Source organism: Kitasatospora sp. NPDC032121, assembly GCF_055580145.1.
This window is the reverse complement of sequence record NZ_JBVILX010000025.1, coordinates 57,672-98,443: the sequence shown is the minus strand read 5'-3', so window position 1 is coordinate 98,443 and position 40,772 is coordinate 57,672. Positions and strand designations below refer to the sequence as shown.

Below are 40,772 nucleotides of genomic sequence, written 5' to 3'. Positions count from 1 at the left end.
TCCGCGGAGACCACCACGGTGTGGGACACCCCGGGGGTGTTGTCCACGAAATTGGTGATCAGCCAGTTCAGGTTCTGTGCGGCCTGGCTCATCTGGTTCAACTCAACGCTCCTGGTGATCTGCGCCGTTGCCGTCGCTCCGGCCACCGAAACTATCGAATCCGGGCTGCTGGGCACCATGCTGGAAGCCCGCCTGGTTGGCGGCCTGCTCGGCCCCGGCGCGGCGGCCCTGCTGGATGCCGCGACGCAGGTTGGTCAGCCGGCCGCGGACCTCCTCGGGAGCCCGGGAGACCTGGGGACCGGTCAGCGGCGAGGCCTCGGCGGTGCCGGAGACCAGGTTGGCCTGCGGGGTCCGCCGGGGCAGGCCCGACATGGTGACGCCGCTGGTCGAGGGCTCGCGGATCTGCTCGGCGCGGCGCCAGCGCTCGTCGTTCGCGGACGGACGCCACGGCGCGTCGCCGGTGCCCGGCTGCGGCTGGCCCTGCTGGGGAGCCGGCTGGGGGGCCTGCGGCTGCTGGGGAGCCGGCTGGGGCGCCTGCCGCGGAGCCCGCGGCTCCTCGGCCTGCTGCTGGAACTCCGGCGCGGAGGTGCCGGGGCGGCGCGGCTGGTACGGCCGCGGCCGCGCCTGCTGCGGGCCCTCGGACTGCGGGAACCACGGCTGCTCGCCGCCGGTCGGCAGCGCCATCGGCTCCTGGTGCGGCAGCGGCTGGGGCTGCTGCGGGGCCTGCTCCTGGCGCACCGGCTCCGGACGCGGCGGGTTCGGCACGTTCGGCAGCACCGGCTCGACCAGGCCGAGGCCCAGCGGGTCGCGCGGGTCGATCTGGCTGGCCTCGAAGCGCGGGCGGGCGAACTGCTGGGTGCTCTCCACCGGCGCCGGCTCGGCCGACGGCAGCGGCTGGGGCTGCTGCTGGGCCTGCGGCGGCAGCTGCGGCTGACGGTCGCGCTGCGGCGCGTCCGGACCGGGGCGCTGCGGACCGCGCGGGCCCTGGGCGGCCGGCCGGCCGGGGGCGCCGGGGCCCTGCGGGGCCGGACGGCGCTGCGGCAGGCCGTCCTGCGGACGGTTGCCCGGGCGGGCACCCTGCGGCGGCGTGCCGGGACCGCCGGGGCGGCCGTGCTGCGGCTGCTCGCCGGTCCGGGCACCCGGACCGCCGTCGAACTCGCCGCCGGGACGCGGCCGTTCCTGGCCGGGACGGCCCGGCAGGGGCTGACCGGCCTGCGGCTGGTTCGGCTGCGGCCGGCCGGGCTGCTGCGGACGGGCCTGCGGCTGGCCGGGCTGCTGCTGACCGGCCTGGGGCTGACCGGTCTGGGGCTGGCCGGGCTGCTGCTGACGGTCGCGGCGGGGCAGGCCGTTCGGGCCGCTCTGCGGCGGGCCCTGACGGCCCGGGGCGCGCTGCGGCAGACCGCCCTGCTGGGCCTGCTGCGGAACCTGCTGGCTCTGCGGGGCCTGTGGGTTCTGCGGAGCCTGCCGCTTCTGCTTCGGCTGCGGCTGGGCGGGCTGTCGGCCCTGGCCCTGCTGACCGCCGCCCTGCGGGACGGGGTTCTCCCGCAGCGACTGGCCGACCTTGCGGGTCGGCAGACCGCCGCCGGGCCCACCCGGACCGGCCTGCGGACCGGGGCCCGCCTGCGGACCGGGACCGGCCGGAGCGGTCGGGCCGCCCTGGCCGAGCTGCGGGCGCCCGCCCTGCGGGGCACCGGCGGCCGGGCCCTGGCCGAGCGCGGCCGGACCGCCCTGGCGGGCGGGCGGGACCTGGCGCTGCTGGCGCGGCGTCGGGGCGACCCCACGCTGCTGCTTGCCCTGGCCGGAGCCGGCCCGGCCGGCACCCCGGCGGTCGCCGGAGTTGGTGACGTCCACCGGGAGCATGACCAGCGCGGTGGTGCCGCCGGAGTCGCTGGGACGCAGCTGGATGCGGATGCCGTGTCGCAGGGACAGGCGGCCGACCACGAAGAGGCCCATGCGGCGGGAGACGGAGACGTCCACCGTCGGCGGGTTGGCGAGGCGCTCGTTGATCTCGGCGAGGTCGTCGGGGCTCAGGCCGATGCCGGTGTCGTGGATCTCGACCAGCACGCGGCCGTCCGGCAGCGCGTGGCCGGTGACCCGGACGCGGGTCTGCGGGCTGGAGAACGAGGTGGCGTTCTCCAGCAGCTCGGCGAGCAGGTGGACGAGGTCGTTGACGACGCGGCCGGCGACCTCGGCCGACGGCACGGCGGCGAGCTCGATGCGCTCGTACTGCTCCACCTCGGACGCGGCGGCGCGGAGCACGTCGACCAGCGGGACGGGCCTGGTCCAGCGGCGGCCCGGGTCCTCACCGGCGAGGACGAGGAGGTTTTCGCCGTTGCGGCGCATGCGGGTCGCGAGGTGGTCCAGCTTGAAGAGGTTGGCCAGCTGGTCCGGGTCCGCCTCGCGGCTCTCCAGCTCGGAGATGAGCGACAGCTGGCGCTGGATGAGGCCCTGGCTGCGGCGCGAGAGGTTGGTGAACATCGCGTTGATGTTGCCGCGCAGGAGGGCCTGCTCGGCGGCGAGGCGGACGGCCTCGCTGTGCACCATGTCGAACGCGTGGGCCACGTGGCCGATCTCGTCGGTGGAGTCGATGGCGACCGGCTCGACCGTGGTGTCGACGTCGTGGGGGTCGGCCTCGGAGAGGGTCTTGACCAGCTCCGGCAGGCGGCGCTCGGCGACGTCCTCGGCCGCGGCCTGGAGGCGGGTCAGCGAGCGCACCATCGAGCGGGCGATCAGACCGGCGCCACCGAGGGCGAAGAGCAGCACCAGGGCGATCGCGACACCGATGATCAGGGCGTCGGCGTCGGCCTGGGACTGGAGGTCCTGGGCCTTGCCGTCCAGGTTCTCGATGAGCTTGGACTCGATCCGGCGCTCGGCGGTGATCTTGGCGCTGGCCTTCTCGTACCAGTCCTTGTAGCTGACCGCCTCGGTCTGGCGGATGCCGCTCTGGGTCAGGATCGTGGAGGCGTAGCGGTCGGCGTCGGCGACCACCGAGTTGTAGCTCAGCTGGCTGCGCAGGTTGTCCAGGTCGTGCGCGGTGTAGATGTTGTTGAAGCTCGCGATCGCGTTGTCGTACGAGCTGCGCAGACGGATACCGAAGGACTCGTCGCTGGGGCTGAGGTCGGGGGACTTCGGGTTGGCGAGCGCGGCGCTGATCAGGGCCCGCTGCTGCGAGGTCGCGTTCTTCGCCAGCGAGAACTGCTGCAGCGCGCGGGTCGAGACGACCAGGTCCTTGTTGTTCGACGCGAGCGCGATGTCCTGGGTGATGGACAGCAGGTCGCGGATGATCACGTCGTAGGCGGTGATCGTCGACTGGATGTTCTGGTTGTTCTGGTACGGCAGGCTGCGGGTGTCCGCGATCGAGTTCAGGTCCTTGCGGATCTGGAGCAACAGCGCCTTGCCGCCGGACAGTTCGAGGTTCTCGAACTTGTCGGAGGACGCGGTGAAGGTGCGGCTCAGGTCGTCGGTGGACTTGCGGGCGGCGACGATGTCGTCGTCCAGCGGGGCGGCCGGGTCGTGGGTGATCGGACCGGCGCTGATGTCGCGCTCGGTCTGGAGCGCGTCCGCGAGGTTGGTCGCCTTCTTGGCCAGGTCGGCCAGGTTGGCCATCTGGGCGAGTTGCTGCGAGTTCTCCATCGAGCTCTGGATGCGCAGGCCACCGAGGACCAGCGAGACCAGGACGGGGAGGGCGAGCAGCGCGATCAGACGGGTGCGGATGCGCCAGTTGCGCATCGCGAACCGGTTCAGACCGGTGGCGCGGCGCCGGGTCAGGGACGTGCGGAGTTTGTCCCGGGTGGACTTCCGCTCCCGGCCGTCCTCCTCCGGGCGGCCGGGGGCCTCGGGTGTCACCGGCTCGGCGGGGCCGCCGGGGGCCGCCGCCTGTTGAGGGGCTGCCACAGGCTCACGCGACTCCGGGTTACCCGCGGCGCCGCTACCCCTTTTGAAACGTCCCTGCACTGGCGTCGCAACCTCTGGACCGGGCGTCCCGCCGCGTCGCCACGGCCTGGACGGTGTCGAGTTTCCATCCGCCCCCCGGCCGGTCCGGGAGAGCGGGCACCGGGGTGGACCACTCCCTACCCACGGTCCGTCGCATTCCAGCACAGCCGGGGAATCCCAACAAGGGCCGCAGGTACCGGGTGTCGGGCGCTACCGACCGCTTGCGCGATCTCACGGACTGTGTGCCAACGGGACCGGAATACCGCCTTTTTCGGACACTCGCCGGATACATGCCAAGCGGGCGCAGCGTCGGGAAGAGTCGCAGACCTTCCGGAATGCCCTTTATCGATGGGAATGTCGGAAAATCCGAGTGCGGCGATATGTCGGATATCTGCATTTTGCTCGGCATTTTGTGAGCAAAATCACAGCCTAATGTGTAGCTTTGGTCACGGCCTCTGTGGAATGAGATCTCGTAACCTGGCTGTCGCCTGGGCACGGCCTCGAATCAGCCTGCCCAGAACCCCTCCGAATCAATCGGAATCCATCAGGTCGTCCCGATCCGCCGCGATCGGTCCGGCCATGACCACGAGGTGCTCTCGATGTCCCAGGCGAAGAACGCCACCAAGTCCACGCTGTCCTGCCGCCCCACGGCGAACCCGCGCCGGACGACGCTGGCCTCGGTCGAGGACTTCAGCAAGATCCCGGGCGCCCGCAAGCCCGAGGACGTCGTGACCTACGGCACCGAGCTGCCGGCCGCCACCGCCAACCCGCGCCGCACCCAGCTGATGGTCGCGCCGGTCGTCGTCGTTCAGGACTGACCCCCGCAGCGCCGCGTCGAGGGCGCCGTCGTCACACCCGTGGCGGCGGCGCCCTCGCCGTTGTGCGGCGGGCGCCGGCCGGGCCCCCGCGCCCCGGTCGGCCCAGACTCCGCCCCGACCGTCCTGAACAGGGGCAAAGCGGTCAGCCGAGGCCCCACGCGATAGCCTGGAGACCGATTGACGGGGCCGCGCCCACTGCGGGCGGGGCGCCCACCAGCGCCCGGGCGCGCCCCGGGCGGCCGACGAAGCGAGGGGTACCCCAGCCGTGCGCATTGCCAGGTTTTCCGTCCGGGAAGGGAGCCCTGCCGCCGGCAGCGTCTCCTTCGGCGTGGTGGAGGGCGACCCTTCCCAGCCCGACTCGCTGGTCGTCCACGCGCTGGCCGGCCACCCGTTCGGCCAGCCCCAGCCCACCGGCGAGAGCTTCCGCTTCCAGGACGTCCGGCTGCTCAGCCCGATGCTCCCGAACAAGATCGTGGCGGTCGGCCGCAACTACGCGGCCCACGCGGCGGAGCTGGGCAACGACGTCCCGGACGTCCCGCTCACCTTCTTCAAGCCGTCCACCTCGGTGATCGGTCCGACCGAGAACATCGCGTACCCGCCGTTCTCCTCGGACGTCCACCACGAGGCCGAACTCGCCGTGGTGATCGGCCGGATGTGCCGTGAGGTGCCGTTGGACCGGGTGCCCGAGGTGATCCTCGGCTACACCTGCGCCAACGACGTCACCGCCCGGGACGTCCAGCAGCGCGAGGGCCAGTGGGCCCGGGCCAAGGGCTTCGACACGGCCTGCCCGCTGGGCCCGTGGATCGAGACCGACCTCGACCCGAGCGACCTCGCGATCACGTGCACGGTCAACGGCGAGCTCCGCCAGACCGGCCGCACCTCCCTGATGATCCGCTCGGTCGCCGAGCTGGTCGTCCACATCTCCGAGGCCATGACGCTGCTGCCCGGCGACGTCATCCTCACCGGCACGCCCGCAGGGGTGGGCCCCCTCAACGTCGGCGACGAGGTCGCCGTCTCCATCGAAGGCATCGGCACTCTCACCAACAAGGTGATCAAGCGTGGCTAACACTGACCCGGCCGTCCGGGTTCGCTTCTGTCCCTCCCCGACCGGCAACCCCCACGTGGGCATGGTCCGCACGGCCCTGTTCAACTGGGCCTACGCCCGCCACAACGGCGGCACGCTGGTCTTCCGGATCGAGGACACCGACTCCGCCCGCGACTCCGAGGAGTCGTACGACCAGCTGCTCGACGCGATGCGCTGGCTCGGCCTCGACTGGGACGAGGGCCCGGAGGTCGGCGGCCCGAACGCGCCGTACCGGCAGTCGCAGCGGATGGACATCTACGCCGATGTCGCCCGCCGCCTGCACGAGGCGGGCCACGCCTACCACTGCTACTGCTCCACCGAGGAGCTGGACGCCCGCCGCGAGGCCGCCCGCGCGGCCGGCAAGCCCTCCGGCTACGACGGCCACTGCCGCGAGCTGACCGAGGAGCAGGTCGCCGTCTACAAGCTGGAGAAGCGCGAGCCGATCCTGCGCTTCCGGATGCCCGACAAGACCATCAGCTTCGACGACCTGGTCCGCGGCACGCTCACCTTCGAGCCGGAGAACGTGCCGGACTACGGCATCGTCCGGGCCAACGGCGCCCCGCTGTACACCCTGGTCAACCCGGTGGACGACGCCCTGATGGGCATCACCCACGTGCTGCGCGGCGAGGACCTGCTGTCCTCCACCCCGCGGCAGGTCGCGCTGTACGCCGCGCTCGCCGAGATCGGCGTCGGCAACGGCACCACCCCGCGCTTCGGCCACCTGCCGTACGTGATGGGCGAGGGCAACAAGAAGCTCTCCAAGCGCGACCCGCAGTCCTCGCTCAACATGTACCGCGAGCGCGGCTTCATTCGCGAGGGCCTGCTCAACTACCTGTCCCTGCTGGGCTGGTCGCTGGCCGAGGACCGCGACCTGTTCGACATGGACGAGATGGTCGCCGCCTTCGACGTCACCAAGGTGAACGCCAACCCGGCCCGCTTCGACCTGAAGAAGTGCGAGGCGATCAACGCCGAGCACGTCCGCCGGCTGGCCCCGGAGGACTTCGTCCGCCGCCTGGTGCCCTTCCTCCAGGGCGCCGAGCTGCTGCCGGCCGAGCCCACCGCCGAGCAGCTGGACCTGCTCGCCAAGGTGGCGCCGCTCACCCAGGAGCGGATGGTCGTGCTGAGCGAGATCGTGAACATGGCCGGCTTCCTGTTCGTGGCGCCGGAGAAGTTCGCCGTCGACCCGGACGACGCCGCCAAGGTGCTCACCGCGGACGCCCGCCCGGTGCTGGAGGCCAGCATCAAGGCGCTGGAGGAGCTCGCGGACTTCACCCCGGAGCCGATCCAGGCCGCGCTGCGCGAGGCGCTGGTCGACGGGCTGGGCATCAAGCCCAAGTTCGCCTTCACGCCGCTGCGGGTGGCCGTCACCGGCCGCCGGGTCTCCCCGCCGCTGTTCGAGTCCATGGAGCTGCTGGGACGCCCTGAGACGCTGCGCAGGCTGCGGGCCTCCCTGGACGCCCTGCCGGCCGCCTGAGCGGGCCGCTGAGCAGGCCGCGGGCCCGGCTTCGTGCCGGGCCCGCGGCGTACCCGGAGGTCATCCGCAGGCCTCCCGGCCGCTGCCTGGGGTTATCGATTTTGGACCCGGGGCCGACGTCGGGTAATGTTCTTTCTGCGCCGCCCGGGAGGGAACGGACGAGGGAACGAAAGCCCCTCGGAAGGGACCGACCGAGAGGCGCAACGCCTGAGAAGGGCCCGCGAGGGTTCAACTCTGGTGGGGTATGGTGTAATTGGCAGCACGAGTGATTCTGGTTCATTTAGTCTAGGTTCGAGTCCTGGTACCCCAGCGCAGTACGTCAGTACGGCAACATAAAAGAAGATCAAGCCCCCGTTGTGTAGCGGCCTAGCACGCTGCCCTCTCACGGCAGTAGCGCCGGTTCGAATCCGGTCGGGGGTACTGATCCCGCAAGGGATCGACCGGTCCTGCGAGGGACCACCTGGAAAGCCCCCGTTGTGTAGCGGCCTAGCACGCTGCCCTCTCACGGCAGTAGCGCCGGTTCGAATCCGGTCGGGGGTACTTCAGAGCAGGAAGCCGATGGGCTCGCCCATCGGCCCTTGCTTTGTGTTGGGGTATGGTGTAATTGGCAGCACGAGTGATTCTGGTTCATTTAGTCTAGGTTCGAGTCCTGGTACCCCAGCCAGAAATTGGAAAGACCCCGGTTCCCCGGGGTCTTTTTCGTTGTGCAGTGGAGGCTTCCCGAAAGGGCCCCACCCGGTCGCGGGTGGGGCCCTTTCGGCGTTCTGCGGGGCCCGGCCGACCGGTGCGGGGAAGGCCTCCTCACGGGCCTTCGCGCGGGCCTTCGCGCTGTCCATGCGCTAAGACCGCGATCTCACTCCGCGAGACGCCAGTTCAATCTCCGGCGAAAAGCGCCACTCTGGACGGGAGCGGCCCGGAAGTCTCGCGGGCGGCGTACACGCTTTGACCTCGACGACACTCGACGACACGAGAAGGCCGGCAGCGCGGCCGGCTGGAGGGAATCCGATGGGACGGACACTCGCAGAGAAGGTCTGGGACGACCACGTCGTGCGGCGTGCGGAGGGTGAGCCCGACCTCCTCTTCATCGACCTGCACCTGCTCCACGAGGTCACCAGCCCGCAGGCCTTCGACGGGCTGCGGCTGGCCGGCCGCACGGTCCGCCGCACCGATCTGACGATCGCCACCGAGGACCACAACACCCCCACCCTGGACATCGACAAGCCGATCGCCGACCCGGTCTCCAAGGTGCAGTTGGAGACCCTGCGCAGGAACGCCGCCGAGTTCGGCGTCCGGATCCACTCGCTCGGCGACGTCGAGCAGGGCGTCGTGCACGTCGTCGGCCCGCAGCTCGGCCTGACCCAGCCCGGCATGACCGTGGTCTGCGGCGACTCCCACACCTCCACCCACGGCGCCTTCGGCGCACTGGCGTTCGGCATCGGCACCAGCCAGGTCGAGCACGTGCTGGCCACCCAGACCCTGCCGCTGGCGCCGTTCCGGACCATGGCGGTCACCGTCGAGGGCGAACTGCCCGAGGGCGTCACCGCCAAGGACCTGATCCTGGCCGTCATCGCGAAGATCGGCACCGGCGGCGGCCAGGGCTACGTCCTGGAGTACCGCGGTTCGGCGATCCGGGGCCTGTCCATGGAGGCCCGGATGACCATCTGCAACATGTCGATCGAGGCCGGCGCCCGGGCGGGCATGATCGCCCCGGACGAGACCACCTTCGCGTACCTCCAGGGCCGCCCGCACGCCCCGCAGGGCGAGGACTGGGACGCCGCCGTCGCGTACTGGAAGACCCTGGGCACCGACGAGGACGCGGTCTTCGACCACGAGATCTTCATCGACGCGAGCGAGCTGACCCCGTTCGTCACCTGGGGCACCAACCCCGGTCAGGGCGCCCCGCTGGGCTCTAACGTGCCCGACCCGGCCTCCTTCGCCGACCCGCAGGAGCGCGTGGCCGCCGAGAACGCCCTGCGGTACATGGGCCTGGAGGCCGGCACCCCGCTGCGCGAGGTGACCGTCGACGCCGTCTTCGTCGGCTCCTGCACCAACGGCCGGATCGAGGACCTGCGGGCCGCCGCCGCCGTCCTGGAGGGACGCCGGATCGCCGACGGCGTACGGATGCTGGTCGTCCCCGGGTCCGTCCGGGTCGCCCTGCAGGCCGTCGAGGAGGGGCTGGACAAGGTGTTCACCGCGGCCGGTGCCGAATGGCGCCACGCGGGTTGCTCGATGTGCCTGGGCATGAACCCCGACCAGCTCGCCCCGGGGGAGCGCTGCGCCTCCACCTCGAACCGCAACTTCGAGGGCCGGCAGGGCAAGGGCGGCCGCACCCACCTGGTCTCCCCGCAGGTCGCCGCCGCGACCGCCGTCCTGGGCCGCCTCGCGGCCCCCGCCGACCTGACCGCCGACGTCGCAGCCGTGGAGGCCTGAGCCATGGAGAAGTTCACCACCCACACCGGCCGGGCCGTCCCGCTGCGCCGCAGCAACGTGGACACCGACCAGATCATCCCGGCCCACTGGCTCAAGAAGGTCACCCGATCCGGCTTCGAGGGCGGCCTGTTCGAGGCCTGGCGCAAGGACGAGTCGTTCGTCCTCAACCGGCCCGAGCGGCAGGGTGCCACGGTCCTGGTGGCCGGCCCCGAGTTCGGCACCGGCTCCTCCCGGGAGCACGCCGTCTGGGCGCTCCAGAACTACGGCTTCCACGCGGTCATCTCGTCGCGCTTCGCCGACATCTTCCGGGGCAACTCCCTGAAGAACGGCCTGCTGACGGTCGTCCTGCCGCAGGAGACCGTGGAGCGGCTCTGGGCGCTCACGGAGAGTGACCCCTCGGCCGAGATCACCGTCGACCTGGAGGCGCGCGAAGTGCGTGCCGAAGGCGTCACGGCGGCCTTCGAACTGGACGACAACGTGCGATGGCGGCTGCTCAACGGCCTGGACGACATCAGCATCACGCTGCGGAACGAGGCCGACATCGCGGCCTTCGAGGCGACCCGTCCGAGCTTCAAGCCCCGCACTCTGCCTGCCGCCTGAGTTCCCCTCAGAACAAGCATTCTGACGATCCACCGGATGGCCCGCGCCCCCCTCGGGGGGGCCGGGCCATCCGTCGTTCCGGAGCACGAGTTAGCGCCGGGGCCCGCCCCGGATTGCCCATTTGGCTTTGCGGAAGAGGGGCCCGCGCAAGTACAACTGCGGGTAGATGGCACAATCAGTACATGCACCGGCACCATGAACCTCCGTACGCGGGCGGCGAACCCGCGGCTGAGGACTCCAGGGGCCGGCCATCCGAACGCCGAATTGACGACCGGCCGGACGTCACCTCCGCACCAGCTGAGGGGCCGGACGACCAGGAAGTCGCAGCGCTCTACGCGCTCGTGGCCGAGCGGTTGAAGCAAGCTCACGCCCGCGTGCATGCGCTGAACGTGTCTGCCGATGCAAAGACCGCTCTCACCCGGCAACTCCTCATCGTCACCGAGACCGCCAAGCGCGATCTTCCGGAGGCGGCAAGGCGGTTGAGTCGCTTTGTACATGACCTCGACGAGCGGCCCCCGCCGCTCGACTGAGGTCGCCGACGCGCAAATCCATTGCGACACTAGGGTGATTCGCGCGTTTGGTAATTGAAAGTCCGCAGATACATACCTAACGTGCGAAAAGAACGGATGGAATCATCCGGCGCTCGTTTCCGAAGGGGAAGACGTGAACAAGGCTCAGCTTGTCGAAGCGGTGGCCGAGCAGCTGGGCGGTCGCAAGGCTGCCGCAGAGGCCGTCGACGCAGTGCTCGACACCATGGTCCGTGCCGTTGTGGCCGGTGACCGGGTTTCGGTCACCGGGTTCGGCACCTTCGAGAAGGTGGAGCGCTCCGCGCGCTTCGCCCGCAACCCGCAGACCGGCGAGCGGGTCAAGGTCAAGAAGACCTCGGTCCCGCGCTTCCGTCCGGGCCAGGGCTTCAAGGACCTGGTCAGCGGCAGCAAGAAGCTGCCGAAGGAAGGCCCCTCGGTGAAGAAGGCCCCCAAGGGCTCCCTCACCCCGGGCAAGAGCGGCGTCGCCGCCACCCCGGCCGCCAAGCGTGCCGCCACCAAGCGCGCCGCCGCTGCCGCCGCCGCTCCGGCCACCAAGAAGGCCGCCGCCAAGAAGACGGCGACCACGGCCGCCGCCAAGAAGACGGCCACCACGGCCGCCGCCAAGAAGACCACGGCCACCGCCAAGAAGGCGACCGCGAAGACCACGGCCGCGAAGACCACCGCCGCCAAGAAGACCACGGCGACCGCGACCAAGGCCGCCGCGACCAAGAAGACGGCCGCGGCGAAGAAGGCGACCACCACGGCTGCCGCCAAGAAGACCACGGCCACCGCCAAGAAGGCGACCGCCACGGCCAAGAAGACGGCGCCGGCGAAGAAGACCGCCACCCGCAAGACCACCGCGCGCAAGACCTCTGCCAAGTAAGTCCCGCGCGACCGTCCTCGGACGGCCTTCGGCCAGGAGCCGCGGCACCCCTTCCGTGAATTCACGGAGACCGGGCGCCGCGGCTCTTTCGGTTTCCGGGCGCTCAGTCAGGAATCGACGGCGCACGGCGGCGCGGGGGCGACCAGGACGGCGTGGCGGGAAGCGGGCCGGCGGCCCGGGCGGTGGCCGATCGGGCCGGTCAGGCCTCGGCGGGGTCGGGGAAGGTCTGGAGCGTCACGAAGACCACCCGGCGGGCCTCGCCGGTGCCCTCGGTGCGGATCCGCACCCGCTGGCCGGGGCGCAGCAGCCGCAGGCCGCCGGCGTCGAAGGCGGCCGCGTCGAACGGCACCGGGGTCCCGTCGTCGAGCAGCACGGAGCCGGCCCGGGTGGCGGGGTCGAAGGTGAACGCGGTGGCCTGCATGCGAGCAGCATATCGAGCGGGCCGTCCTGGGCCCTGGAGCAGGTCGGGCGGCGTCCCGGGCGGGGCCGGAACGGGCTCAGCGCAGGCCCAGCGCAGGCTCAGCGCGAGTTCAGGCGGGCGAACAGCGCGCTGGTGTGCGGGCCGAGGCCGAGCGCCGCGGCCTCGCCGAGGTCCGTACCGGTGTCCACGTCCCGGCGCACCGACTCCACGTCCGCGAGGCGCAGTTCGAGCGCCCCGCCGGCCGCGTGCCGGGCCCGGGAGCCGTCCCCGAAGGCGGGGGAGAGCGGTCGGCCGGGGGCGCAGGCGAGCAGCGTGGTGCCGAGGCCGGGGGAGTCCGGCAGGAAGGCCCGGCCGGCGGGCGGCACCGCGCCCAGCACCCGGGCGAGTTCGGCCGGGCGCAGTGCCGGGAGGTCGGCCGAGAGTGCGGCCAGCGGAGCCTGCGGGGCCAGCGTCCGGGCCCGCGCGGCGCCGTGCGCCAGCGCCCGGTTGAGGCCGCCGCCGGGCTCGTCGGCGACCACCAGGGCGCCGAGCGCGGCGAGCCGGGCGCCGGCCCCGGCGTCGCGGGTGACCACCAGGACCCGGCCGACGCCCGGAGTGGCCAGGGCGGCGCCGACGGTGTCCAGCGCGAAGGACAGTGCCAGGTCGGCCCGGTGCGGTCCGGCGTACGGGGCCAGTCTGCTCTTGGCCAGGTCGAGCGACTTGAGCGGAAGCACCAGCGACCAGCCGGCCTTGGGTGCGGGGGGCGCGACGGGTCCACTGGGGCGTACGGTGTCCTGGGTCATCGGCGTCATTGTGTCGCCGGTCCCGGAGCCCTCGCCAGGCCGTTCGAGCTGTGCGGACGTGCGTTTGATCACGCCCGCCGGGCGGGTTGGCGCGGTTGCTCGACAGCCGGTGAGCGGGCGGGCGACACTGTTCCGCGCCCGTGGCCCGGGCACCGGCGGAAGAAACGGTGCGCGGCACCGGGAAGCCATGACCGCGGTGATCCGTGCCGCATCGGATGAGAAGGAGCTGGGGTGGCCCGCCGCTCGTACGCCAAGTTCGGCAACGCCGACTACGGCATCTGGTACCGCTTCGCGGCCGTGCTGGTGAAACCGGTGACGACCGCCCTGGTGAAGCCCGACTGGCGGGGCTGGGAGCACATTCCGAAGAACGGCGGTTTCATCGCCGCGGTGAACCACAATTCGATCATCGACCCGGTGATCTACGCGCACTGGCAGTACAACAGCGGACGTCCGCCGCGCATTCTCGGCAAGTCCTCGCTGTTCTCGATCCCCTTCATCGGATTCATGCTGCGCAAGACCGGCCAGATTCCGGTGTTCCGGGAGTCCACCGACGCCGCGCAGGCGTTCCGGGCCGCGATCGACGCGATCAACGGCGGCCAGTGCGTGCAGTTCTACCCGGAGGGCACGCTCACCCGGGACCCCGACCTGTGGCCGATGACCGGCAAGAGCGGGGTCGCCCGGGTCGCGCTGATGACCGGTGCGCCGGTCATCCCGGTCGCGCACTGGGGCGCCCACGAGATCATCCCGCCGTACGGCCGGCCCGGTTACGGGAAGGGCAAGTTCAACCTCTTCCCGCGGCACAGGGTCACCGTCGCGGCCGGGCCGCCGGTGGACCTCAGCAAGTACCGGGGGCAGGAGCTCACCGCCCAGGTGCTCGCCGACGCGACCGAGGACATCATGACGGCGATCACCGCCGTGCTGGCCGAGGTCCGGGGCGAGGAACCGCCGGCCGAGCGCTACGACATGCGCAAGGCCGCCCGGGAGCGTGCCGCGGCCGCGCTGGCCGAGCGCCGGCGCGCCAAGGGCGAGCGGACCGAGGGCACCGAGGAGGGCGGCAAGTGACCCGCTGCGCCGTGATGGGGACCGGCTCCTGGGGCACCGCGTTCGCGCTGGTGCTCGCCGACGCGGGCTGCGAGGTCGTGCTGTGGGCCCGCCGCCAGGAGCTGGTGGACGCCGTCAACTCCACCCACGAGAACCCGGACTACCTGCCGGGCGTCCGGCTGCCCGACACCGTGCGGGCCACCACCGACGCCGCCGAGGCGCTGGCCGGCGCCGACTTCGCGGTGCTCGTGGTGCCCTCGCAGACGCTGCGCGACAACCTGGCCGCCTGGACGCCGCTGATCGAGCCGCAGACCGTGCTGGTGAGCCTGATGAAGGGCATCGAACTCGGCACCGCCAAGCGGATGAGCGAGGTGATCGACGAGGTCACCGGCGTCGGCCCGGAGCGCGTCGCGGTGGTCAGCGGGCCCAACCTGGCCAAGGAGATCGCCAACCGGCAGCCCGCGGCCAGTGTGGTCGCCTGCTCCGACGAGACGGTCGCCAAGCGGCTCCAGGCGGCCTGCCACACGCCGTACTTCCGGCCGTACACCAACACCGACGTGGTGGGCTGCGAACTCGGCGGCGCGGTCAAGAACGTGATCGGCCTGGCGGTCGGCATGGCGGCCGGCATGGGGCTCGGGGACAACACCAAGGCGACCCTGATCACCCGCGGGCTGGCCGAGACCACCCGGCTCGGCGAGGTGCTGGGCGCGGACCCGCACACCTTCGCCGGACTGGCCGGGATGGGCGACCTGGTGGCCACCTGCTCCTCGCCGCTGTCGCGCAACAACACCTTCGGCATGAACCTGGGCCGGGGCATGTCGCTCGCGGAGACCATCGCGGCCACCCGGCAGACCGCCGAGGGCGTCAAGTCCTGCGAGTCGGTGCTGGACCTGGCCCGGCGCAACGGGGTCGACATGCCGATCGTCGAGGCCGTGGTGGACGTGGTGCACAACGAGCGGCCGATCAAGGAGGTCCTGCAGGCGCTGATGTCGCGTTCGGCGAAGCCGGAGCGGCGCTGAGCCCGCGAGGCGGCTTCGGCGGCGTCCGGTTCCCCGGCGCCGCCGGCTCCCGGGCGCCGCTCGCCTTCCGCCCGGGCCTCGCACGGTAGTCTCAAACCCGATATGAGCATCGAACAGACCTCCCCGAACCGGCCCGACCGGAAGCCGCGCGTCGCGCTGGTCTTCGGCGGGCGCAGCTCCGAGCACGCCATCTCGGTCTCCACCGCGGGCAGTGTGCTCAGGGCGATCGACCGCGACAAGTACGACGTGCTGCCGATCGGCATCACGCACGAGGGCCGCTGGGCGCTGACCAGCGACGAGCCGGCCCGGATGGCCATCACCGACGGGCGGCTGCCGGACGTGGCGCACGTCGCCGAGGGCGTCGACGGCCAGGTCGCGCTGCCGGTCGCCCCGGGCAACCGCGAGGTGGTCCTGACCGAGCCGGGCAGCGCCCCCAAGGCCCTCGGCGAGGTCGACGTGGTGTTCCCGCTGCTGCACGGCCCGTGGGGCGAGGACGGCACGCTCCAGGGCCTGCTGGAGCTCTCCGGCGTCCCGTACGTCGGCAACGGCGTGCTGGCCAGCGCGGCCGGCATGGACAAGGAGTTCGCCAAGCGGATCCTGGCCTCGCACGGCCTGGAGGTCGGCCGCTACACCATCGTGCGGCCGCGCGACTGGGAGTCCGAGGAGGGCCGCGCCGCGGTGCGCGAGCGGGCCGCCGAGCTGGGCCTGCCGGTGTTCGTGAAGCCCTGCCGGGCCGGCTCCAGCATCGGCATCACCAAGGTGAAGGACCTGGCCGACCTCGACGCCGCGATCGAGGAGGCCCGTCGGCACGACCCCAAGCTGATCATCGAGGCGGGCGTGACCGGCCGCGAGATCGAGTGCGGCGTGCTGGAGTTCGAGGACGGCCCGCGGGCCAGCGTGGCCGGCGAGATCCTGGTCGGCGAGGGCTTCGACTTCTACGACTTCGATGCCAAGTACATCGACTCCTCGGACGTGAAGATCCCGGCGGACCTGACCGCCGAGGAGCTCGCCGAGATCCAGCGCCAGGCGATCGAGGCCTTCGAGGCGCTCGGCTGCGAGGGCCTGGCCCGGGTGGACTTCTTCCTGCTGGAGGACGGCACCTGGATGATCAACGAGATCAACACCATGCCCGGCTTCACCCCGATCTCGGCCTACCCGAAGATGTGGGCGGCCAGCGGGGTCTCGTACCCGGAGCTGATCGACCGGCTGCTCGGCGCGGCGCTGCGCCGCTCGACCGGGCTGCGCTAGCGGGCCGTACGGCGCGGGGCGGGCCGGGAGCTTCCCGGCCCGCCCCGCGTTCGTCGTGCTCAGCCGGGGATGTTGGCCTTGACCAGCGGGGTGAGCGCGGCGGCCGGGTCCAGCGGGCTGCTGTAGACGCCGGGCGGGGAGATCACCTCGACGTAGGCCGCGCGCATGGTCGCGACCAGGCGGTAGCTCCCGTCGTCCAGCTTCTGCGACCACCAGGTGAGGTCGTCGACGGTCGGGGACAGGTCCATGGCGTGCGGCCCGTCCAGCTCCTCGGGCCGGTCGACGCCGCAGCGCAGGACCGTCCGGGGCGAGCTGTCCCAGACGGCCACGTACGGCGAGGCGGGCGACGGGTCCTTGCGGGCGTGCCCGAGCAGCTCCTTCGGCAGCGCGGCGGCCAGGGCCCTGCAGTAGCCGGCCGCCCTACCGGTCGGGTCCGGGACCTCGATGGCCCGGTCGGCCGGGCCCCAGCTGCCCACCAGCACCACGACCGTGCAGGTCAGGGCGACGGGCAGGGCCAGCCAGCGGACCGGGGCCGGCAGGGCGGTCAGCGCCTTGGGGACGCGCAGTTCTCTGGCCACCCGCCGATGGTAACCGGGCCTTACGCGCCCGGGCTCCCGGTGCGCCGGCCCGCCCCGGCCCACGGGCCCTAGAGGTGCACCACGGGGCAGGTGAGGGTGCGGGTGATGCCCTCGACCTTCTGGACCCGGGCCACCACCATGCGGCCCAGCTCGTCCACCGTCCCGGCCTCGGCCTTGACGATCACGTCGTACGGTCCGGTGACGTCCTCGGCGGTGAGCACGCCCGGGATCTCGGAAACGGTCTGGGCCACGGAGGTGGCCTTCCCAACTTCGGTCTGGATCAGGATGTATGCCTGTACCACGGGGACCTCCCGGCGGCCGGTTCAAGGGGGGATCGCCGCCGTGAGCACCCGGTCAGGCGTGTGGGTGGAAGGGCTCACCGGCAGTCTGATCACCACGCTACCCCGCAGCGGGCCGGGGAGGGGAGACCCCGGGGCCCCGGAAGGGCGTACGCTGCGCGCGGGGGAGCGCGACGGGGGCCGATTCGGATGGAAACGCGAGAGGACGGCAGATGCAGGGGACCGTGGGCGAGCTCGGCGAGTTCGGCCTCATCAGGGAGCTGACCGCCCGGGTACCGCTCACCGATGCGGTCGACCTCGGCCCGGGTGACGACGCCGCGGTGGTGCGGGCACCGGACGGCCGGGTGGTGGCGACCACGGACGTCCTGATCGAGAACCGGCACTTCCGCCGGGACTGGTCCACCGCCTACGACGTGGGCCGCAAGGCCGCCGCCCAGAACCTCGCCGACGTGGCCGCGATGGGGGCGGTGCCGACCGCCATCCTGCTCGGCCTGGTCGCCCCCGCGGACCTGCCGACCACCTGGGCGACCGAGTTGATGGACGGGCTGCGCGACGAGTGCCAGGTGGCCGGGGCGACGGTGGTCGGCGGCGACGTGGTGCGCGGCGACACCGTCACGCTGGCCATCACGGCGCTCGGCGACCTCCAGGGGCGTGCGGCGGTGACGCGCTCCGGCGCACAGGTCGGCGACGTGATCGCGGTGACCGGCTGGCTCGGCTGGTCCGCCGCCGGGCTGACCGTGCTCCAGCGCGGCTTCCGCTCCCCGCGCGCCTTCGTCGAGGCGCACCGCCGGCCCGAACCGCCGTACCACGCGGGCCCGGCGGCGGCCGAGTTGGGCGCGACCTCGATGATCGACGTCAGCGACGGGCTGGTCGCCGACCTCGGCCACGTGGCCCGGGCCAGCCAGGTGGACATCGACCTCAAGGCCGCCGACTTCGACGTCCCGGCGCAGATGGCCGACATCGGCCAGGCGGTCGGGGTGGACCCGCTGGTCTGGGTGCTCTCCGGCGGCGAGGACCACGCGATCGTGGCCACCTTCCCGCGCGGGGTCCAACTCCCGGCCCGCTGGCGGGTGGTGGGCGAGGTGACCGGCCGCCCGACGGGCAGCCGCAGCGGCCGGGTGACGGTCGACGGCGCGCCCTGGGACCGAGTCGGCGGCTGGGACCACTTCGCCGAGTAGCGGGCGGTCCTCCCGGATCCCCGTACGGCGGAGGGCGCGTGACGCTCCGGTGTGCGGGGACGGGATTCGCGGGTGCGTTGTGCGTAGGCTTGCGCCATCCCAGCCGCCCGTCCGGCGCGGATGGTCCGAACCACTGCGAGTGGGAGCACGCCACAGATGCGCATCGGTGTACTGACCAGCGGCGGCGACTGCCCCGGCCTCAACGCGGTGATCCGCTCGGTGGTGCACCGGGGCACCGACGTCCACGGGGACGAGATCGTCGGCATCCTGGACGGCTTCCTCGGACTGATCGAGGGCCGCACCAGGACCGTCACCCACGACGACGTCACCGGCCTGCTCACCCTCGGCGGCACCATCCTGGGCTCGGCCCGGGTGCGGCGGGACCGGATCGCCTGGGCGGTGGAGAACGCCAAGACACTGGCCCGGGAGATCGGCATCGACGCGCTGATCGCGATCGGCGGCGAGGGGACGCTGACCGCCGCCAAGCTCTTCGGCGACGCCGGACTGCCCGTGGTCGGGGTGCCGAAGACCATCGACAACGACATCGACACCACCGACATGACCTTCGGCTTCGACACCGCCGTCCACGTCGCCACCGAGGCGATCGACCGGCTGAAGACCACCGCGGAGTCCCACCAGCGCGTCATGGTGGTCGAGTTGATGGGCCGGCACACCGGCTGGATCACCCTCACCGCGGGCATGGCCGGCGGCGCCCACGGCATCCTGATCCCGGAGAAGCCCTTCGACATCGAGGCGGTGGCCCGGATAATCGAGGACCGCTTCGCGCGCGGGAAGAAGTTCGCCATCATCGCCGTCGCCGAGGGGGCCTGCCCGGTGCCCGGCACCATGCGCTTCGACCACGGTGAGGTCGACCAGTACGGCCACCGGACCTTCGGCGGGATCGGCACCCGGCTCGCCCACGAGCTGGAGAACCTGCTCGGCAAGGAGGCCCGCCCGGTCATCCTCGGCCACGTCCAGCGCGGCGGCACCCCGACCGCCTACGACCGGGTGCTCGCCACCCGGTTCGGCTGGCACGCCGTGGAGGCCGTCCACCGGGGGGCGTTCGGGCACTTCACCGCGCTGCGCCGGACCGGCATCGAACTGCTGCCGATCGGCGACGCGGTGACCCGGCTGAAGACGGTGCCGCGGGACCGCTGGGCGGAGTCCGAGGCGGTGCTCTGAGACCGCGCGGGTAGGTTGGGGCCATGTCCTCCACCGCACCCCCCCGCGTGCTCACCGTCGCCGGCTCCGACTCCGGCGGCGGCGCCGGCATCCAGGCCGACCTCAAGGCGATGCTCGCTCTCGGCGTCCACGGCATGAGCGTGATCACCGCCGTCACCGCGCAGAACTCGCTCGGCGTCCAGGGCTACTGGGAGCTGCCCGCCGAGGCCGTCCGGGCGCAGTTCCGCAGTGTGGTGGACGACATCGGGGTGCAGGCCGTGAAGACCGGCATGCTCGCCTCGGTCGAACTCGTCGAGACCGTCGCCGAACTGCTGGCCGGGGTGGACGCCCCGGTGGTGGTCGACCCGGTCGGGGTCTCCAAGCACGGGGACGCGCTGCTGGTCGCCGAGGCCGTCGCGACCGTCCGCGAGAAGCTGCTGCCGGTCGCCACCCTGGCCACCCCCAACCTGCACGAGGTGACCCAGCTCACCGGGCTGACCGTCGAGGACGAGTCGCAGATGCTGGACGCCGCCAAGGCGTTGGTCGACCTCGGGCCGCGCTGGGCGCTGGTCAAGGGCGGCCACCTGGAGGGCGAGGCCGCCGACCTGCTGTACGGCGGACCGGACGAGGTGCACTGGTTCCGGGCGCCGCGCTACGACAACCGCCACACCCACGGCACCGGCTGCACCCTGGCCAGCGCGATCGCCTCCGGCCTGGCCAAGGGCGAGCCGCTGCCGCGGGCGGTGGCCTCGGCCAAGGAGTACATCACCGGCGCGATCGCCGGGGGCTTCGCCCTGGGCGCCGGCATCGGCCCGGTCGACCACGCCTGGCGCTGGCGCTGAGGAACCCGGGAAAACAGAGGTGGGCGGGCTCCTGGATGGAGTCCGCCCACCACTGGTGAGTCCGGAAATCGGCGTAGCCTGCCACGGAAACAGCGAAGCCGGCTCATCCGAGGATGAACCGGCTCACTGGAGGACCGGCTTGCCGGTCTGCGCGTCAGCGCGAGACCTTACCGGCCTTGATGCACGAGGTGCAGACGTTGAGCCGCTTCGGCGTCCGCCCAATCACAGCGCGCACCGTCTGGATGTTGGGGTTCCAACGACGGGGGGTACGGCGGTGAGAGTGGGAGATGCTGTTGCCGAAGCCCGGCCCCTTGCCGCAGACGTCGCAGTTGGCAGCCACAGGAGTCACTCCAAGACTTCAGATCAGATACTTTCGAAAACCCCGCTCAACCACCAGAACACTCACGTGAACCAGACCGGACAAGGGGGTGAGCCTGGACGGTTCCAGGCAACCGGAAGAGCATACAACGCTTGCTTCCGTCCCACGAAACTACCATGACCGGCCGAGTGATCGCTCCGGTCGCCGGTCCGGACGACCCCACCCCGGCCCCGATAACCTGCCGGTATCACCCCTCGCCGTTCATTGCCCGGCCATGTCGGCGTCCCATCCGGAGGAGACCTGGTGCTGCACACGCTCGACGCCCCGGCCGTGCGCACCTGGTGCCAGCTCGCCCTCCGCGCACTCGGCCAGGCCCGCGAGGAGATCGACGCGCTCAACGTCTATCCCGTCCCGGACGGCGACACCGGCACCAACCTCTACCTGACCGTCGAGTCCGCCGCCGCCGAGGTGGAGAGCCGCTTCGCCGACCCCGCCGCCGACCCGGCCCCCGGGCTGGCCGACGCGGTCCGGGCGATGGCCCGCGGCGCGCTGGTCGGTGCCCGCGGCAACTCCGGGGTGATCCTCGCCCAGTGGCTGCGCGGCACCGCCGAGACGCTGGCCGAGGGCGGCGGCGCCGAACAGCTGCGGGCCGCCCTGCAGCGGGCCGCCGACTCCGCGTACCAGGCCGTCGCGGAGCCCGTCGAGGGCACCCTGCTGACCGTCGCCCGGGTCGCCGCCCGGGAGGCCGTACGGGCCGGGGACGGGCTCGCCCAGGTCGCCGACACCGCCTACCGGGCCGCCAGGGACGCGCTGCGGCACACCCCCGAACAGCTCGCCGTGCTGGCCGAGAACGGCGTGGTGGACGCCGGCGGGCGCGGCCTGGTGGCCGTCCTCGGCGCGCTCGCCGACGCCGTCGCCGGGCAGCAGCCGATGGGGCCGGTCGCGCTGCGCGGTGACATCCGGGCCGTCGAGAGCTGCGAGACCCACCTCAGGCCGCCCGGCCCCGGCCACCCCGCCTTCGAGGTCATCTACCTGCTGGACGCCCCCGACGAGGCGCTGCCCGCGCTGCGCGCGCGGCTCGGCGAGCTCGGCGACTCGCTGGTGATCGGCGGCGGCGACGGCCTGTGGAACGTCCACGTCCACGTGGACGACGCGGGCGCCGCCGTGGAGGCCGGGGTCCGGGCCGGGCGCCCGCACCAGATCCGGATCACCCACTTCGCCGAGGCCGCCGCCCGCTCCGGCAGCGCCGCCGAGCCCGGCGAGCGCGAGGAACGGGCCCGGGCGGTGCTCTCGGTGGTCTCCGGCGGGGGCCTGGCCGAGCTCTGCGAGCAGGCCGGCGCCGTCGTCCTGCACGCCGACCCGGACCGCCCGCCGGCCAGCGCCGAACTCGCCGCCGCGGTCCGCCGCTCGGCCGCCCGCGAGGTCGTCCTGCTGCTCAACGACCCCGAGCTGCGCGCCGCCGCCGGGGCCGCCGCCGACCAGCTGCGCGAGGAAGGGGTGCGGATCGCCGTCCTGCCCACCCGCTCGCCGGTGCAGGGACTGGCGGCGCTGGCGGTGCACGAGGGCGGCCGCCGCTTCGACGAGGACGTGGTCGCCATGACCTCCGCCGCCGGGGCCACCCGGTACGCCGAGCTGGCCGTCGCCGAGGGGGAGTCCTGGACGATGGCCGGGGTCTGCCAGGCCGGGGACGTGCTCGGGCTGATCGACGGCGACGTCGCGGTGATAGGCGTCGGCCTGGCCGAGGTCGGCGAGAGCGTGCTGGACCGGATGCTCGGCGCGGGCGGCGAACTCGTCACCCTGATCCTCGGCGAGGGCGCCGACGAGGCACTCGCCGAACGGCTCGTCGCCCACGTCCGGCACCGGCGGCCCGAGGTGGACGCGGTGGTCTTCCACGGCGGCCAGGAACCGGCGCCGCTCCTCATCGGGGTCGAGTAGCGCCGCCCCGGAGGCGGACGGGCGGGCGACCAGCGCCGTTCTGTCCGTCCGGTGGTGTAGACAGGGGCCTGATGGGCGCTCTCGATGAACCACTGACCAAACTCGTCGGCGACCGCACCGCGAAGGTGCTCGCCGACAGCCTCAAGCTGCGCACGGTCGGGGACCTGCTGCACCACTATCCGCGCCGCTACGTCGAACGCGGCCAGCTCACCAGCCTGGACGAGCTGGAGGTCGACGAGCACGTCACCGTGCTGGCCAGGATCGAGAAGGTCACCCTGATCCCGTTCCGCGGGCGCAAGGGCGACCGGCTGGAGGTTGTCGTCACCGACGGCCGCAGCCGGCTCTCGCTGGTCTTCTTCAACCAGGGCTGGCGGCAGAAGGAGCTCAAGGCCGGCGCCCAGGGCCTGTTCGCGGGCAAGGTCGGGGTCTTCAACCGGACCCGCCAGCTCGTCTCCCCGGACTACCAGCTGCTCGACGAGGACGCCGGGTCGGACGCGGCACGGCAGTTCGCCGGCCGGCTCATCCCGGTGTACGGCGCCAGCGCGCAGATGCCCAGTTGGAAGCTGTCGATCTGCATCGAGACCGCGCTCACCAAGCACCTCGGCGACGTCGGCGAACCGCTGCCCGCCGAACTGCGCGAGCGGCACGACCTGATCCCGCTGCCCGAGGCGCTGGAGCTGATCCACCGCCCGCGCGGCCACGCCGACCGTGAGCGCGCCCAGAGCCGGCTGCGCTGGGACGAGGCCTTCGTGCTGCAGGTCGCCCTCGCCCAGCGCCGGGCCGCCGACTCCGCCCTGCCCGCCAAGCCGCGCCGGGCCCGCGAGGGCGGCCTGCTGGACGCCTTCGACGCCCGGCTGCCGTTCACCCTCACCGAGGGCCAGCAGAAGGTCTCCGCCGAGATCGCCGCCGACCTGGCCACCGAGCACCCGATGCACCGGCTGCTCCAGGGCGAGGTCGGCTCGGGGAAGACCCTCGTCGCCCTGCGCGCCATGCTCGCCGTGGTGGACGCGGGTGGCCAGGCGGTGCTGCTGGCGCCCACCGAGGTGCTCGCCCAGCAGCACCACCGCTCGATCGTCGAGATGATGGGGGACCTCGCCGAGGGCGGCATGCTGGGAGGCTCCGACCTCGGCACCCGGGTGGTGCTGCTGACCGGTTCGATGGGCGTCCCCGCCCGCCGCCAGGCGCTGCTCGACATGGCCTGCGGGGACGCCGGGATCGCCATCGGCACCCACGCGCTGATCGAGGACAAGGTGCAGTTCCAGGACCTCGGCCTGGTCGTGGTGGACGAACAGCACCGCTTCGGCGTCGAGCAGCGGGACGCGCTGCGCGCCAAGGGCGAACAGCCGCCGCACCTGCTGGTGATGACCGCCACCCCGATCCCGCGCACCGTCGCGATGACCGTCTTCGGGGACCTGGAGACCTCCGTCCTGGACCAGCTGCCGGCCGGCCGCTCGCCGATCTCCACCCACGTCGTCCCGGCCCTGGAGAAGCCCAACTTCCTCACCCGGGCCTGGGAGCGGGTCCGCGAGGAGGTCGCCAAGGGCCACCAGGCGTACGTGGTCTGCCCCCGGATCGGGGACGAGGAGCCCGCCGCCGACACCGGGAAGAAGCGCCGCAGGGCCGCCGAGGAGGACTTCGAGGAGGTCGCCGACGCGGGCGCCGCGAGCGACGAACGGCGGCCCCCGCTCTCGGTGGTGGAGACGGCCGACAAGCTGGTCAGGGGGCCGCTCGCCGGGCTGCGGGTGGAGATCCTGCACGGCCGGCTCGCACCGGAGGCCAAGGACGAGGTGATGCGCCGGTTCGCGGCCGGCGAGGTGGACGTGCTGGTCGCCACCACCGTGATCGAGGTCGGCGTCAACGTCCCCAACTCCACCGCCATGGTCATCATGGACGCCGACCGCTTCGGCGTCTCCCAGCTCCACCAGCTGCGCGGCCGGGTCGGCCGCGGCAGCGCGGCGGGCCTGTGCCTGCTGGTCAGCGAGATGCCCGGGGGCAGCGCCGCGAGGGCCCGGCTGGACGCGGTGGCGGGCACCCTGGACGGCTTCGAGCTGTCCCGGATCGACCTCGAACAGCGCCGCGAGGGCGACGTGCTGGGCCAGGCGCAGTCCGGGGTGAAGTCCTCGCTCAAGGTGCTCTCGGTACTGGAGGACGAGGAGGTCATCCTCACCGCCCGCACCGAGGCCACCCGGCTGGTCGCCGAGGACCCGGACCTCGCCGCCCACCCGGAGCTGCGCACCGCGCTGGAGAGCCTGCTCGACGAGGACCGCGCGGCCTACATGGAGAAGGGCTGAGCCGTTCCGGCGGAGCCGGATTGTCAGACCCCCGGGAGAGAATGAAGGTGTTCAGGGCGCACCTCCAAGGTGCGTACCTGGCACGACACTTGGGGGTCATGCCATGGCATTCCGTCATCTCAACGAGCTCCCGCTGGGCGACAAGGTCTTCCGGATCGAACTCGCCAGCGACGACGATCGCGAAGTCACCCTCACCCTGACCGGCTGGCGCGAGGGGGCGGCCGCCGCCCCGCTCGCCTCGGGCCGGCTCCGCCTGCCGGTCGAGGACGTCGCCTCGCTGCGGATCGCGCTCAACCGCGCGCTGCGGGCGCTGGCGATCGTCGCCGACGTCTCCGAGCCCATCCCCGACCGCGACGTGCTGCGCGAGCTGTACCCCGGCCACGGCGCCCCCTGGGTGCCGCAGCACGAGGAGGAGCTGGTCCGGCGCTTCCACGACGGCGAGACCGTCGCCCGGATCGCCGCCCGCTTCGGCCGCACGCCCGACTCCGTCCGGACCAAGCTGCGCGAGCTCGGGCACGACCCGCGCCGCCCCGAGTTCTGCCCGCCCGACGGCTGCCTGTCCTGGTCCCGCTACGCCTCGCCGGCCCTGCTCGGCGCGAGCGCCCCGGCCCGGGCGGCGGACTCCGAGGCGAGCTGACCACCCGTGGGTGACGGTGCGGCACCGGCGGGGGCGTCCCGCCGGTGCCGCACCGCTCCGGCACCGGCGCGCCCCCGCGGGTCGGGGCGGGATAGCGTGGTCGGGCAGCGACGAAAGGACCTCCCACCACCATGACCCGCGTGATCGCCGGGGCGGCCGGCGGCCGCCGGCTGGCCGTACCGCCCGGCCGGGGCACCCGACCGACCTCCGACAAGGCCCGCGAGGCGATGTTCTCCACCCTGGAGGCGCTGCACGGAACCGTGCGCGGAACCCGGATGCTGGACCTGTTCGGCGGATCGGGCGCGGTCGGGCTGGAGGCGCTGTCGCGCGGCGCCGAGCACGTCCTGCTGGTCGAGGCGGACGCCCAGGCGGCCCGGGTGATCCGGGAGAACGTCCGGACGATCGGCCTGCCCGGCGCCGAGGTGCGGGCGGCCAGGGCCGAGAAGGTGATCGCCGGCCCGCCTCCGCAGAGCCCGTACGACCTGGTCTTCCTCGACCCGCCGTACGTGGTGACGGACGAGGAGGTCCGCGAGATGCTGATCACACTCCTGGCCGGGGGCTGGCTCACGGAGGACGCACTCGTCACCGTGGAGCGCAGCACCCGCGGCGGCGGCTTCGACTGGCCCGAGGGCTTCGAGGAGCTCCGCTCCCGCCGCTACGGCGAGGGAACGCTCTGGTACGGTCGCGCCGCCGCGGCCGGCGAGCAGGAGTAGCGGGCCGCCGCCCGCAGCAGCCGTCACCCCACGAGGGAGCACACACGCCATGCGCCGAGCCGTCTGTCCCGGTTCGTTCGACCCGATCACCAACGGCCACCTCGACATCATCGAGCGGGCCTCGAAGCTGTACGACATGGTGCACGTCGCGGTCCTGATCAACCGGAACAAGCAGGGCATGTTCACCGTCGAGGAGCGGATCGGCCTGATCGAGGAGGTCACCGCCGGCTTCGGGAACGTGGTGGTCGAGTCGCACCACGGCCTGCTGGTGGACTACTGCCGGGAGCGCGGCATCCCCGCGATCATCAAGGGCCTGCGCGCCGTCAGCGACTTCGACTACGAGCTCCAGATGGCCCAGATGAACCACGGTCTGACCGGGGTGGAGACGCTGTTCGTGCCGACCTCGCCGACGTACAGCTTCCTCTCCTCGACGCTGGTCAAGGAGGTCGCCTCGTACGGCGGCGACGTCTCCCACCTGCTGCCCGCGACGGTGCACGGCCGGCTGGTGGAGCGGATCGCGGAGCGCAAGGCCCAGCAGTAGTCCGCCGCCCGTCCCTTTCCTGCCGGTTCGTCACGGATTGTCCCGCGGGCGGCAGACCGGTTCGGCTGAGGCGTTGTGACCGTGCCCGGCAGTGGCCGTACAGTCTGTATTCCTGCCCTGCGGTGAGGTCCACCGCGTCGGGCCTGCCTCCGCCGGACCGTCGGCGGCACACGGAAAGACGAAGCCCCCGTGGACGTGCAGAACAAGGTCGACGAGATCGTGGCGGCGGTCGAGAACGCCCGCTCGATGCCGATGTCGGCCTCCTGCGTGGTGAACCGGGCCGAGCTGATCGGCCTGCTCAACGACCTCAAGTCGGCGCTGCCCGCCGAACTGGCCCAGGCCCAGTCGGTGATGGCCGACCACGAGCAGGTGGTGGCGGGCGCCCAGGCCGAGGCCGAGCGGATCATCCAGGGCGCGCACGCCGAGCGCGGCTCGCTGATCTCGGACACCGAGGTGGTTCGCCGGGCCCAGGCCGAGGCCGACCGGATCCTCGCCGAGGCGCGCGCCGAGGTCGACGCCAAGCGGGCCGAGGCCGACGACTACGTGGACAGCAAGCTCGCCAACTTCGAGGTCGTGCTGACCAAGACGCTGGGCGCGGTCGGCCGCGGCCGCACCAAGCTGCGCGGCGACTCCAGCGTCTTCGAGACCGAGCCGGACGCCGAGAGCGACGGCGAGGAGTTCCGTCCGCAGCGGATCAGCCCGAGCCCCGAGGTCGACGAGTACGTCGATGTGAAGCTCGCCACCCTGGAGAACGTGCTCGGCGCCACCCTGGAGGCCGTCGGCAAGGGCCGGGACAAGCTGCTCGGCAAGCGTCCGATCGACGAGCTGGGCGCCTACCTCGCCGCCGCCGACCAGGCCCAGCAGGCCAAGGAGCGGGCCGAGGCGGTGGCCGCGGGCTTCGCCCACGACCCCGAGGGCGACGACATCGCCTGGTACCGCGAGGACGTCCCGCAGCAGCAGACCTGGCCGGAGCAGACCCCGGCCGCGGCCGACTGGCAGGCCCCCGGCACCGACCAGTACGCGGCCGCCCAGCAGCAGGGCGGGCAGTACGTCGAGGTGTACGGCGGCGGCTACGACCCGGCCGGCCAGGGCGACCCGTACAGCGCCCAGTGGGGCCAGCAGCAGGGCGGCTACCAGCAGCAGGGCTACCAGGACCAGCAGGGCGCATGGGGGCACGCCCGGCCGGAGGCCGGGGGAGGCTATCCCCAGCAGCAGCCGGGCTACGCCGCGCAGTCGTACGACGGCTACACCTACCCCCAGCAGCCCACCGCGCCGCCGGCCGTGCCGCACCAGCAGCAGGGCCAGCAGCAGGGCCAGGGGCAGGGCCAGCAGCAGGGTCAGGGGCAGGGCCTGGACGAGACCAGCTTCTTCGACACCAGCATGATCGACATGACCAGGCTGCGGGAGCTCGGCGGCCGCTGAACCGGCCCCGGCACGGCGGTGCGGGAGCCTCCTGACGGGACCGAAGTTGGGCCTGGCGGGAGACTCCGGTAGTCTGACCACTCCGGCCCCTCCATGTCCGGCTGTCGGCTTGCCCTCGCAACGCCGGTCCGGGCGGAGACGCCACCGAAGATTCCCCAGGAAGTCAGGACACCGTGAACCGCCTCGACCACCGCGACCCCCTCGTGTTCGACACGCACGAGCTCGGTCGGCGTCCGGGCTCGATGCGCAAGGTGAGCCGGACCCTGGAGGCCCCCGAGGGCTTCGGGATCATCGACGTCATCGGCGTGCCGGAGAAGAGCCCGATCGACCTGGAGCTCCGCCTGGAGTCCGTGGTCGAGGGCGTGCTGGTCACCGGCACCGCCGAGGCCCACGTCGAGGGCGAGTGCGTCCGGTGCCTGGAGCCCGTCGAGTTCGACATCGACGTGGACTTCCAGGAGCTGTACTACTACCCGGAGTCCGACGAGCGCCACCGCGCCCGGACGACCGGGACCGAGGACCTCGACGAGGACTCGGAAGAAGAGACTTACCGTCTGGAGGGCGACTTCTTCGACCTCCAGCCGGTGCTGCGTGACGCGGTGGTGCTCGCACTGCCGCTGCAGCCGGTGTGCCAGGAAGACTGCCTGGGCCTGTGCTCCGAGTGCGGAGCGCGCCTGAGCGACGACCCGGCGCACCACCACGATGCCGTCGACCCCCGGTGGGCGGCTCTGCAGGGACTCTCCGCCGCCCCCGGCGACGAGGGTGACGGATCTAAGAACAGCGACACCCGTGAGGGTCTCGCCGAGAACCAGGAGAAGTAGCCGTGGCTGTTCCGAAGCGGAAGATGTCGCGCAGCAACACGCGCCACCGCCGGTCCAACTGGAAGGCCGTCGTTCCGGCCCTCGTGGCGTGCGACCGCTGCCACGAGCCGAAGCTGGGCCACATCGCGTGCCCGAGCTGCGGCACGTACAACCGTCGCCAGGTCCTCTCGGTCTGATCGGCGGGGTGTACGGATCGATGTCGGACGGTAACTCCACCCGCAAGGCGACCACCACCCCGAAGGGTTCTTCGGGCGGCGGCAAGGCCGGCGGGCCGGCTTCGACCGAATACGACGTCCTGGAAGGGCGCCTCGGGTACACACTCGAGCGCGCCCTTCTGGTACGTGCCCTGACCCACCGCTCGTACGCGTACGAGAACGGCGGGCTGCCCACCAACGAGCGCCTGGAGTTCCTCGGCGACTCGGTGCTGGGCCTCGTGGTGACCGACACCCTCTACCGCGTCCACCCGGACGTCCCGGAGGGCACGCTCGCCAAGCTGCGCGCCGCGGTGGTCAACTCCCGCGCGCTCGCGGACGTCGGCCGGGGTCTGGACCTCGGCGCGTTCATCCGCCTCGGCAAGGGCGAGGAGGGCACCGGCGGCCGCGACAAGTCGTCGATCCTCGCCGACACCGTCGAGGCCGTGATCGGCGCCGTCTACCTGGACCGGGGACTGGACGCGGCCACCGAGTTCGTCCACCGGCTGTTCGACCCGCTGATCGAGGAGTCCTCTCAGCTGGGAGCCGGCCTGGACTGGAAGACCAGCCTGCAGGAGCTCACCGCCTCGGTGGGCATCGGCGTGCCGGAGTACGTGGTCATGGAGTCCGGTCCGGACCACGAGAAGACCTTCACCGCGGCGGCCCGGGTGGCCGGCGAGGACTTCGGCAGCGGCGTCGGCCGCTCGAAGAAGGAAGCCGAGCAGAAGGCCGCCGAGAGCGCCTGGCGCGCGATCAAGGAGAAGTACGCCGACCGGCTGCCCGCCGGGGCATGACCTCGAAGTAGCCTTCACTCCTGCTGATCCGTACCGAGCAGGAGGCGTGTTCCCGTGCCCGAACTTCCCGAGGTCGAGGTCGTCCGCCGTGGTCTGGCCAACTGGGTGGCCGGGCGGACCGTCGCCGACGTCCAGGTGCTGCACCCGCGCGCGGTGCGCCGCCAGCCGGCCGGCGCGGCCGACTTCGCCGCCCGGCTGACCGGCACCACCCTCGGCGCCGCGCAGCGCCGCGGCAAGTACCTGTGGGTGCCGCTGGCCGGGACGGGCGCGGGCTTCTCGCTGATCGGCCACCTCGGGATGAGCGGCCAACTGCTCGTCCAGGACCCGTCCGTACCCGACGAGACGCACCTGCGGGTGCGGCTGCGCTTCGACGACGGCGGGCGCGAACTGCGCTTCGTCGACCAGCGGACCTTCGGCGGCCTGGCGGTCGAGGAGGCCGAGGACGGGGACCCGGAGGGCACCCCGGTGTCCATCGCGCACATCGCCCGCGACCCGCTCGACCCGCGCTTCGACGACGCCGTCTTCGCGGCCGCGCTGCGCGCCAAGCGGACCACCGTCAAGCGCGCCCTGCTCGACCAGACCCTGATCAGTGGCGTCGGCAACATCTACGCCGACGAGGCGCTGTGGCGCTCCAAGCTGCACTACGACCGCCCGACCGCGACCCTCACCCGCCCGCAGGCCCTGCTGCTGCTGGCCAACGCCCGGGACGTGATGACCGCGGCGCTCGCCGTCGGCGGCACCAGCTTCGACAGCCTCTACGTCAACGTGAACGGCGAGAGCGGCTACTTCTCCCGGGACCTCGACGCCTACGGCCGCGAGCAGGAGCCCTGCCGGCGCTGCGGCACCCCGATCCGGCGGGCGGCCTGGATGAACCGCTCCAGCTACTTCTGCCCCCGCTGCCAGCGGGTGCCGCGCGCCCGCAGCGGAGGCTGAGCCGTCGGGCGCGTCCCGCGGACCTCCGCCCGGTCGGACGGGTCCGCGGGGCACGCCCTCGGACGGGGTCCGCGGGGCACGCCCCGCGCTACTTCCGGGTGAGTTCGGGCTCCTGGACGGCGGGCTCCCCGGGCGTGCCGTGGGTGTCCTGGCCGAAGTAGGCGACCCCGACCGCGGCGACCACCGCGAGCACGAAGCCGATCACGCCGAGCCAGCCCAGGCCGGCCTTGGAGGAGTCGCCGAGCCAGAGCACGCCGACCGCGCCGGGCAGCACCGTCTCCCCGACCACCAGCGCGGCGGTCGCGCCGTTCACCGAGCCGATCTGCAGCGCCACGGTGTGGATGTACATGCCGCCGAGGCCGCCGACCAGGACCGCGTACAGGGCCGGGTCGGAGAGCAGCTCGCCGAACGCGAACGGCTCGATGCCGTTGAGGATGCGCACCCCGACGCCCAGGGCGCCGAAGCCGAGACCGGAGAGCAGACCGGCGACGATCGCGCCGTTGGCGCCCATCCGCCGCACCAGCAGGCTGCCGCCGACCAGCAGCACGGTGGTGACGATCAGCAGCCACCAGTGGAAGGACATCGCCGCGTGGTGGCCGCCCTCCGGCCCCGCCGAGACGGCCAGCAGCACCAGCGCCGAGCAGAGCACGGCGATCGACGCCCACTCCAGCTGCTTGAGCCGGATCCCCAGCAGCTTGATGCTGAGCACCGCGGTGATCACCAGGTTGGCGCTGATGATGGTCTGGGACAGGAACAGCGGCAGCAGTCGGGCGGCCAGTGCACCGAGCCCGAAACCGATCAGGTCGAGGACCGTGCCGAGGATGAACTCCCAGGTGACGGCGGCCTTCGCGGTCGAGGACAGGCTCGGGCCGCCGTGTTCGGTGGTCGAGGTGGTGGCGCCCTTGGCGGCCTCCTCCCGCGCGGAGCGGCGGGATCCGACGGCCTGGAGGACCGAGCCGGTGCCGTAGCAGGCGGATGCCGCCACGGCGGTGACGAGGCCGATGATCACCAAGTGCTCCGATCGGGAGTCGGGTCAGGAACGAGCTGAGTAAAGAAAAGGCAATGGGACCGCTGGTCCGGGACCACTATGCCCGTTCGCACGGTACGGTCGGCACGCCCCCGTAGTGCCCCGGATCCCGGTCGGACCCGCCGGAACGTACGTCCGGGAGCCCCGCGGGGTTCCCGCCCGGAACCCGCCTCAGGGGTGGCTGGGGGAAACATCATCCCCGAGGAGGGGAGCGGGCCCGGCGGACGGCGGGGGCTCTTGTCAGTACCAGTATGCGAAGGGTATGGCGTGCTCAGCCGCCGGTCGCGGTAGCGTCGGGGGCATGAGAACCCTTGCACGACGTTCCCGGGGCGCCGGGCCGCTTGCCCTGGTGGCGGCGCTGCTCGGGCTGCTGCTCCTGGTGGCGCCCGCGGCCTCGGCGGCCGGCGGGCTGAGCGATGCCGCGGCCACCCTGAAGAAGGGCCAGGTCTACGTCGCCCCGGCCATGACCAGCCGATTCAGCGAGTCCCAGGCCGACGCCCTGAGCAAGAAGATCGACAAGGCCGACAAGCCGATCTTCGTCGCGGTCATCCCCGACTCCGCGTACGCGAAGTCCACCCTCCAGGACCTCCGCACCCTGGTGGGCATCGACGGCGTCTACGCGGTCTGGCACGACGGCAAGCTCGACGCCGGCGGCGACCGCGGCGCGATGAGCGCCGGCCAGGCGCAGCGCATCGCCGGCGCGGCCCAGCGCTCCAACGGCGGCGACATCGACGCCACCCTGAACTCCTTCGTCGACCAGGCCGCCCCGCAGACCAAGGGCACCGGGGTCAACCACAGCACCTCGATCGCCTGGGTGGTCATCCCGCTCGTGCTGGCCGCGCTCGCCGGCACCGGCGTCTTCCTGCTGTTCCGCCGCGCCAAGAAGCGCAAGGAGGAGCAGGCCCGGGCCGAGCTGGAGCAGCTGCGCCGGGTCGTGGACGAGGACATCACCGCCTTCGGCGAGGAGCTGGACCGGCTCGACTTCAGCCCGGCCGCGGCCGACGCCGACGACGCCCAGCGCACCGACTACACCCACGCCCTGGACTCGTACGAGAAGTCCAAGCGGCTGATGGACGAGGCGAAGAAGCCCGAGGACGTCAAGCAGGTCACCGAGGCGATCGAGGACGGCCGCTTCTCGCTGGCCACCCTGGCCGCCCGGCGGGAGAAGCGGCCGCTGCCCGAGCGCCGTCCCCCGTGCTTCATGGACCCGCGGCACGGCCCGTCCGTCAAGGACGTGGACTGGGCCCCGGCCGGCGGCTCCGCCCGTGCCGTGCCGGTCTGCCAGGCCGACGCGGACCGGGTGGCGGCCGGCCTCGACCCGGCGATCCGCACCGTCGACACCGACCAGGGCCCGCAGCCGTACTGGAACGCCGGCCCCGCGTACGCCCCGTACGCCGGCGGGTACTACAGCGGCTTCGGCGGCGGCCTGCTGCCCGGCCTGCTGGTCGGCACCATGCTCGGCTCGATGATGAGCTCCCCGGCCTACGCGGCGGCGCCGATGATGGACGGCGGCTACCAGGACCAGTACGAGGGCGGCGACTTCACCGGCGCCGACTTCAACGCGGCCGACTTCGGCGGTGGCGACTTCGGTGGTGGCGACTTCGGTGGTGGCGACTTCGGCGGCGGGGACTGGTAGTCCGACGAGCCGACCGACCAGGTCAGCGGCCCCGCCGGTGCTCCGGCGGGGCCGCTCCCGTTCGCGCGGGGCCGCGCGGGAGGCGCGCGGGAGGCTAGGGTCGGGGCATGCACGGTCGTGACGCCCACAGTGAGGAACCGGTCCGGGTGACCGCCTGGGTCCGGGGCAAGGTCCAGCAGGTCGGGTTCCGCTGGTGGACCAGGGCGCGGGCGCTGGAGATCGGCCTGACCGGCTACGCCGGCAACCTCGGCGACGGCCGGGTGCAGGTGGTGGCCGAGGGGCTCGCGGCCGACTGCGAGCAGCTGCTGGCCATGCTGCGCGGCCCGGGGACCCCGGGGAACGTCAGCGGGGTCACCGAGATCTGGACGGCCGTCGGCCCAGGCTACGAGGGCTTCGAGATCCGCTGAGCCGCCCCGGGCCCACCCCGGGCCCGCCCCGCGGCGGCCCGGCGGGCGGCTCGCCGCTCGGTCCGCAAGCGGGCTTCCACGAAAAGATCCGGAACCGGCGGTGTCACGAGGTTGCCATCCGGGCAGACTCGTGGTTGACTCCGCATCGAACGATGATCCACGAGCACGAAGTGGACCGGGCCCGAGGCCCCCAGGCGTGACGACTCCGCCGGGCAGGTGACAGGGGCGCGGTAGCGTGCGGTGATCGTGTTGACCCTTTCCGTCTTTGGTGAGACGCTGGAAGCCCGCGCACACGACCGCGTTCTCCCGGCAGGCGCATACCCTCGTGAGCCCAGCTCACGGTGTTGTGCCGTAGTGCCCAGCCAGCACTTCCGGTGACGCGCCGCGCGTGCGTCCCCCTTCCCCCTAGACCTGTACCGTTCCGGTTCGGTCACTCAGCGTGGAGGACCATTCATCATGGCAAAGGCGCTTCTCGGGTACGTCGGCGGCCCCGACCCGCGAATGCTCTCCGAGATGCGACGGCTTCAGCAGCGCGTCCAGGATCTTGAAGCCGAGCTCCTTCGGATGCAGGCTGAGAACGACGCTCTGACCGCTGTCGCTGGCGAGCACTCGCTGCTCAACAGCATCGATCTGGATCAGCGGGAGCCGGCTCTCACCTGAGTCCCGCCCGGTCCTCGCAGATCGACGCCGCTGTGCACTGAGCCGCCCCGAAAGGGACGCAGCTTGCAAGGGACGCCCGGATGTGGCGTCCCTTCGTCGTGTCCGGCTCCGGATACAGTCGGTTCCTGTCGCGAGCGATTGAGGAGACCGGCCGCGTGCACCTGAAGAGTCTGACGCTGCGCGGGTTCAAGTCCTTCGCCTCCAGCACCACCCTGCGCTTCGAGCCGGGCATCACCTGCGTCGTCGGGCCGAACGGCTCGGGGAAGTCGAACGTGGTCGACGCGCTGTCCTGGGTGATGGGCGAGCAGGGGGCCAAGTCGCTGCGCGGCGGCAAGATGGAGGACGTCATCTTCGCCGGGACCAGCGGGCGCGCCCCGCTCGGCCGCGCCGAGGTCAGCCTCACCATCGACAACGGCGACGGCGCCCTGCCGATCGACTACTCCGAGGTGACCATCACCCGGACCATGTTCCGCAACGGCGGCAGCGAGTACGCGCTCAACGGCGAGACCTGCCGCCTGCTGGACATCCAGGAACTGCTCTCCGACTCCGGCATCGGCCGCGAGATGCACGTCATCGTCGGCCAGGGGCAGCTGGACTCCGTCCTGCACGCCGACCCGATGGGCCGACGCGCCTTCATCGAGGAGGCGGCCGGCGTCCTCAAGCACCGCAAGCGCAAGGAGAAGGCGCTGCGGAAGCTGGACGCGATGCAGGCCAACCTCAACCGGGTCCAGGACCTGGTGGCCGAACTGCGCCGCCAGCTCGGACCGCTCGGCCGACAGGCCCGGATCGCCCGCCGGGCCGCCGGGATCCAGGCCGACCTGCGCGACGCCCGGCTGCGGCTGCTCGCCGACGACCTCGGCGCGCTGCGCCGGGCGGTCGAGGCCGAGGTCGCGGACGAACTGGCGCTGCGGCTGCGCCGTACCACCGTCGAGCAGGAACTGGCCCGCGCGGTGCAGCGCGAGCGCGTCCTGGAGGCGCAGGTCCAGCAGCTCGGCCCCGGCCTGGAGACCGCCCGGCAGACCTGGTACCGGCTCTCCGCGCTGGCCGAACGCACCCGCGGCACCGTCGGGCTGGCCGAGGCCCGGGCCCGGCACGCCGTCGCCGGGGGCCGGGGCGAGGAACGGCGCGGGCGCGATCCCGAGGAGCTGGAGCGGGAGGCCGAGCAGGTCCGCGAGCAGGAGGCCGCGCTGACCGAGGCGCTGGAGGAGGCCCGGTACGCGCTGGCCGAGGCCGTCGAGCGCAAGGGCGGACTGGAACGGGACCTGGCCGCCGAGGAGCGCCGGCTGCGGGACGCCGCCCGGGCCATCGCCGACCGCCGGGAGGGCCTGGCCCGGCTGCAGGGGCAGGCCGCCGCCGCCCGGTCCAAGGCCGCCGCGGCGCAGGCCGAGATCGGCCGGCTCACCGAGGCCAGGGACGAGGCGCTGCTGCGCGCCGAGGCGGCCCAGGGCGAACTGGACGAACTCCAGCAGCAGGTGGACGGCCTGGCCGGGGAGGACGAACAGGCCGAGGCCCGGTACCGGCGGGCGCGCGAGCGGCTGGCCGCCGTGGAGGCGGAACTGGCCGCGGCCCGGGAGACGGCCGGCGCCGCCGAGCGCGAGCGGGCCGGGCTGACCGCGCGGCACGAGGCGCTCTCCCTCGGGCTGCGCCGCAAGGACGGCACCGGGGCGCTGCTGGAGGCGGGGGAGCGGCTGGGTGGGCTGCTCGGCCCGGCGGCCGCGCTGCTGAGGATCGAGCCGGGGTACGAGGTGCCGCTCGCCGCGGCGCTCGGTGCGGCGGCCGACGCGGTGGCCGTCGACTCGCCGTCCGCCGCCGCCGGGGCGCTGCGGCTGCTGAGGGCCGAGGACGCCGGCCGGGCCGCGCTGCTGATCGCCGGTGCCGCCGAAGTCGCGGAGGCGGCGGGGGAGTTGCCCGCCGGTTCCCGCTGGGCGGCCGAACTGGTGGACGGTCCGGCCGAGTTGCTCGGTGCGGTCCGGCGGCCGCTGGCCGGGGTGGCGGTGGTCGAGGACCTGGACCAGGCACTGCTGCTGGTCGCCTCGCGGCCCGGGATCCGCGCCGTCACCGCCGACGGGGACCTGCTCGACGCCGGCTTCGCCCAGGGAGGGGCCGGCGGTGCGCCCAGCCTGCTGGAGACCCAGGCGGCGGTGGACGAGGCGGCCCGGGCGATCGGTGAACTCACCGCCCGCTGTGCCGAGTCGGCCGAGCGCCTCGCCGAACTCACCGAGCAGCGAAGGGAGTCGGCAGCCGAGGCGGAGCAACTGGCCGAGCGGCGGCGGCAGGCCGAGAAGGACCGGGCGCAGGTCGCCGGGGCGCTCGGCCGGCTCGGCGGGCAGGCCCGCGCCGCCGCCGGGGAGGCCGAGCGGCTGTCGGCCGCGGCCGCACGGGCCGAGCAGGGGCTGACCGAGCTGCTGGACGGCGCCGAGGAACTGGCGCGGCGCCTGGCCGCCGCCGAGGAGTCGGCCAGGGCGGGGGAGGACGAGCCGGACGCCGCCGAACAGCAGCGGCTGGCCGAGGCCGCGAGCGACGCCCGGCAGGCCGAGCTGGAGGCCCGGCTCGCCGTGCGCACCCACGAGGAGCGGGTCCGCGCCCTGGCGGGCCGGGCCGACCAGCTGGACCGGGCCGCCCGTGCCGAGCGCGAGGCGCGCGCCCGGGCCGCCGAGCGCCGCCGGCGCGCCGAGCACGACGCCTCGGTGGCGAACGCCGTCGCGGCGGGCGCCCGGCAGCTGCTGGCCTGCCTGGAGGTGTCGCTGGCCCGCGCGGACGCCGGGCGCGCGGCCGTCGAACAGGCGCGCGCCGAGCGCGAGCAGGAGCTGCGCGAGCACCGGGAGCACGGCCGCGGGCTCAAGGAGGAGCTGGACAAGCTCGTCGACGCCGGGCACCGGGACGAGGTGCTGCGGGCCGAGAAGCGGCTGCGGATCGAGCAGCTGGAGGCGCGCGCGCTGGAGGAGTTCGGCATCGACGGCGGCGAACTGCTCGCCTCGTACGGGCCGGACCAGCCCGTCCCGCCGTCGCCCCCGCAGGACGGGACGGAGCCGGGGGAGCCGTACCCGTACGTCCGCGCCGAGCAGGAGAAGCGGCTGCGGGCCGCCGAGAAGGCGTACCAGCAGCTCGGCAGGGTCAACCCGCTGGCGCTGGAGGAGTTCACCGCGCTGGAGGAGCGCCACCGCTTCCTCGGCGAGCAGCTGGACGACCTCAAGCGCAGCCGGCGCGACCTGATGGACCTCGTCCGGGACGTGGACCAGCGGGTCGAGCAGCTGTTCACCTCGGCGTACCACGACACCGCCGCCCAGTTCGAGGGCGTCTTCGCCCGGCTCTTCCCGGGCGGCGAGGGCCGACTGGTGCTGACCGACCCGGACGACATGCTCGGCACCGGGGTCGAGGTGGAGGCCCGCCCGCCGGGCAAGAAGGTCAAGCGGCTGTCGCTGCTCTCCGGCGGCGAGCGCTCGTTGACCGCGGTGGCGCTGCTGGTGGCGATCTTCAAGGCCCGGCCCAGCCCGTTCTACGTGATGGACGAGGTGGAGGCGGCGCTGGACGAGACCAACCTGCGCCGGCTGATCGGGATCATGGAGGAGCTGCGGGAGAGCTCCCAGCTGATCGTCATCACCCACCAGAAGCTCACCATGGAGTCGGCCGACGCCCTCTACGGCGTGACGATGAAGGGCGACGGCATCTCCCGGGTGATCAGCCAGCGGCTGCGCGAAGAGCACCGGGAGCGGCGGCCGCGGGCGGTACGCACCGCATCGGTGTAGTGCGCACCGCATCGGTGCGGGTCGGCTGCGGTCCATCCGGGCCCCGGTCGCGGATACTGGAGCGGTTATGGAATACGTGATTCTTGCCGTAGTCATCGCCGTGATCGCCATCGGTGCGATCGCGGGCCTCGTCGTTTCCGGCAGACGACGCCAGCAGCTGCCCCCGAAGTCGCAGGCGCCGGTCATCACGGCGCCGAAGCCCACCCCGCAGGAACCCCAGGTCGGCGAGGAGTCCGCGCCGCCGACCGAGGCGCCCCGCCGCACCGTCGAGGAGGTGGAACTCCCGGCGGAGCCGGAGGCCCCCGAGGCCCCCGAGGCCGTCGAGGTCGTGCCCGCCGAGGCCGAGGCGGCGCCCGCCGTCGAGGTTCCCGAGCCCACCGCCGGCCGACTGGTCCGGCTGCGCTCGCGGCTCTCCCGTTCGCAGAACTCGCTCGGCAAGGGCCTGCTCTCGCTGCTCTCCCGGGAGCACCTGGACGAGGACACCTGGGAGGAGATCGAGGACACGCTGCTCACCGCCGACGTCGGTGTCACCCCGACCCAGGAGCTGGTCGAGCGGCTGCGCACCCGGGTGAAGGTGCTCGGCACCCGTACCCCCGACGAGCTGCGCGCGCTGCTGCGCGAGGAACTGGTCGAGCTGATCGGCAAGGACGCCGACCGCACCGTCCGCTCCACCAAGCACGAGGAGGGCCCGGCGGTGGTCCTGGTGGTCGGCGTCAACGGCGTCGGCAAGACCACCACCACCGGCAAGCTGGCCCGCGTCCTGGTCGCCGACGGCCGCAGGGTGGTGCTCGGCGCCGCCGACACCTTCCGTGCCGCCGCCGCCGACCAGCTCCAGACCTGGGGCGAGCGGGTGGGTGCGCGCACCGTGCGCGGCCCGGAGGGCGGGGACCCGGCCTCGATCGCGTTCGACGCGGTCAAGGAGGGCATCGCCGAGGGCGTCGACACCGTGCTGGTCGACACCGCCGGCCGACTGCACACCAAGACCGGCCTGATGGACGAGCTGGGCAAGGTCAAGCGGGTCGTCGAGAAGCACGGCCCGGTGGACGAGGTGCTGCTGGTGCTGGACGCCACCACCGGCCAGAACGGCCTGGTCCAGGCCCGGGTGTTCGCCGAGGTGGTCGACATCACCGGCATCGTGCTGACCAAGCTGGACGGCACCGCCAAGGGCGGCATCGTGATCGCGGTCCAGCGCGAGCTGGGCGTGCCGGTCAAGCTGATCGGCCTGGGCGAGGGCGCGGACGACCTGGCTCCGTTCGAGCCGGGCGCGTTCGTGGACGCGCTGATCGGGGACTGACGCCCTCCCCGTACGCGCGACGGTACGTACCTCAGGGCGCACGAAGGGCCCGCCCCTCGGGCGGGCCCTTCCGCATGCCCGGGCGGCGGGTCAGGAGGCCATCCAGGCCGGCTCGGCGGTGCGCTCGCGGCTGCGGTGGCAGGCGTAGGCGAGGGTGCCGAGCAGTAGCCGGGCCTCCGGCGGGCAGCCCGCGTTGTCGCGGGTGGGGCGGCGCAGCCAGCGGACCGGGCCGAGGCCGTCGAGGACGGTGGGCGGGGCGGCGACGTAGCTGCCCTCGCCGTGGCAGGTCAGGTCGAGCGCGGCGTCGTCCCAGCCCATCCGGTACAGCAGGTCGGGCAGGCGCCGGGCGGTGCCGGCGGCGACCAGGAACTGGAGCCGGCCGGTGGGGGCGGCGAGCACCGGGCCCACCTGGGTGCCCATCCGCTCCAGCCGGACCAGGGCCTGGAGGCCGGCCTGCTCGGGGACGTCCAGGACGTCGAAGGCGCGGCCGGTGGGGAAGAGCACCGAGCCCTCGGCGCGGGGGGCGCGGGCCCGGCCGCCGCCGCCCGGCGCGGGGTGCAGACCGGGGGCGGTGCAGCGGGGGGAGCCGCAGGGACAGCGGGTCGGGGCGGTGGCGCCGGTGACCGGGGTGCCGGTGGCCGGGTCGCCGCTGACGACCGCCCAGCCCCAGCGGCCGGTGTACTCCGCGGCGGCCTGGGACGCGGTGACCTTGGTGCGGCGGCGCGCGCCCAGCGGTGCCAGCCGCAGGTGCCCCAGTCGAAGTTCGCCGAACAGGTTGTCCATGCCTCCCCCAACAGGTTCTCGTTGCCGATGGTTACGGGACGGTGACTGTGTGTCGATTGTCAGCTGTGTGGTGCGTAGTGCGGTGGCGGCGCGCAGCGCGTGGTGTGCGCCTGTTCCGCCGGTGCGCCTCGGGCGCCGCCTTGTGGGGGCGGCGCCGATGCCGGATCGTCGTGTGCGTGGGGCTGTCGCCGTCCCGAGTGAACGGCGAACTCGCCTGTGGCTGCGGTGGATTGCGGTGTCCGCCGGGTCCTCCGGGGTGCTTCGGTGGACTTGGCGACCCGCATATGCCGGGCCGTTGGGACTCCCT

36 protein-coding genes, 4 tRNA genes and 1 pseudogene are annotated in these 40,772 nt (G+C 73.0%); 32 read left to right on the top strand and 9 right to left on the bottom strand.

The window, feature by feature from the left end; translation table 11 throughout:
* Positions 1 to 92: pseudogene (locus ACZ5OX_RS36180) on the bottom strand (roadblock/LC7 domain-containing protein); the annotation flags it as partial.
* Between the two features lie 10 nt (positions 93 to 102).
* Positions 103 to 3,894, bottom strand: a complete 3,792-nt coding sequence (locus ACZ5OX_RS36175) for a nitrate- and nitrite sensing domain-containing protein (RefSeq protein WP_465636094.1) — start codon at positions 3,892 to 3,894, stop codon at positions 103 to 105.
* 638 nt (positions 3,895 to 4,532) lie between these two features.
* On the opposite strand from ACZ5OX_RS36175, the gene ACZ5OX_RS36170 reads away from it, so the two are divergent.
* The 11 genes from ACZ5OX_RS36170 (at position 4,533) to ACZ5OX_RS36120 (ending at position 11,749) form a co-directional block, all read left to right on the top strand.
* Complete coding sequence (locus ACZ5OX_RS36170) at positions 4,533 to 4,751, top strand: hypothetical protein (RefSeq protein WP_380456464.1); 219 nt, start codon at positions 4,533 to 4,535, stop codon at positions 4,749 to 4,751.
* Between the two features lie 265 nt (positions 4,752 to 5,016).
* Positions 5,017 to 5,817 carry a fumarylacetoacetate hydrolase family protein gene (locus tag ACZ5OX_RS36165; protein WP_465636092.1) on the top strand — a complete coding sequence of 267 codons (801 nt, stop codon included), beginning with the start codon at positions 5,017 to 5,019 and terminating at the stop codon, positions 5,815 to 5,817.
* Positions 5,818 to 5,878: 61 nt separating this feature from the next.
* Complete coding sequence (gltX, locus tag ACZ5OX_RS36160) at positions 5,879 to 7,309, top strand: glutamate--tRNA ligase (protein WP_465636102.1); 1,431 nt, start codon at positions 5,879 to 5,881, stop codon at positions 7,307 to 7,309.
* Between the two features lie 238 nt (positions 7,310 to 7,547).
* A tRNA-Gln gene (locus ACZ5OX_RS36155) sits at positions 7,548 to 7,619 on the top strand.
* 37 nt (positions 7,620 to 7,656) lie between these two features.
* Positions 7,657 to 7,729, top strand: a tRNA-Glu gene (locus tag ACZ5OX_RS36150).
* Between the two features lie 47 nt (positions 7,730 to 7,776).
* Positions 7,777 to 7,849: transfer RNA gene (locus tag ACZ5OX_RS36145), tRNA-Glu, on the top strand.
* 49 nt (positions 7,850 to 7,898) lie between these two features.
* Positions 7,899 to 7,973: transfer RNA gene (locus ACZ5OX_RS36140), tRNA-Gln, on the top strand.
* 341 nt (positions 7,974 to 8,314) lie between these two features.
* Complete coding sequence (gene leuC, locus ACZ5OX_RS36135) at positions 8,315 to 9,739, top strand: 3-isopropylmalate dehydratase large subunit (protein WP_465636090.1); 1,425 nt, start codon at positions 8,315 to 8,317, stop codon at positions 9,737 to 9,739.
* 3 nt (positions 9,740 to 9,742) lie between these two features.
* Positions 9,743 to 10,339, top strand: a complete 597-nt coding sequence (gene leuD / locus ACZ5OX_RS36130) for a 3-isopropylmalate dehydratase small subunit (RefSeq protein WP_449791284.1) — start codon at positions 9,743 to 9,745, stop codon at positions 10,337 to 10,339.
* Between the two features lie 182 nt (positions 10,340 to 10,521).
* Complete coding sequence (locus ACZ5OX_RS36125; protein ID WP_402416625.1) at positions 10,522 to 10,869, top strand: SCO5555 family protein; 348 nt, start codon at positions 10,522 to 10,524, stop codon at positions 10,867 to 10,869.
* Positions 10,870 to 11,002: 133 nt separating this feature from the next.
* Positions 11,003 to 11,749 carry an HU family DNA-binding protein gene (locus ACZ5OX_RS36120; protein WP_465636088.1) on the top strand — a complete coding sequence of 249 codons (747 nt, stop codon included), beginning with the start codon at positions 11,003 to 11,005 and terminating at the stop codon, positions 11,747 to 11,749.
* Positions 11,750 to 11,948: 199 nt separating this feature from the next.
* On the opposite strand, the gene ACZ5OX_RS36115 is transcribed toward ACZ5OX_RS36120, so the two are convergent.
* Positions 11,949 to 12,170 (bottom strand): hypothetical protein, encoded by a 222-nt coding sequence (locus tag ACZ5OX_RS36115; RefSeq protein ID WP_392883854.1) that lies wholly within the window; start codon positions 12,168 to 12,170, stop codon positions 11,949 to 11,951.
* Between the two features lie 98 nt (positions 12,171 to 12,268).
* A complete protein-coding gene (gene cofC / locus ACZ5OX_RS36110) occupies positions 12,269 to 12,952 on the bottom strand; it encodes a 2-phospho-L-lactate guanylyltransferase (protein ID WP_465636086.1) in 684 nt (227 codons plus the stop codon).
* 231 nt (positions 12,953 to 13,183) lie between these two features.
* Here cofC and ACZ5OX_RS36105 point away from each other — a divergent pair, with 231 nt between their 5' ends.
* The 3 genes from ACZ5OX_RS36105 to ACZ5OX_RS36095 all read left to right on the top strand — a co-directional run bounded on the left by ACZ5OX_RS36105 (position 13,184) and on the right by ACZ5OX_RS36095 (position 16,260).
* Entirely contained in the window at positions 13,184 to 14,014 is an 831-nt protein-coding gene (locus ACZ5OX_RS36105) for a lysophospholipid acyltransferase family protein (protein ID WP_449791287.1), read from the top strand.
* Positions 14,011 to 15,012, top strand: coding sequence for an NAD(P)H-dependent glycerol-3-phosphate dehydrogenase (locus ACZ5OX_RS36100; protein ID WP_392883850.1), 1,002 nt, complete (start codon positions 14,011 to 14,013; stop codon positions 15,010 to 15,012). Before ACZ5OX_RS36105 ends, ACZ5OX_RS36100 begins: the two co-directional genes overlap by 4 nt.
* Positions 15,013 to 15,114: 102 nt before the next feature.
* On the top strand, positions 15,115 to 16,260 hold the full coding sequence (locus ACZ5OX_RS36095) for a D-alanine--D-alanine ligase family protein (RefSeq protein WP_392883848.1): 1,146 nt from the start codon (positions 15,115 to 15,117) through the stop codon (positions 16,258 to 16,260).
* A gap of 59 nt (positions 16,261 to 16,319) precedes the next feature.
* Here ACZ5OX_RS36095 and ACZ5OX_RS36090 read toward each other — a convergent pair whose 3' ends face one another.
* Positions 16,320 to 16,838, bottom strand: a complete 519-nt coding sequence (locus ACZ5OX_RS36090) for a DUF3515 family protein (RefSeq protein WP_465636084.1) — start codon at positions 16,836 to 16,838, stop codon at positions 16,320 to 16,322.
* Positions 16,839 to 16,906: 68 nt separating this feature from the next.
* The gene (locus ACZ5OX_RS36085; protein ID WP_449791291.1) at positions 16,907 to 17,140 is read right to left on the bottom strand and encodes an Lrp/AsnC family transcriptional regulator; all 234 of its coding nucleotides are present in this window, start codon (positions 17,138 to 17,140) and stop codon (positions 16,907 to 16,909) included.
* A 209-nt stretch (positions 17,141 to 17,349) separates the two neighbouring features.
* Between ACZ5OX_RS36085 and ACZ5OX_RS36080 the strand changes: the two genes are divergently transcribed.
* The 3 genes from ACZ5OX_RS36080 (at position 17,350) to thiD (ending at position 20,318) form a co-directional block, all read left to right on the top strand.
* Positions 17,350 to 18,315: a thiamine-phosphate kinase gene (locus tag ACZ5OX_RS36080; protein WP_392883842.1), complete on the top strand. Its 966-nt coding sequence runs from the start codon at positions 17,350 to 17,352 to the stop codon at positions 18,313 to 18,315.
* 156 nt (positions 18,316 to 18,471) lie between these two features.
* Positions 18,472 to 19,497 (top strand): ATP-dependent 6-phosphofructokinase, encoded by a 1,026-nt coding sequence (locus tag ACZ5OX_RS36075; protein WP_465636081.1) that lies wholly within the window; start codon positions 18,472 to 18,474, stop codon positions 19,495 to 19,497.
* Positions 19,498 to 19,520: 23 nt separating this feature from the next.
* On the top strand, positions 19,521 to 20,318 hold the full coding sequence (gene thiD, locus ACZ5OX_RS36070; RefSeq protein WP_392883839.1) for a bifunctional hydroxymethylpyrimidine kinase/phosphomethylpyrimidine kinase: 798 nt from the start codon (positions 19,521 to 19,523) through the stop codon (positions 20,316 to 20,318).
* Positions 20,319 to 20,472: 154 nt separating this feature from the next.
* On the opposite strand, the gene rpmB is transcribed toward thiD, so the two are convergent.
* Positions 20,473 to 20,658 carry a 50S ribosomal protein L28 gene (gene rpmB / locus ACZ5OX_RS36065; RefSeq protein ID WP_014138233.1) on the bottom strand — a complete coding sequence of 62 codons (186 nt, stop codon included), beginning with the start codon at positions 20,656 to 20,658 and terminating at the stop codon, positions 20,473 to 20,475.
* A 282-nt stretch (positions 20,659 to 20,940) separates the two neighbouring features.
* Here rpmB and ACZ5OX_RS36060 point away from each other — a divergent pair, with 282 nt between their 5' ends.
* The 10 genes from ACZ5OX_RS36060 (at position 20,941) to mutM (ending at position 30,912) form a co-directional block, all read left to right on the top strand.
* Positions 20,941 to 22,572 carry a DAK2 domain-containing protein gene (locus tag ACZ5OX_RS36060; RefSeq protein WP_465636079.1) on the top strand — a complete coding sequence of 544 codons (1,632 nt, stop codon included), beginning with the start codon at positions 20,941 to 20,943 and terminating at the stop codon, positions 22,570 to 22,572.
* Positions 22,573 to 22,643: 71 nt separating this feature from the next.
* Entirely contained in the window at positions 22,644 to 24,863 is a 2,220-nt protein-coding gene (gene recG, locus ACZ5OX_RS36055; protein ID WP_465636077.1) for an ATP-dependent DNA helicase RecG, read from the top strand.
* A gap of 103 nt (positions 24,864 to 24,966) precedes the next feature.
* The gene (locus ACZ5OX_RS36050) at positions 24,967 to 25,500 is read left to right on the top strand and encodes a hypothetical protein (protein ID WP_402416590.1); all 534 of its coding nucleotides are present in this window, start codon (positions 24,967 to 24,969) and stop codon (positions 25,498 to 25,500) included.
* Positions 25,501 to 25,631: 131 nt separating this feature from the next.
* Positions 25,632 to 26,213: a 16S rRNA (guanine(966)-N(2))-methyltransferase RsmD gene (gene rsmD / locus ACZ5OX_RS36045; RefSeq protein ID WP_392883834.1), complete on the top strand. Its 582-nt coding sequence runs from the start codon at positions 25,632 to 25,634 to the stop codon at positions 26,211 to 26,213.
* Positions 26,214 to 26,262: 49 nt separating this feature from the next.
* Entirely contained in the window at positions 26,263 to 26,754 is a 492-nt protein-coding gene (gene coaD, locus ACZ5OX_RS36040; protein WP_449791296.1) for a pantetheine-phosphate adenylyltransferase, read from the top strand.
* A gap of 189 nt (positions 26,755 to 26,943) precedes the next feature.
* Entirely contained in the window at positions 26,944 to 28,176 is a 1,233-nt protein-coding gene (locus tag ACZ5OX_RS36035) for an ATP synthase F0 subunit B (protein WP_465636074.1), read from the top strand.
* 173 nt (positions 28,177 to 28,349) lie between these two features.
* Entirely contained in the window at positions 28,350 to 28,994 is a 645-nt protein-coding gene (locus ACZ5OX_RS36030) for a YceD family protein (protein WP_392883830.1), read from the top strand.
* Positions 28,995 to 28,996: 2 nt separating this feature from the next.
* Positions 28,997 to 29,170: a 50S ribosomal protein L32 gene (gene rpmF, locus ACZ5OX_RS36025; RefSeq protein ID WP_030056747.1), complete on the top strand. Its 174-nt coding sequence runs from the start codon at positions 28,997 to 28,999 to the stop codon at positions 29,168 to 29,170.
* Positions 29,171 to 29,190: 20 nt separating this feature from the next.
* On the top strand, positions 29,191 to 29,979 hold the full coding sequence (gene rnc, locus ACZ5OX_RS36020; protein ID WP_449791298.1) for a ribonuclease III: 789 nt from the start codon (positions 29,191 to 29,193) through the stop codon (positions 29,977 to 29,979).
* A gap of 54 nt (positions 29,980 to 30,033) precedes the next feature.
* Positions 30,034 to 30,912: a bifunctional DNA-formamidopyrimidine glycosylase/DNA-(apurinic or apyrimidinic site) lyase gene (mutM, locus tag ACZ5OX_RS36015; RefSeq protein WP_465636072.1), complete on the top strand. Its 879-nt coding sequence runs from the start codon at positions 30,034 to 30,036 to the stop codon at positions 30,910 to 30,912.
* A gap of 88 nt (positions 30,913 to 31,000) precedes the next feature.
* Here mutM and ACZ5OX_RS36010 read toward each other — a convergent pair whose 3' ends face one another.
* Entirely contained in the window at positions 31,001 to 31,921 is a 921-nt protein-coding gene (locus ACZ5OX_RS36010; protein ID WP_465636070.1) for a DMT family protein, read from the bottom strand.
* Positions 31,922 to 32,240: 319 nt separating this feature from the next.
* On the opposite strand from ACZ5OX_RS36010, the gene ACZ5OX_RS36005 reads away from it, so the two are divergent.
* The 5 genes from ACZ5OX_RS36005 (at position 32,241) to ftsY (ending at position 39,682) form a co-directional block, all read left to right on the top strand.
* Complete coding sequence (locus tag ACZ5OX_RS36005) at positions 32,241 to 33,575, top strand: hypothetical protein (RefSeq protein ID WP_465636068.1); 1,335 nt, start codon at positions 32,241 to 32,243, stop codon at positions 33,573 to 33,575.
* A gap of 107 nt (positions 33,576 to 33,682) precedes the next feature.
* Complete coding sequence (locus ACZ5OX_RS36000; protein WP_449791302.1) at positions 33,683 to 33,982, top strand: acylphosphatase; 300 nt, start codon at positions 33,683 to 33,685, stop codon at positions 33,980 to 33,982.
* 456 nt (positions 33,983 to 34,438) lie between these two features.
* A complete protein-coding gene (locus tag ACZ5OX_RS35995; RefSeq protein ID WP_270143783.1) occupies positions 34,439 to 34,642 on the top strand; it encodes a hypothetical protein in 204 nt (67 codons plus the stop codon).
* A 155-nt stretch (positions 34,643 to 34,797) separates the two neighbouring features.
* Positions 34,798 to 38,388: a chromosome segregation protein SMC gene (gene smc / locus ACZ5OX_RS35990; protein WP_465636066.1), complete on the top strand. Its 3,591-nt coding sequence runs from the start codon at positions 34,798 to 34,800 to the stop codon at positions 38,386 to 38,388.
* A gap of 67 nt (positions 38,389 to 38,455) precedes the next feature.
* Positions 38,456 to 39,682: a signal recognition particle-docking protein FtsY gene (gene ftsY / locus ACZ5OX_RS35985; protein ID WP_465636064.1), complete on the top strand. Its 1,227-nt coding sequence runs from the start codon at positions 38,456 to 38,458 to the stop codon at positions 39,680 to 39,682.
* A gap of 90 nt (positions 39,683 to 39,772) precedes the next feature.
* Here ftsY and ACZ5OX_RS35980 read toward each other — a convergent pair whose 3' ends face one another.
* The gene (locus ACZ5OX_RS35980) at positions 39,773 to 40,465 is read right to left on the bottom strand and encodes a bifunctional DNA primase/polymerase (protein ID WP_465636062.1); all 693 of its coding nucleotides are present in this window, start codon (positions 40,463 to 40,465) and stop codon (positions 39,773 to 39,775) included.
* Positions 40,466 to 40,772: the final 307 nt, after the last annotated feature.

Bases quoted from the DNA above. Each gene is read 5' to 3' on its own strand.
- ACZ5OX_RS36170 (WP_380456464.1), top strand. From the start codon at position 4,533: ATGTCCCAGGCGAAGAACGCCACCAAGTCCACGCTGTCCTGCCGCCCC.
- gltX (WP_465636102.1), top strand. From the start codon at position 5,879: ATGGTCCGCACGGCCCTGTTCAACTGGGCCTACGCCCGCCACAACGGC.
- leuC (WP_465636090.1), top strand. From the start codon at position 8,315: ATGGGACGGACACTCGCAGAGAAGGTCTGGGACGACCACGTCGTGCGG.
- leuD (WP_449791284.1), top strand. From the start codon at position 9,743: ATGGAGAAGTTCACCACCCACACCGGCCGGGCCGTCCCGCTGCGCCGC.
- ACZ5OX_RS36125 (WP_402416625.1), top strand. From the start codon at position 10,522: ATGCACCGGCACCATGAACCTCCGTACGCGGGCGGCGAACCCGCGGCT.
- ACZ5OX_RS36115 (WP_392883854.1), bottom strand. From the start codon at position 12,170: ATGCAGGCCACCGCGTTCACCTTCGACCCCGCCACCCGGGCCGGCTCC.
- cofC (WP_465636086.1), bottom strand. From the start codon at position 12,952: ATGACCCAGGACACCGTACGCCCCAGTGGACCCGTCGCGCCCCCCGCA.
- ACZ5OX_RS36095 (WP_392883848.1), top strand. From the start codon at position 15,115: ATGAGCATCGAACAGACCTCCCCGAACCGGCCCGACCGGAAGCCGCGC.
- ACZ5OX_RS36080 (WP_392883842.1), top strand. From the start codon at position 17,350: ATGCAGGGGACCGTGGGCGAGCTCGGCGAGTTCGGCCTCATCAGGGAG.
- ACZ5OX_RS36075 (WP_465636081.1), top strand. From the start codon at position 18,472: ATGCGCATCGGTGTACTGACCAGCGGCGGCGACTGCCCCGGCCTCAAC.
- thiD (WP_392883839.1), top strand. From the start codon at position 19,521: ATGTCCTCCACCGCACCCCCCCGCGTGCTCACCGTCGCCGGCTCCGAC.
- recG (WP_465636077.1), top strand. From the start codon at position 22,644: ATGGGCGCTCTCGATGAACCACTGACCAAACTCGTCGGCGACCGCACC.
- ACZ5OX_RS36050 (WP_402416590.1), top strand. From the start codon at position 24,967: ATGGCATTCCGTCATCTCAACGAGCTCCCGCTGGGCGACAAGGTCTTC.
- rsmD (WP_392883834.1), top strand. From the start codon at position 25,632: ATGACCCGCGTGATCGCCGGGGCGGCCGGCGGCCGCCGGCTGGCCGTA.
- coaD (WP_449791296.1), top strand. From the start codon at position 26,263: ATGCGCCGAGCCGTCTGTCCCGGTTCGTTCGACCCGATCACCAACGGC.
- rnc (WP_449791298.1), top strand. From the start codon at position 29,191: ATGTCGGACGGTAACTCCACCCGCAAGGCGACCACCACCCCGAAGGGT.
- ACZ5OX_RS36005 (WP_465636068.1), top strand. From the start codon at position 32,241: ATGAGAACCCTTGCACGACGTTCCCGGGGCGCCGGGCCGCTTGCCCTG.
- ACZ5OX_RS36000 (WP_449791302.1), top strand. From the start codon at position 33,683: ATGCACGGTCGTGACGCCCACAGTGAGGAACCGGTCCGGGTGACCGCC.
- ACZ5OX_RS35995 (WP_270143783.1), top strand. From the start codon at position 34,439: ATGGCAAAGGCGCTTCTCGGGTACGTCGGCGGCCCCGACCCGCGAATG.
- ftsY (WP_465636064.1), top strand. From the start codon at position 38,456: ATGGAATACGTGATTCTTGCCGTAGTCATCGCCGTGATCGCCATCGGT.
- ACZ5OX_RS35980 (WP_465636062.1), bottom strand. From the start codon at position 40,465: ATGGACAACCTGTTCGGCGAACTTCGACTGGGGCACCTGCGGCTGGCA.